This is a genomic window from Streptomyces sp. NPDC043854 (assembly GCF_056436005.1).
Window position 1 is genome coordinate 55,785 of sequence record NZ_JBWKDK010000010.1, and the last position, 55,561, is coordinate 111,345.

Below are 55,561 nucleotides of genomic sequence, written 5' to 3' on the forward strand. Positions count from 1 at the left end.
CTGCCTCCCCACCCCCCCCCCCCCCCCCCCCCCCCCCCCCCCTCCTCCCCCTCCCCCCCCCCCCCCCCCCCCCCCCCCCCAGGCAGTTTTCCATTCACCTGGTTCTGTCGAGGAAGCGAAGCCCGGAGCTCCGGCCCCGGGAGGAATCGGCTACCCGCATGACGCGGATGCGCCGGCGGCGACTCTGCGTGCCTGCAACCGGGGCCGCGAACCATGCGTCCGAGGTGGCGTTCGCCAAGAACCTCAAGCGGCGGAACGTGTTGCAGAGACCGAAACCGAGACCGAGTTCGAGACCGAGTTCGAGACCGAGATCGCGATCGAGGCGTCGGGCCGGCAGACCTGGGGGTGGGCAGCATGGAGGACTCGAGGCGGCGGCTGGGCCGGCGTCGTGGAAGACCGGGCACCGGCATGCCGGCCGCAACGGCCACGGCGGTGGCAGCGGCGTGCGCGGCGGTGATGACCATGACCAGCGCCTGCTCACTGAAGCCGCAGCCGCAGCCCGGCATCGCAGAACTGCGGGCCACCGCCAACGGAGCGGACGCACAGCACGAACGGAACGCGGAGGAGACCCGCCTGCGCGCGTTCCTCGAACGGCTGAACCGCGTGGAGGGACTGCACCACGCGTACACCGAACTCGACGACCACTGCGCCGGACCGGCGAAGGGGAACCTCCTCGAGCCGGCCGGCATCGATCTGCTGACCTGCTCGATGAGCGTGAACGCCGTGTACGGGGTCGAGGGCGAGGTCACGGACGTGCTGCGGCGCATCGATGCCGCGGACGTCACCCTGTGGCAGGCCAACGTGAACGGCCCCGGCAGCGCGAGCGGCGGCACCCTCGACCATGCGCTGGAGTACCACCGCTCGCGCGGCGTGTTCCCGGACGGGAGGTGGATGCCCGCACCGTCCCTCGTCTCGGAGGACGGGGGCCTCGAGATCACCTGGGACCATCCACCCCTCCCGGACCACCCGGCCGCATCGAGCCAGGTCGAAGGCAAGGACGCGCCCACCTGCCCCCCGGCCGGCCTCGTCTACTCCCGGTGCCGCATCGACCCGCCCCGGCCGGACTCCGTCCCGGCCGTCCGCGCCCGCTACGGAACGGTCCTCAGCGTCAGGATCAGCCGCCCCGGAAGCATGCCGTACCTCACGGTCCCCCGACCCTGACCCCGAGCCAAGTAGGCCGAGCCCGGCCCCGCGGCCGGGTTGCGGCAGCCGCCCCGGCCACGGCGAACGCGAGCGGGCGGCGGTACGCGGAGTAGCGGACGACGCCCGGCCGCAGCGTGGAGTGCGGCCGGGCGAACGAGGGGGGCGAAGCCCCCGCCGAGGCGATCTCCCTCGGCGGGAGGGGCGGCGGCGGCCCGGGCTGACGGCCTATCGGCCGTCGGTCGAATCGCCGGGCTGCGGCGGCGCGGGCGGCGCGGCCGGTGCCGCGGGCGCAGGCGGCGCCGCGGACGGCGCCGGGGCCCCGGGCGCCGTACCCGTCCCGGCGGCCACGTCGGCGAGGATCGCCTCGGCGAGGCCCTCGCGCCGCATCCGCTGGTCGACGTACAGCAGGGCGCCCACCAGCTGCGTGAACCCGATCTGGAACATCTGGCCCACGGCGCCGCCGAAGAGCACGAGGAGGAAGGCGAACACCAGGGCGGCGATCAGCCCGGCCGACGGGCCGCCGTCCTCCGGCAGCCCTGCCATGGCGGGGATCAGCGCGAACGTGCCGATGAAGTTGAACGGCAGCTGTATCGCCCACCCGATCGCCCCCGCGATCAGGCCGCCGAGCAGGGTGATGCCGAAGATCCGCCACCAGGCACCCCGGACCAGTGCGGTCGAGCGGCGCAGCGCGGCGACCGGACCCGAGTCCTCGAGCACCACCACGGCCGAGGCCAGGCCGAACCGGTTGCTGAGCCAGACGGTCGCCGGCAGGGCGGCCAGCATCAGTACGGGGAGCAGGCCGATGAGCACGGGCGGGTTGTCGTCGGAGGCGGCGGCCGAGGCGACCATCACCGGAATCCCCACCGCCAGGGCGGCGAACATCGGCAGGCCGGCGATCAGACCGGCGAGGATCGTGGCGCCGGCCACCGCGGGAGCCCGCCGGACGGCGGCGCGCCACATCGTGCGGAACGTGGTGGGGCGGCCCGTCACCGCCTCCTTGAGGACCGCCGGGCAGAGCGCGGCGAGCACCGCCATGCCGAACACCCCCACGACGAGGAGCACGACGAACAGCACCCCGCCCGAGACGAGCAGCGGAACGACGTCCTCGGAGGCGGGTTCCTCGCCGAAGGGCGGGTTGAAGACGGGCTCGAAGTGGTCGTACACCGAGGCCACGGCGATGCCCGCGGCCAGACCCATGACCGGCAGGACGAGGGCCAGGACCGCCAGCATGACACCGGCCAGCTGCTTCCAGTGGCCGCGGATGGTCGCGAACGCCCCGCCGAGTATCTCCCCGAGCTCCAACGGGCGCAGGGGTATCACCCCCGGCTGCGGCGCCGCCGGCGCCGGGTACCCCCACTGCGGGGCCCCACCCCAGCCGCCTCCGTACTGCCCCGGCCCACTGTTCTGCGTCATGCCCATTCTCCGTATGTCGTCCCCCGATGGAAGGCACAACATATATCCCGGCAGGTCAGCAGCCCAGCACCCGCAGCCCCATGCGCCGCTGGCGGGCCCGGCCGACGCCGTTCGACTTCGAGCACCCGCCGGCGGGGAGGCCGGGGCGGCTATGCCGCGTCGGCGGAGGAGGCGAGCCGGTAGCGGAGCAGGACCGTGCGGCCGTCGAAGGCGCGGGTGTCGGCCAGTTCCAGGCCCGTGCGGTGCGCGCCGGCCGGGAACGCCGGCCGCCCTCCGCCCAGCAGCAGCGGGTGTACGACGACGTGGTACTCGTCGATCACCCGGTGCCGGGTGAGGTAGGCGGCGAGCTCGGCACCGCCGAAGAGCACCAGGTCCGTGCCGGAGCCCTTCATGTCGGCGATCTGCTCGGCGGCGTTCCCGGAGATGATCCGGGTGTTGAAGTCGGCCGTCTCCAGGGTGCTGGAGACCACGACCTTCGGTGCCGCGCGCCAGACCGGGGCGAAGGCGAGGTCGTGCGGGTCGTCGGACAGCTGCTCGGCGTTCGGCCAGAACCCGACCATCAACTCCCAGACCTTGCGGCCGTACAGGAAGACCGTCCCCTCGGGGGTCAGTTCCCTCGAGTACGCGGAGAGCTGCGCGCCCATCACGGGCCAGTCGAACTCCCCGTTCGGACCCTCGATGTAGCCGTCGAGGGACTGGTGCACGAAGTGGATGAGCTTTCCCATGGGCCCCATGATCCCCTCCGAGGCAGCGTGTCGCTGGTCCACGGCGCGGGCATCGGGTTCAGGCGAGGGCGGCCTCCACGCTGGGGGCGAAGGTGAAGAGTCGGCTGGTGCTGGTCAGCTCGAACAAATGCTGGAGCTGGCGCGGGGTCGGGCCGGCCAGGATCAGGTGCTGACAGGCGCGGGAGTCCAGGAGTGCGTGGAGCATGGACGAGTCCGCGAAGATCACCTTGGACAGGTCCAGGACGGTCCGCCGGATGTGGGCGTCGTGGGCCGCTTCCGTCAACGCCCGGCGCAGGGGGGCGACGGTGTCGATGTCGAATTCACCGGTCAGGCGCAGGACGCAGATGCCGTCGCCGTGGTCGGCATCCCGGGTCACCAAGTCGTGGCCGACGCAGTTGGGTGCGAAGCCCGGCGGAGGGTCGCTGGGCCGGGGTAGGGGGTCATGGGAGGTGTGCATGCCGTCCTCCTCGCTTGGCGAGGATGCGGGGCCACTCCCCGAGAGAGGCGGAGTACACGGTCGTCATGGTGGCCGTGAGGAGGAGGTGCAGGAAGGCCCCCAGCGGCGTCGTACTACGAGTCTGTCACAGCATTCCTCCCGAAACAGCCCTTTTCGGTTCCTATCGGTGTTCGTGGGCCTCCGCTGCCCGCTCGGCACCGAGCCGGGCCCGGCCCCGGCGCCGCCGGCCGCCGTCAGCCGGTACCTGCCCACCTGGACCGTCGCCGCGCCCTGCCTGCCAAACCGGTCGGCGCCGCCCACACCGCCACCGGCATCGAAGGCTGACCCCCGCACCCGGCGTATCGCCCCGCACACCGTCCTCGCCGACCGGCCCCGCGTCGGCAGGGTCATGCCTGGGTGCCGAAGCGGACATCCTGCCGGTTGTTGTTGCCGACCTGGAACGCGGTCGGGCCCTTGAAGGTGTTGCCGGACACCCCCGCAGCCTCACCTGAGGACGGGGGAGCGGCCTGCTCCAGCAGTTCCTGCAGCAGTGCGGCTGCCTCGTCGCGCTGCTGGTCGTCCAGGCTTTCCAGCAGGGTCTCGATGCGGGTCTGCCACACGGTCTCCTGCCGCGCCCCGACCCGGTCGGCCGTGCTGTCGTCAGCGGCCGTGACCTCGGCCGCGCTGCGATCCAGACGCTCCAGCTCGCCGCGTTCCCGCTCGGCGTCCCCGCGGCCGAACCACCGCGCCAGCCGACTGCGCAGCCCCTCCCAGGCATCGGTGCCGGCCGCCTGCACCACGGCGGCACCCCCTGCCGCGGCCAGCGCCGTCAAAGCCTCAGCCAGCATGTCGTCCTCCTGCTGTTTCCGCTGCATGCCGATGGATGGGTCTGAAAACGTTGGGCCCTGCCAGTGCGTGGACAGGGCCTTTGCCCGAGTGGGCACTCACCGCTCCTCGGCCCCCCCGTGCCCGCCCGTCCGCCCACTCACCCGGCAGGCACGGGGCACACGGGACGGGCGGGTTACTTGTGGACCGCCTCGACCGCGGCGGTGATCCGCTGGACCGCGTTGTCGCGGTCCGGGGCGTTCTTGCTGCTGAACACCGGACCGATCCGGCCGCGCAGGACGAGGTAGTGGCGCGTTCCCCCAGTCTGGAGGTGGACGGCCATCAGGGACGGCCCGTCCACCGCCTCGACCCCGGTGACGACGGCGTTGGTGCTCTCCCCTGGCCACAGATCGGTCATTTCGCCCTCCCCAGACGGACCAACCCTGCCGCTGTACGTTTCCCGTCCGCGCGGCCCCCGAACCCGGTGAGGTGCGGTGTGCAGGGCGGTTGACGGCTGGGTAGGGGACCCGGGACCGATGGAAGGCAGCTGACGCATCGATGCAAGGGGGAGCACATGCTGGCTGAAACACTGACGGCACTGGCGACTGCGGGCGGGACGGCGGTCGTGGAGGAGGCCGGAACGGCGCTCTGGGAGGAGACGCGGGCCCGGACGGCCCGGCTGTTCGGACGTGGGGACGCACGCCGGGAGCGGTCGGAGCTGGAGCACCTCGACGCGACCGCGGCCGCCCTGGCGGCGTCCGGGCGGCCCGAGGCGGCCGCGGCGCGCATCCAGCAGGAGATCATCTGGCAGACCCGCTTCGCGGGCCTGCTGGAGAGCGTCGGCGACGCGGAGCGGGGCGCCCTGGCCGAGCAACTGCGGGCGCTCGTGGCCCAGCACACCGCGGCGGCGGCAGCGGGACGGATCGAGATCACGCACAACACCTTCTCCGGACCGACGGCCGTGCAGGTGGGCGACGGCAACACCCAGGAGGTCACGTTCGGCCGGCCCACCGGGTGACCCCGTCAGCCTCCGGCCCCGCCGAACCGGCCGGTGCCGGCTGAACCGGGCGCCCCGGTCGGCGCGGGCGCCCCGGCCGCACCGTTCGCGCCGGCCTTCGACGCGAGCGCCGCCGACGGGCAGCGGTCCGTTGCCGCCCCGGCGGGGAGCTGGTTCAGCGCGGGCCGACCGCCGTACAGTTCGGCTTCGGGAACGTCCAGAACATCCACTTCCCGGCACCCCCGGCCCCCGTCGCCTGGCCGTACGTCGTCGGCCTGCCGCCGCACCGCGCCGACGGGTTCCGGCGCCGCGAACTGGCGGTGGACCTCGCCGATCCGGCCCGCACGGACGCAGGCGGCGATGGCGACGGCGACCTGACGTCCTGGGTGATCACGGGCCTCGGCGGGACCGGCAAGACCCAGATCGCGGCCGACCATGCCGGCCGCATGCTGCGCGAGGGCCGGATCGACCTGCTGATGTGGGAGACGGCCGGCACCCGGGACGCGGTGCTCGCCGCCTACGCCACGGCCGCCGAGGGCCTCTTCGGCGCGACCGGCGGCAATCCGGAGCGGGCCGCCGCCGAGTTCCCCACCTGGCTGCTGCCCCGCCCCGCGGGGCCCGGGTGGACGCCCCGGCACTGGCCGCGCTCCGGCGCCGACGCGGTGACTCGACCGGGCCGACGGGACCGGTCGGGGGCGGTCAACTGCCGTTCTGCATGGCGGCCGCGGCCCGCTTCTCCAGCTCCTCCTGCGGGACGTCCTCCACGTGCGTGGCGAGGTTCCAGCGGTGGCCGAAGGGGTCCTCGATCTGACCGGTGCGGTCCCCGTAGAACTCGTTCCTGACCGGCCGCAGCTCCTTGGAGCCCTGGGCGAGGGCCTTGGCGAAGACCGCGTCGACGTCCTCGACGTAGACGTGCAAGGTGACGGGAGAGCCTCCGACGGCCTTGGGCGAGCGGAATCCCATCTCCGGGTACTCGTCCGCGAGCATGATGACGGAGTTGCCCAGATCCAGCTCGGCGTGGCCGATCTTGCCGCCGGGCGCCGCCATCCTCATCCGCTCGCTCGCACCGAGCACGGACACGTAGAAGTCGATCGCGGCGGCGGCCCCGTCGCAGCAAAGGTACGGCGTGACGCACGGATATCCCTCGGGAACGGGCTTGACGGCCACCGGACTCCCGCCTTTCCGACCAGTGGCGGCCACCGCCGACCGCCGCCTGCGACCACTGATATCCCGCCCCGGGCCGACACGCGGAGCCGCCGCGCGGCAGCCGGCCCCGGATGCCCCGGACGGCCGCGACCGGGAACTCCTCGGTGTCGGTCCGGCATCGCGTCCGTTGCGTCACATCCGATGGCCTTCGCCCGTCTCACGGGGCTTGGTTCCGGACGGGTGACAGCGGAGCGCAGGCGAGCGTAGGGCTCGGACTCGGGCGTGAACGGAGCCTAGGCTCCGTTCGGCTGCGGTGTGCGCAGTGGTGGGCGGGACAGGATCTCGCGTTCGTGAGGGGTCAGTTCGGGGCCGTCGAGGGGGGTGCGGCGGGGGCCCAGGGCGGCTGCCAGGAGGACGGTGGGCGCGGCCAGGACGCGGGCCGGCTCGCGCATGGTCATCACGTCCGTGAGCTTCCGGACGACCAGCCCGTTGCCGGTGGCCGCGTGGGTGAGGCGGTGGGTGTACCGGGCTCGCAGCCGGTCCGTCAGGGTGGGCCTCCCGCCGATGCAGCCCGGGTAGAAGCGGTCCTGGCCGACCGCCAGTGACCAGGCGGCCGACGCCGCCCGGGCGATCGCGGCCTGGGTCTTCCGCGCGAAGGCGGGGGAGGAGAGGGGGGCTCGGGCGGCGGCCTGGGTACGCAGCGCCACGGCGCTGAGGGCGGCGACGGACATGCCGTGCCCGTAGACGGGGTTGAGGCTGGTGGCGGCGTCGCCCAGGGCGACGAAGCCCGCCGGCATGTCCGACTGCTCGAAGTAGCGGCGGCGGTTGGCGGTACGGGCGAACACGGTGACCCCGCTGATCGGCTCCGCACGGGCCAGCAGCTCGGCGACGAGCGGGTGGCGGACGCGCCGCGCGAAGTCCTCGAACAGTTCCTCGCCGGAGGAGGGCTCGGCCCCGCGGGTTCCCGAGAGGCTGACGTGCCACTGGCCGCCCTCGATGGAGATGATCGTCGCGACGAGCCCGGGCTGCCTCCGGCGCGGGTCGGCGGCGACGTGCACCACCGGCCAGTCCTTCTCGGCGCCTTCCGGTGCCCGGTAGCGGCGGCTGGCGTAGCGTACGCCCGCGTCGACGACGGTCTCGCGGACCGTCGGCCCGCCGATGTCGCGCAGCCACTGCGTGCTGCGTGAGCCGCGGCCCGCCGCGTCGACGACGAGGTCCGCCTCGACGAGCTCGCGCCGCCCTTCCCCGTTCAGCAGGTGGACGCCGCGTACCCGCACTGCGTCCCCGGTCAGCCCCGTGACCCTCACGCCCGTACGGATCCGGACGCGCGCGAGCTGCCGGACCCGACTGCGTACGGCCCAGTCGACGAGGTCCCGGCCGGCGCTGATCAGGTAGTGGGTCTCGGCCCACGAGCGGCGGTACCAGCCCGCCGGCGAGAACGACACCATCCCGTTCGGGATCGGGACGCGGTGGGCGCCGGCGGCGAGCCAGTCCTCGACGACACCCGGAAGCAGTTCCTCCACGGCTTCGGCCCCGCCGGCCCACAGCATGTGGGCGTGGGCGGCCTGCGGGAGCCGGGCCCGCGGCGCCGGGGTCTCGGGAAGGGTGCTGTCCTGTTCGAGGACCAGTACGTCACCTGCGTACGGGGCGAGGGCCGCCGCGGCCAGCGTGCCGGCCAGGCCTCCGCCCAGGACGACGACACGGGGAAGGTCTGCGGCAGGGGGCGGTGTCATCGGGTCGTCGTGCTGCTTTCTTCGAGGGCGGATCGGCGGAAGGAGCGGACGGTGGCCGACCGGGACAGCGCGAGCGACATCCTGACGAGCCCCTGGGGGCTGCCCGGCGAGGTCAGGACCGCGTCCGCGGCCGCCCGGGGCAGAGGGCTCGGGGAGGCTTCGGACCGGGCGCGCTCCCAGTACACGACAGCGCTGACCAGCGCAGCGGCGTCCGCCACGGCCGCGGCTTCCTCCACCGGGCGCCCGTCCGCCAGCTCCTTGTGCAGCGCCCGCTCGCGCAGCTCTGCCCGCAGGTACGGGATGACGGTGAGGATGCCGTCGTGGATGTCCGACTCGCGCTGCGTCAGCCGGATCTCGATCGGCACCCAGCCCCCGCCGGCGGACAGGTCGATGCTGCGCGTGGTCGCCACCCGCAGCTCCTCGTGCAGGGGCCGGAGCCGCTGGTAGCGGCGCCACATCCGCCACCGCCTCACCGCTGGCTCCGCGACGAGCGGCAGCACGAACCCGGCCGCGATCAGCAGCGCCGACACGGAGGCGAAGGCCGGCGCCACCTCGACGGCGAGCACGTCCCAGTCGCGGTCCGCCCACCGCGCCCCGACCGCCGCGAACTTGGCGACGTCGTAGCAGAGGTTGAGCACGTATCCGACGACGATCAGCGCCAACCCCGCGCGCAGCGCGCCGCGCACCTCCCGGGCCCACCGCCAGCACAGCACCGTCATCGTGACGGCCGCGGTGGTGTGCGCGGTGAGGTAGAGGAGGATCGTCTCCCTGATGAACGGGGTGTTGGCGTAGTACGTGTCCAGGTCGCGCAGGCGCTCCACGGGGGTGTCGCCGAGGACGAACAGGGTGTTGATGGCCACGATCACGGCGACCGTCACCGCGGCGCACAGCCGGGCCCGCCGGCGCGTCCGCTCCCCGTCGGCGTCCGCGGCGCCGCGGCTCCAGTGGAGGATGAGGACGATGTTGGCCCCGGAGAAGGCCGTGATGAGGGAGTAGACGACGGGCGCCGCGGCGTTCGGGACGCCGGTGATCCGGTTGACGGCGACGAGGCTCGGTATCGCGGTGAACGCGAACACGGCCGTCGCGAGGGCGAGCAGGGCACACACGGAACGCAGGAGCTCGTCGCCAGGATTGCGCCGGAGCGCGGGCAGCTTCAGGAGCGTCGCGAGGAGGAGGACGGCGCCGGGTAGGTAGAAGCCCAGGCCTTGGGGGTCGTTCACCGCGGGTTCCGCCGGTGGGGGGACGGCAGCGCCCGGGTGGCGGTCCCCCCGGCGGTACGAGCCGTAGGCGCCGTACTGGCCGTGGTGGCCGTACGCGCCCGGCGGCCGGTGGGCCCGGGGGGCTGCTGTGTCGTCATGCGGTGCGTTCCTTACGGGCGTTCAGGGATGGGTCCGGCGGTGGCGGTGCCGTATCCGTTCCCACGCCTCGTCGCTCGACCCACCAGCGCGATCACGGGCACGACGAGTGATCATCGTACTAACCTGCCGAAATGGCGGATTGTCCGAGCTTCGGTGGTGTCGTCGGGCAATGCCCGTACCGGGCCCCTGCCGACGCCACGGGACCGGGCGGCTCGGGCCGCGCGGGGCGCCGGGCACGCCCCGCGCAGCGAGGAACGCGCCCGGCGTCCGGCGTCCGGCGTCCGGCGCCCGGCGTCCGGCGTCCGGCATCGGCGCCGACGACCGACCGACCGACCCGAGACGCTGCCTACAGCGTGTGGGTCAGGCGGGTTGTGAGCAGTCGGGTGAAGCGGGCCGGGTCGGGCAGGTCGCCGCCCTCGGCGAGCAGCGCGCTGCCGTACACGAGCTCGGTGATGTCCGCGAGCGCCGGGTCGTCCGCGTTGACCTCGTGGGCCGAGCGCAGGGCGGTGACCAGCGGGTGGCCGGGGTTGAGCTCCAGGATCCGCTTGACGGGCGGCATCTGCTGGCCCATGGCCCGGTACATCTTCTCCAGCGTCGGGGTCATGTCGTGGGCGTCGCCCACGATGCACGCCGCCGACGTCGTCAGCCGCGACGACAGCCTGACCTGCTTCACGTGCTCCGACAGCGTCGTCGCCATCCAGGGCAGCAGGGCGGCGAAGTCCTGTTCCTGCTTGGCCTTGTCGGAGCCGGTCTCCTCGTCGCCGTCGGCGGCCGGGTCGAGGTCGACCTGGCCCTTGGCGATGGACTGGAACCGGTGGCCGTCGAAGCCCGGGACCTGCTCGACCCAGACCTCGTCGATCGGGTCGGTGAGGATGAGGACCTCGTACCCCTTGGCGGCGAAGGCCTCCATGTGCGGGGAGTTCTCCACCATCGCGCGGGTTTCGCCCGTCAGGTAGTAGATCGCGTCCTGGCCGTCCTTCATGCGCTCGACGTACGCGCGCAGCGTGGTCGTCTTCTCCGCGTCGTGCGTGGATTCGGCCGACACCAGCCCCAGCAGGGCCTCGGTGTTGTCGGCGTCCTCGAGGAGGCCCTCCTTGAGGACCCGGCCGAACTGCCCCCACAGCTTCGCGTAACGCTCGGCGTCGTCGCCCGCCTGGATGCCCTTGAGCGCGCCGAGGACCTTCTTCACCAGGCGCCGGCGCACGCCCTGGATCTGGCGGTCGTGCTGAAGGATCTCGCGGGAGATGTTCAGCGACAGGTCGTGGGCGTCCACGACACCCTTGACGAAGCGCAGGTAGTTCGGCATCAGGGCTTCGCAGTCGTCCATGATGAACACCCGCTTGACGTACAGCTGCACGCCGCGCTTGGTCTCGCGGGAGAACAGGTCGAACGGCGCCTGCGAGGGGATGAACAGCAGCGCTTCGTATTCGAAGGTGCCCTCGGCGCGCATGTGGATGGTCTCGGCCGGGTCGAGCCAGTCGTGGCTGATCTGCTTGTAGAACTCGTTGTACTCGGACTCGGACACCTCGCTGCGCTGCCGGGCCCACAGCGCCTTCATCGAGTTGAGCGTGTCCATGTTGGGGACGGCGTCGCCATCGCCATCGCTGTTGCTGTCGCTGCCGCCGTCGTTGCCGGCGTCGCCGCCGCTGTCGGTGCCGCTGTCGGTGCCGATACGCTCGGCAGCCATCTTGATCGGCCAGCGGATGAAGTCCGAGTACTGCTTCACGATCTGACGGATCTTCCACCCGGCCAGGTAATCGGCCAGCCCGTCCTCGCTGTCGGCGGGCTTGAGGTGGAGCGTGACCGAGGTGCCGACCGGCAGGCCGTCCACGGCCTGGATGGTGTACGTACCCTCGCCGTTCGACTCCCACAGCGTGCCCTCGTCGGTACCGGCCCGGCGGGTGCGCAGGGTGACCTGGTCGGCGACCATGAACGCCGAGTAGAAGCCGACGCCGAACTGACCGATCAGGCTCTGCGCCGCGGCGGCGTCCTTGACCTCCTTGATCTTCTCCAGCAGGCGGCCGGTGCCGGACTTGGCGATCGTGCCGATCAGCTCCACGATCTCGTCCCGGCTCATGCCGATGCCGTTGTCACGGACGGTCAGCGTGCGGGCCTCCTTGTCGACTTCGAGGGTGATGTGCAGCTCGGCGGTGTCGACTTCGAGGGTGGAGTCGGTCAGCGACTCCAGGCGGAGCTTGTCCAGGGCATCGGAGGCGTTGGAGATCAGCTCGCGCAGGAAGATGTCCTTGTTCGAGTAGATCGAGTGGATCACCAGCTGCAGCAACTGACGGGTCTCGGCCTGAAACTCCAGCGTCTCGATACTGCTACCCACGTGGGTCTCTCCTTAGGGAACGAAATCGGTGATGGTGATGGTGTTGGACGGTTGGTGCTGGGGAGCCCAGGCGGCTACACGCCCCGCCCCGCCGCGCCGTCGGCAGCAACGCGCTCGCGACGGCCGGTCGGCAGGGCGTTCGCTTGGACGCGGTGAGCAGCCGCGACGGCATGCGCGCGCCCGGGGCGGCTGCGTACCGGAGCCCGAGCAGGCCCTTGTCCGGCGGTCTCACGGCCGGGGCGGGGTACGGCGCTGCCGGTCGGTGCGGCTGTCGGCGCGCAGCCGGTCGGTGCGGTCGGCGAGCCGGTCGAGGCGGGAGGCGATCGCCGGGTGGCCGGCCGCGAGGTGCGGGCGGGTCTCGGCGAGCGGGGCCAGGAGCCGGGCCGGGTCGTCGTCGCCGAGGGCGTCCAGCAGGCGGGCTATGGCCGGGGCGGCGCCGGAGGCGAGGTCATCGAGGGCGCCGATCTGCCCGGCGAGGCGGCGCAGGTCGGCCGCGTTGTCGCGGGCCCAGGTGGTGACGGCGCGGTCGGCGGCGCGCTGCTCGCGGGCCGCCTGGACGCGCTGCTCGCCGGTACTGCCCGCGGCGGTTCCGGCGGCGGCGTCGGGCCGCAGGCGCAGGTAGCGCCGTTCGGCGGCCTGACGGCTGGCCACCCCGAGGGGCTGGGCCAGGTCCGCCCAGGTGGCGCCGGCGGTGCGGGCGGTCTCGATCAACCCGGTTTCCCAGGCGGCGAGTTCCTCGCGGAGGTGGCGCAGGAGCAGCAGCGCGGCCAGGGCCTGCTGCGGGTTGTTCTGGCCGGTGTCGTCGGGCGGTGCGTGGCGGGCGGTGCGGGCGGCGGCGTTCATCATGCCGAGCGCCGCGGCAGCGGCCAGGAACGAGGCCGGTCCGGGTCCCGGTCCCGGCCCCGGTACCGGGGCGTCCTGCGCTTCCATGGTCGTCACCTTCTCGCCGCCGGCGTGCATGTCATCCAGATGGTGACATGCTACGACCATGCCGACCGAACCGCATCGGCAATTCCTTTACTCAGGCTCCGTTCCCCGGTACGCCCGGCCCGTCCATGTCGTCCATGTCGTCCATGGGGCGACACGGAGGCATGTGGCGAGCTGGGACCGAGACCGAGAGCGGTCGGCTGTCGGAGGCAGCCGTTAGGGTCGTCCGATCATCAGAATTCGATCAGTGAAGAGGGGCCATGTTCGAAGAGCGGCTCGCAGAGTTCTCCCGCGAGCGCCTGGGCGGCCGTCCGATCCCCGACGACCTGCGCGCCATGCTGGTGGCGCAGTGGGAGGGCCGCGCCGACTTCCGCGAGCTCCTCGGCATCACCTTCCTCGAACCCGGGCACCTCCAGCCGCTCCTCGACACCAGCTACCTGAGCGAAGCGGAACTCGCCGACCCCGAGATGCAGGCCATCAATGCCGGTGCCGCGGCGATGGCCGAGTACGTGAAGATCGTCGCGGAGTGCGACCAGGGCTGGATCGGCTACTGGATGCACCCCGGTGAACCGGCGGACCGCCCTCCCGTCATCGTCGCGCTCGACACCGAGTTCTCGTACTCGGGCATGGCCGGCCGCACTCTGGCCGAGGCATGCGCCGCCGACCAGGCCCGGTACCAGGGCGGGCCCGACGATCGGAGCGCGTTCGCCTTCCTGGCCGCCCGGCTCGCCGAGCTGGGTGTGCGCCTCGGCGGGGGAGGCGACCACGAGGATTTCTCCGAGCCCGAGTTCACCGTGGATCCGGAGGCGCTCACCGAGGAACTCATCGATGCCGAGCGAGCGAGGCGCGGTCTCGCCTGACCTCGCACGCGCCGGAGTCGCCGTGTCGTGCGGGTTCGCCCGGTGCGGCTGCGACGGACGGCCCGAGCGGAAACAACGCCGTAATGCGCGCCCCGTACCGTCGCGCAGATGACGACGAAGGCGAACGGAAACGGGACGGACTCGGGCTCCGGCTCGGGCTCGGACTCGGGTACACGGATACGGCCCGGGGCCGAGGCCGACCTCGAAGAGCTGACCCGGATCTACAACCACTACGTTACCGAGACGCCGATCACCTTCGACACAGAGCCGTTCACCGTGGACCAGCGTCGGCCGTGGCTGTTGTCCCATCCCGAATCAGGCCCGCACCGGCTCCTCGTGGCCGAGGAGGGTGGAAAACTCCTCGGCTACGCGACCAGCAGCGCCTTCCGGCCGAAGCCTGCGTACGCGACCTCCGTGGAAACCAGCGTCTATGTGGCGCCGGAACACGTGGGACGTGGCGTCGGCAGCCTGCTGTACACCGCGCTCTTCGAGGTGCTGGAGCAGGAGGACGTGCATGCGGCGCTCGCCGGAATCGCCTTGCCCAACGAGGCGTCACAGCGGCTCCACGAACGCTTCGGATTCCGGCCGGTGGGCGTCTACGAACAAGTCGGGCGGAAATTCGGGCGGTTCTGGGACGTGGCCTGGTTCCAGAGGCTGCTGTGAGGGACTTGGGCCGGGCCCTCGCGCGGTCGGCCCTGACTGGCGCATGCCGTATGCTTGATCTCGAACTCGCGGCCACGACGAATGGCTGTGGGACTGGCGTTGGTGGTCCAAGGAAAGGCACCCCACTTCCTGTGGGGGGATGCAGGTGCAAGGCCTGCCCAGCGCTCGACTAAGGCCCCGGCCTCCGCAGGGAGGCCGGGGCCTGTTTGCTTTGCGCGGGTGCGCGATGGAGTCACGGGGCACCCCGTTCGTGAGTTGCGGCCTGGCGGCCTGGCCCCGCCCGGGCAGCCAGCCCCTCCCCGGGGGCCGCCGCATGGGCGCCGTCAGTCGGACAGGGCCGCCTGCCAGCTCCACGACGTGAGCCGGGCCCGGCCTTCGAGTTCACCCCGCCCCGTGCACCAGAGCAGGACCCGGGCCGGGTCGCCGGACGGGGCATCGGGGAAGAGGCGTTGCAGGACCGCGGCACACAGCCGGGCCGGCGGCAGCCACGGAACCCCCAGGCCCCGGGTGATGTCGTGGGTGTGCAGCAGGATCTCGGCGACGCCCATCGCAGCGAAGCCCGGCGGGTCGCACGGCCCCCAGTGCCAGGCCCGCATCCGCGGGTCCGCCGCCGCCAGGGCGCTGACCAGCAGGCCGGCGCAGGCAGCGACCACGCTCAGCACCTCACGCGGATCCGCCTCAGGGCGGACGAGCAGGTCGAACGGGAGGTAGGCATCGGCAGGCCGGGCCGCCACCTGGCCGGCGTACGCCAGCAGATCGTGCGCCACGTGGGCAGCAGTCGCCCGGCAACCCCACTCCAGCGAGCCCGCCCGCACTGACCAGTCCGCCTCGACGTGCGGGCCGAGGACCTCGCGCATGACGGAGGCCGCCAGTTCCACGTCCCGGAAGTCCACGCCGCCCATGCGGCGACCCTAAGCGGCCTCGGGGAAGCGGGGCACGCCCCGGCGAACGTTTCCGGTCACGGGGCCGTGCGGACTGCCCCTCACCCTCAACGGACGATCGCCATCGCGTGAGACGTCCGGTTGAGGCGGCGCCCGCCGTCCGCGGTGACGGTCACGATGTCCTCGATCCGCACCCCGAACCGGCCCGGCAGGTAGATCCCCGGCTCGATGGAGAAGCACATCCCCTCCACCAGCGGGAGCGCCTCGCCCTCGACCATGTACGGCGGCTCGTGCGTCGTCGTCCCGATGCCGTGACCCGTGCGGTGGATGAAGAACTCCCCGTACCCGGCCCGCGTGATGTGCGACCGCGCCACCCGGTCGATCTCCTGGCAGGCGACGCCCGGGCGGACCGCCATGAAGGCCGCCTCCTGCGCCTCGCGCACGATGTCGTGCACCCGCCGCTCCTCCTCGCCCGGCGCGCCGACGTGGACGGTACGCGTCGTGTCGGAGCCGTAGCCGTCCATCAGCCCGCCGAAGTCGAGGACCACCATGTCGCCGTCGCCGATCACGCGGTCGCCGGCCTCGTGGTGCGGGTCCGCCCCGTTCGGGCCCGAGCCGACCACCGTGAAGTCGACCTGCTCGTGCCCGAACCGGCGCAGCAGCGCGGCGAGGTCCGCGGCCACCTCCGTCTCCGCGCGGCCCGCGAAGCGCACGTGCAGGATCTCCTCGTACACCGCGTCGGCGGCCGTCGCGGCTGCCGCCATCCGGGCCAGCTCGGCCGGGTCCTTCACCGCGCGCAGCATCGGCAGGGCCTCGGTGAGCGACACGTACGAGGTGTCCGGCCGCGCCCGCTGAAGCCCCAGCAGGTGCGCGGCCCAGGCACTGTCGCTGATCGCGAACCGGCCCGCCCGCCCGCCGCCGAGGAGCGGGGCCGCGAGCGCGTACGGATCCTCGCCGTCGGCCCAGCCCCGCAGGGTGACGGCCGGCGCGCCGGGCGCCTTCCGCGCATCGGGCCCCTCCAGCACCGGCACCACCAGCACCGGGTCCCGGCCGGGGACGAGCACGAGCAGGGTGAGGCGCTCGGTGATCGCGGTCGGCCGGTACCCCGTCAGCCACACCAGGTCCGGCCCGGGCGCGACGACCACCCCGGACAGGCCGGCGCCGACGGCCGCCTGCACGGTACGGCGCATCCGGGCCGCGTACTCCTCCGCGGCGAAGGGCTGGGGCGTACCGGTCATGCGACGCACCTCCCGGGTCCGGGCCGCGAACCCTGCCGGGCCCACACGAGTCGGCCACCATGATCCCCCGCCCTGCCCGGCGCCGCGACCACATCGGGCCGTGTCCGGCTCCTCAAACCTGTGGCGCGTCGATCTGGTGCTCGCGCACCCGCGTCCGGGCCTGATCGTGGTCGGAAGCTCGACTGTCAGGCGAACGGATGCGCTGCGAGGTACGCACGCCGGCGCCACCACGCCTCGGGCGGCAGTTCGATCAGCGGCATGATGTCCGCACTCCCCGTCGGCGTGTCGGCTCGCCGCGGAGAGCTGATCGGCGAACCGGCCGGGTCGGCCCGGTCCGTTGGACGGACCCGGCCGGCCCGGCCGGCGGGCTGCCGTACGCCGCTCAGTCGGGCAGCCGGTCGAGGACCCACTCGCCGAGCTCGGGAGTCATGACGGCGTGCGGGTCGTTCGTCCCGGAGAGCATGAAGTCGTCGAGCTCGGACTCGTCCGGGGGCAGTTCGTCGATGTTTGCGTACAGGTCGTCCTGCCGGTCCAGGTCGCGGATGGCGACCGCGCTGACGGACGGCACGAAGCACACGGACCGGTGGGCCATCTCGACGGCCTCGCCGACCCCGGTGAGCACGTCGCCGATGATGCCGAACGACTCGAGCGTCCCGCCCGGCGCCCCGTCCAGTTCGGGGAAACCGCGCGTGGTGACCGTGTGCGGGCCGCCGAGGATGCCGTTCAGCACGGCCACCTCCGCCGGGTCGCCCTGCGACTGGGCCAGGAAGTACGTGCCGTCGAAGAGCGGCCCGGAGCAGCTCAGCGTCTTCGCCCCGGCGCGGACGCCGTTGCCCACACCGTCCCCGCGCCCGCTGGAGACCCCGAGCACGCGCGGGATGCGCGGCCACCCGCCGACCTGCTGGAGCTGCTCCTTGAACTCCGTCCGCAGCGGGCTCTCCTTCGGCGTGCCGTCCACCCTGTCCAGGTACCGCCAGAGCATCTGCTGTGCGGCCGGGCTGCCGATCTGCCGCAGGTACGTGTCGTCGACCTGGGCGAGGTAGTGCGCGAACGCCTGCAGCCCGATCGGCACCCACGCACCGCGGTGCGGGGTGTCGAACGACAGGTAGACGCCGGCCCGGTGGTCCACGCGCTGCATTTCCAGCTTGGCCAGCGCGTACCGCATGACCATGCCGCCCATGCTGAACCCGCCGACGAGCATCCGGGCGTCGCCCAGCTGCTCGGCGATGGTGCGCATGATCGCGGCGGTCGCCGTCTCGGCGTTCCGGAGGATCGAGTCGCTGCGCTCGTCGAACCCGACGAGGATCAGCGTGCGACCCCGGGCCCGAAGCCGGCTGATGAACGGGAACCGGCCGTTCTCCAGCCCGTCCCAGAGCCAGTCGAAGTCGGTCGGCCCCAGGTTGAAACCGTCGGCGAGGATGACCGGCCGGACCACGCCCTTGTGGCCCTCCCCGTAGTACACCCGGGCACTGCCGTGTGGCAGCTGCCACTCCTCGTCGGCCGGGGGCGCCGACGGGGCTGCTGCCACACGCCGGACCGGGGTCACGAGCCCGATCGACGCGGCGGCCTTCCTGGCCTTGTCGGCCTTGCTGTCGGCCATGAACGTCCCTTTCCATGCTGCTGACAACGACAAGTCAAGGGACATGCTGGGTGCGCGAACCCGCCACTACCCACCCGATTCCGTACGATTCACCACTTTGGCCCGATAGGTTCTGTTTTCACCTCAAACGACGAACTGTCGGCAGGAGGTGGCGAATGGAGAGCTCGTCCCGGCCGAGGCCCGCGAGCCGGGTTGCGGGGCAGCATGCGGATGCCGGAGAGGCTGGGGGCCTCTCCGGCATCCGGTGGTGCGGGTGGCGGTTCCCGGGGCGGGCTCCGGGGCTGCGTGCGGGGTTGTCGGCCCTCACTTGCCGAGCTTTGCCTTCAGCTGTTCCTTCAGCTGCTTCTTGATCTCCTGCTTGGACACGGTGCCGCCGGTGCCGGTGGCGTCGCCGGAGACTGCGGTGGCGTCGCCGGTGTTGATGGCGTCGGCGCTGGCGTCGCCGGAGGTGGCGTTGCCGGTGGTGATCGTGCACTTGCCCTTGCAGCTGCCCACGCCGGAGCTGGCGTCGCCGCTGGTGGCGGTGCCGCCGACGGTGGTGTTGTCGGCGGTCGCGTCGCCGCTGGTGCCGATGCCGTCGGCACTGTCGTCCTGGAGGAAGGACACGGCCTGCTGCGGGGCGGCGGCGACCGGGGCGGCCATCGCGGTCGCGGGCAGTGCGATGCCGCCACCCACCAGGGCCGCGGAGGCGCCGGCCAGAACAATGCGACGGGTCCAAGAACGCTCGAACATCGGAATTCTCCACTCGGTATAGAAAAAAGGGGGGATTTTCTGTGGGCCGCCCGGTGGAATCGGCCGGGGTTTTCTTCCGGTTCCGTGTCCTTCCGGGAGTTCCCGGTGAGGGCGTACTTCCAATAAACCCTGAGAGCGGAGATGCGTCACGTCACTGGAACACGTGGCTTGACGGGTGCGGCTGATTTTGGTAGGCGCGGCCGGTGGAATTCGCGGGGTGGCAACGGCAGGCCCCGGGCGCACGAGGGCGACGCCGGAGAGGCTGTGGGCCTCTGCGGCGTCGCGGCATCGCAGACGGCCCCCGGGATGCTCTCCCGGGGGCTGCGTGCGGGGTTGTCGGCCCTCACTTGCCGAGCTTTGCCTTCAGCTGTTCCTTCAGCTGCTTCTTGATCTCCTGCTTGGACACGGTGCCGCCGGTGCCGGTGGCGTCGCCGGACACTGCGGTGGCGTCGCCGGTGTTGATGGCGTCGGCGCTGGCGTCGCCGGAGGTGGCGTTGCCGGTGGTGATCGTGCACTTGCCCTTGCAGCTGCCCACTCCGGAGCTGGCGTCGCCGCTGGTGGCGGTGCCGCCGACCGTCGTGTTCCCGGCGGTCGCGTCGCCGCTGGTGCCGATGCCGTCGGCACTGTCGTCCTGGAGGAAGGACACGGCCTGCTGCGGGGCGGCGGCGACCGGGGCGGCCATCGCAGTCGCCGGCAGTGCGATGCCGCCACCCACCAGAGCCGCGGAGGCGCCGGCCAGAACAATACGACGGGTCCAAGAACGCTCGAACATCAGAATTCTCCACTCGGTATGGAAAGGGTTTTATGAGCCGCCCTCTGGAGCGGGCCGGGGATTGGATTCCGGCCCGGGCTCTTCCGGGGGTTCCCGGTGGGGCGTACTTCAAATAAACCCTGCGAGCGAAGGCACGTCATGACACTGGAACACGTGCCTTGACGCCCGTATCCGATCCTGGTAAAAGTCCGCGCCTCCGCAGCCGCAGAGCGGGGGTCGAGCGCACGCGGCGGCAGGCGGAGATCCCGCGTTGCGGGGCGGATCGCGCTCAGTTGTCGAGGAGGCGCCACGTCGTGAGGGCGAGTTTCACGCGGGTCAGGCCCATCGGGTCGGTGAGCTCGATGTCCAGGGTCTTCGCGATCTGGTCCAGGCGGCGGGCGACGCTGCTGTGGTGGAGGTGGAGGACGTCGGCCGCCTGGCGCAGGGAGCCGACCGTGCAGTACGCGTCCAGGGTCTCCAGGTCTTCCGGGCTGTCGGCGATCCGGGCGATCGCGGCGACGTCCGCGTTCCCCCGCGCGGCCTCCTCCGGTATCCGGGCGAGCAGTGCCAGCGCCCCCAGCTCGTCGTGGTGGACGACCGGCCGGCGCGCGGTGGTGAACCGCAGGGCGGTACGGGCCTCGCGCCACGACCGGTCGGGGCTGTCCGCGGCGCCGATCCCCGCCCGTACGCCCGCCGGGAACCGGGCCGGGTCCACACACGCGGCCAGGATGACCCCCACGTCGCCGAGGGGTGCCGCCTTCACCGGGCGGGTCGGGCAGACGAGCCCGCCGAGCTGGTCGAGCGGCAGCTCCGACGACCGTACGGCGACCGCGCGGACCGGCGGGCCGGCGGCCGCGAACCCGAGGAGCCGTAACGCCCGGGCCCGGGCGGCCTCGTCGCAGTCGGCGCTGATCACCAGTTCGACGAGTGCCGGGTCGGCCATGGTGGTGCGGGCCGGTCCGTACCGTTCGGCGGCGGCCGCGGCGGCGATGGCGAGGCGGTCCAGCAGCACCTCGTCGAGGGGGCCGGGCGGGCCGGGGCGTTCCAGCCAGACCGTGCCGATCTCCTCCTCGTCGAGTGTGATCGGCACCGTGGTGGACGCGGGCGGTGGCGGCGAGTCGGGCGAGTCGGGCCAGCGGTGCGAGCCGGGCGAGCCGGATGAGTCGGGTGGTGCTGCCCGGCTGCCGTCGGGCGCGATGCGGATCGCCCGCCCCGTGCCGTGGAGCCGGATCCCGGCCACGCACTCGGCGAGGCCGGCCGAGGCCCGGGCGAGCGCCGGCAGGTCGACCCGCCGCCGCATCAGGGTGTCGTAGAACGCGACGATGCGCATGGCGCCGTCGACGTACGGATCCAGTCCTGACAGCCGTACGGCCAGTGCCTCCATGGCACAAAGAATAGAAGGACAGGAGGTCAGGACAGGGGCGCCGATCGGCGCGCAATCGGTGCGGGACGCGCGACGGTTGGCGGATGACCGCCCCGGGGTGCGGCCGTGAGGATCGTCGCCATGGACCCCGAACTCGAACCCTTCATCCCGTTCCTTCCCCAGACCGACCTGAACGACCCGGAGGGCACCCGCAAGACGGTCGCCGCACTGGTCGCCGCGAGCCCGGCACCGGACACCTCGCGCATGGACGTCGAGGACCGTACGGTGCCCGCGGACCCGGACGTGGCGGTACGGATCTACCGTCCGCACGACGCGTCGCAGGCCGCCGGCGCCATCGTCTGGCTGCACGGCGGCGGCTTCGTCTTCGGCGACCTGGACACCGAGCACCCGTGGGCCGCCCGGCTCGCGGACGGCTCCGGCGCGGTGGTCGTCTCGGTGGACTACCGCCGGTCGCCCGAGAACCGGTTCCCGGCCGCCCTGGACGACGCGTACGCCGTACTGGACTGGACCGCCGAGCACGCGGCCGAACTCGGCATCGACCCGGCGCGGATCGCGGTCGGCGGCCACAGCGCCGGCGGCGGTCTCGCGGCTGCGCTGGCGCTGCGGGCGCGCGACGAGCAGGGGCCGGCGATCTGCTTCCAACTGCTCAACCAGCCGGGGCTCGACGACCGGCAGCAGACCTGGTCGGCGCGGCACTTCACCGACACGCCCTGGTTCACCCGCGACAAGACCACCGCGGCCTGGCGGCACTACCTGGGCTCCCAGCCCGCCACGCAGTACGCCGCCCCGGCCCGGGCCACCGACCTGTCCGGCCTGCCGCCCGCGTACGTCGCCACGGCGGAGTTCTGCCCGAACCGGGACGAGGACATCGAGTACGCGCTGCGGCTGCTTCAGGCGGGCGTACCGGTCGAGCTGCACCAGTGGCCCGGCACCTTCCACGGGTCGCAGGCGATCCTCTCCGCCGACGTCTCGCAGCGGCAGAACACCGAACTCGCCGGAGCGCTGCGGCGCGCCCTGGCCGCGTGACCAACAGAAGCGGAAGCGGGAGCGGAAGCCGGAGCGGGAGGGGGAGCGGGAGCGGAAGCCGGAGCCGGCATCGGCGAGCGCGGGGGGAGAGCACCCGTTGCCCCACCGACAACGAAAGGACCCATGTGATGAAGATCCGACTGGCGGTGTGCGCAAGCGTGGCTGCGCTCAGTGTGTGTGCGGGCACGGTGGCGGTGGCAGCCCCGGTTCCCGCCGGGACGAGCGACGTGACGGCCGCGTCGGCAGCCGACGCTGCCACGGCCCCCTCCGCCGCCCGCTTCGACCCCGCGGAGCTGAAGTCCGCCCTGAACGCGGTCCACCGGGCCGGGATGCCCGGGGTGTTCGCCGAGGTACGCGACTCCGGCCGGACCTGGCGCAGCGCCTCCGGGGTCGCCGACGTCACGACCGGACGTCCCGTCAGGGCCGACATGCGGCACCGCGTCGGCAGCGTCAGCAAGACCTTCACCGCCGCCGCGGTCATGCAGCAGGTCGAGCAAGCCCGGATCCGGCTCGATGCGCCGATCGGCGACCACCTGCCGCACCTGGTGCCGGGGGAGCGCGGCCGGAAGATCACGGTCCGGATGCTGCTGAACCACACCAGCGGCATCCCCGACTACATCCCGTACGCGTTCCCGTCCCTGCAGGGGTTCCCGTCCCTGCCGGACATGTCGCCGAAGAGCCTGGACGAGAACCGGTTCCGGCAGTTCCGCCCGGCCGAGCTGATCGAGCTGGGGCTCGCGGCGCCTCCCACCGGCGAGCCCGGGGGCCCGACCGGCGTGTACTCCAACACCAACTACATCCTCCTCGGCCAGCTCCTCGAGCAGGTGACCGGTACGACGGCCGAGGAGTACATCACCCGCAACGTCATCGAACGCGCCGGCCTCCGGCACACCGAGCTCCCGACGACCAGCCCGCGCATCCGGGGCCCGCATTCGCGGATGTACGAGTCCTTCTTCGGCCTCCTCGACCCGCCGCGCGACTACAGCGTCTACAACATGTCCTGGGTGGGGCCGAGCGCTGGCCTGGTGTCCACGATGGAGGACCTGAACCGCTTCTACGCCAAGCTGCTGGACGGCAGGATCGTCAGCCGGGCGTCACTGGAGCAGATGCAGCAGACCATCCCGGTCCGCGCCCTGGACGGGTCGACGGTCCAGTACGGCCTCGGGCTGCACAAGGTCAACGTCCCCGGCTGCGGCCTCTTCTGGGGGCACGACGGCTCGGCGTGGGGAGCCGGGACGCTGTCCCTGACCCGGGCGGACGGCAAGCGCCAGATGTCCGTGGCGATCAACCTGATGCGGTGGAACGAGCTGGACGCCTCGGGCAATCCGCAGCCCCACCCCATCGACGACGCCCTGAAATCCCTGTACGGCGAGGCCATGTGCGGCGACGCCGCAGCAGCAGCCGCAGCCGCGGCGACCACCCCGCAGACCGCGGCCGCCCGTCCCTGACGGCGCCGGCGCCCGCCCCGGCGCCCGCCCCGGCGGGCGCCACCGGTACGCCTCCGGCAAGTCCGTGCCACCACCGGGCGCGGACTTGCCGGAGGAACACCCTCCCCGCGTACAGTGGGCTGCCGACGGGCGAGCGGGTCGCCGGCGGCTCCTGCGCGTATCACGCACCGGGGCGCCCGCCGCGATCAGGGGGAATCGGGTGGAGCCATGATGACGACTTCGTCGATCCTCGGGCAGTTCGACCTCTGCGCGGACGAGGCACGGTTCCCCGATCTGGACAACGGCTACTACTACCCGGTCGACGTACGGATGCACCTGTTCGGCGACGCCGCCCGCTGGGCCGTCGTCGCGGAGCTGCTGGGCTACAACCCCCGCGGGCGCAACCTCACCGACGCCATGTACCGCTTCGGCAACTGCCTCACGGACGGGGAGCCCGGCTTCGGCGACTTCCTGGACCGCGTCGACAACATGGAGGAGATCGACCCCGAGGGGGACGAGGCCTACACCGGCAACGCGCCCGTCGTCGTACGCGGGACCCCGCTGGCCGTCGACGCCGCGCCCGGAACCCCGCTCCAGGACGTGTTCCGGATGCTCGTCCCGGCGCACCGGGAGCTCCTGCTGGCGGACGCGGCGGAGCTGCGGGCCGGCCTTCCCGCCGACCTGCCCGTGCTGCTCCGGTTCGACGAGTGGCACCAGCCGGGCAACTTCTGGGACACCGCCCCCGGCGGACACGAGACCTTCCGCATGATCGCCGAGGTGCTGGACTCCGGCGACCCGGCCCGGTACCGCCCGACGCTCCCGCCCAACACCCACTGGTCCCACTGGCCGGAGGCCGGAACCCTGTAAGGGCGACTTCGATACCTCGGGGGACCTGCTGCCGGTCAGCCGGCGCCCGCCGTGATCGCGTTCGCTGTGTACGAGGTCGCACTGGCCGTCGCCGCCCGCCCACCCGTACCGGCTCCGGACACGCCCGAAGACAGCCACGTGCCGGGCCGTTCACGGGACTCCGGCGGCGGGGCTCAACGGAACTCGTGGACGACCTCGATCCTGCCGACGATGTGGGCGTTGAACTCGTCGAGCTCCTCGGCAGGCACCCACAGCTCGAGGATCGTCTGCCCGCCGGCCTGCTGTACGGGGTACCGGCTCAGGAACTCGGACTCGACCTCGAAACGGGTCACGAAGCCGGCGCCGTCGTGCTTGACGTTCCAGTCCCTCGCGATCTTCACCGCGTAGTCCTCGTTGAGCACCGGGTAGAAGATCGGCTGCTCCGGCAGCCGAGGGGGCCAGGCACGCCAGTCCAGCTCCCGCACCAGCTCCAGCTCCTTGGGGCCGGTGGGGCGCCACAGGGTCGTCGTCGCTCGCGGGTTGGTCATGGGGGATCGCTCTCTGGACTTGGCACACCGCCGATGCGGCCGACCGGGAGACCAGACCGTACGGCAGCGCGAGCGCACCCGCCACGCACTTTCCGCCGCTCCGACCAGGGCCCTGACCGGCAGCCACGGTCACGAGTCCCCGACGGGACGGTGGAGTTCCGTGGGGAGACCATCTCGCTGCGCTACGTCCTCTCGCACATGGTCGAGGAGTACGCACGCCACCACGGCCAGACCGATGTGCCAGGGAAACGGAAGCCGCCGCCGGGCCTGGGAGCAGCGCGCGGTTACAGGGAGAGTTCGAGGTAGGCCGGGTGTTGGTCCTTGCGGGACCTCAGGGCGCGGCGCCATACGGCCAGGGCGAACGGCGGGACCATGTCCGGGGTGATGTCCTCCGGCAGGCAGAAGCGGATCTCGCCGATTTCCGCGTCCTGGAGGGTGATGGCCCGCTGTTGCTCCGGGGTGAGCCGGGGGCCGTCGAAGACGTAGAACACGTGGGAGCCCTCCGCCCTCGTGACCCATGCCGTGACCAGGAGGTCGCCGATCTCCAGGTCGAGGCCGAGCTCCTCGCGGACCTCGCGGCGGGCGGCCGCCGAGGGGAGTTCGCCCTCCTCGAGGTGGCCGCCCGGCAGGTTCCACCGCTCCTTGTGGACCGGGTTGACGATGAGCACCCTGCCGTGTTCGTCCGTGATGACGGCAGCGGCGGATGCCGTGGCCCTGGCGTGGTCCGCGGATGCGGCGGTCATGACGTACTCCTGTGATGAGCGGCGGGTCGGGCTCGGCCGGTCCGGTGCCTCGCCCGGCTCGCGCCCGGAGTCCACACCACCCGGCGCAGTCATATGATCCGGCACGCCGCCCCGCCCGCCTTGCCCCGCCCCGCCCCGCCGCGTCGGCAGTGCTGCGGCTGCTGACTGCCGACTGCCGACGCGGCAAGGCTGCTGCTCGGGCGGCTACCGGTCCTGGGAGAGGCGGACCAGCTCGGCGAAGGAGCCGTCCAGGCCGACGAGTTCCTCGTACGTCCCCTGCTCCGTGATCCGTCCGGCGTCGAGGACGACGATGCGGTCGGCCAGGCGGCAGTTCTCCATGCGGTGGGTGACGATCACCGTGATGCGGTCGTCCTTCATCTCCCGCAGCCCCGAGAAGACCATGTGCTCCCCGCGCGGGTCCATGGCCGACGTCGGCTCGTCCATGACCAGCAGGCCGGGCTTGCGGTGGAAGGCGCGGGCGCACGCGATCCGCTGCCACTGGCCGCCGGACGGTTCGTGGCCGCCCCAGAGGGAGCGGGCGAGGAGGGTGTCGAGGCCGGCCGGGTACGCCGCCACCGTCTCCTTCATGCCGACGGCGACGAGCGCGTCCCAGACGGCGTCCTCGCCGCGCTGGTCGGGCCGGCCGAGGGTGATGTTCTCGCGGGCCGTGAAGGGCCAGTACCCGTACGACTGGGTGACGAGCCCGACGTGCCGCCACGCCGAGCGCTGGTCGGCGTCCGCGGTCGGTACGCCGTCCCAGGAGACCGTGCCGGTGGTGGGGGCGGTGAGGCTGGTGAGGAGGCGGATGAAGGTGGACTTGCCGGCGCCGTTCTCGCCGACGAGGGCGATGACCTCGCCGCGGTTGAGGGTGAGGTCGACCGGTCCGAGGGCGGGGGTGTCCTTGCCCGGGTAGGTGTACGTGGCCGCCTCCAGGCGGATCTTCTCCGGGGCTTCGAGCTCCTGCGGCCCGCGCGGCCCGGACTGCTCGGCGGCCTGCCGGATGAACGCGGCGTAGTCCCCGAGGTAGAGGGCGTGCTGGAACATCGCGGCCCCGTACACGACGAGCTGGGACAGGGCGGCGGTGGAGGTGCGCATGGCGACGATGGCGGTGCCGGCGGCGCCGAGGGCCATGAACCCGCCGACCACCAGGGCGCCCAGGCCGGCCCAGGTCATGACGGTGAACAGGCCGGATACGACGGCGGCGGTGAGGTGGACGGCCAGGTAGCGGGGCGCGGAGCCGACCATCTTGGAGTCGATGCGGGCGCAGACGGCGGCGTACCAGTGGTGGGCGTACGGACGCATGCTGTTGCCGCGCAGCTCGTCCGCGAGCTTGGGGGTGGTGAGGTGCCAGCGCATCATGTGCCGGATGTTGCGGGAGGCGATCGTCTCGTTGTGGAGGCGGTAGTCGAGGCGGGCGGCGAGTACGGAGCCCAGGCCGCGCGGGATGACGGACAGCAGGAGCAGCGGCAGCAGGACGGGGTGGACGACGGACAGGACGGACGCGACGGCGACCATGTCGATCAGGCCGCTGGTGAAGCCGAGCGCGTCCTGCAGCAGCATCCCGGAACGGGCGGAGCCGGTTTCGGCGGCCTCGGAGCGCTCGGTGAAGCCGGGGGCGTCGTACGCGGACAGCTCGACATCCATGTGGGCGTCGACCATGGCGAGATCGGCGATCGTGGACATGCCGGGGTTCAGGCGCCGGGCGGCGCTGCCGGCGGTGATGGAGGCGAGCGCACCCAGGGCGGTCATGGCGGCCGCGGCCGCCAGCGGCCAGGCGGCGCCGGAGACGCGCTCCCCGACGGTGCCGTCGGCGAGGAGGGGGCCCATGGCGCGGGACACGGCCGCCAAGGCGGCGGCGGTGCAGATGCCGCCGAGGACCTGGGCGCAGACGAGCCAGGTGAACGCCGTCCGGCTCACCGCCCAGGCCAGGCGCGCCGCCTGCGCGAGCGCAGCCGGGACGCGGCGGGCCATCTGCGCGAGCGAGAGCTGCTCCATGGTCTTGTTGTGCTGGCCCCAGGTGTACGTGAACTCCGGGGGTGCGGGGAGCGCGGGGGCGGCGGGCCCGGGCCCGGGCTCCTGGGCGTGAGCCGGGGCCTGGGCCTGGGCCTGGGCAGGGGCTTGTTCCTGCTGGTGTGCCTGCGCCTGGGCCGGGGCTTGTGCCTGCGCCTGGGCCTGTTCCTGCTGCTGCGCTTGGTCGTCCTGTTTCCGGGACATCAGTTCCTCCTCCAACTCGGCCAACTCGTCGATGAGGGAAGTCGGTTGCTCCCGCGAGCAGCGGCATGACGACGAAGCCCCCGACCCCCGGTGCGGGGGAGGGGCGGGGTGCTGCCTGGGGAGCGGAGGAGTGAGTACACAGGACGCCGGAGGGCGGAGCAGCGCGATCCGGCCGACCTGTCGGGCGCGCTGCCGCCGATGCCGCGACGGCCCGGGACGGGCTCCGGCCGCAGCCCTGGGCGGGCGATTGGCCGGAACCGGTCGGTGGAGGGGGCGGGCTTCGGAAATCGCTTGCGGGGGTGCGGGCGGCGCGGCTTCGGCGTGCGGTACGGGCCGGGTCGGGGCCAGGGGGACGGGTGGGGCGGGCGGTGGCTCCGGGTCGGGTGATTCTCGGTGTTCCGGGCCTCAGTCGAGCGGCTGCTCGACCACGCTGGTGCCGCTGCCCTCCTGGGACTCCCAGGTCCACGTCTCCTCCAGGCGCAGGCGGCCGTCGGGGAGTTCCGTCACGAGCGAGATGCAGTGCCCGGACGCGGTCGTGCCGTCGAGGCGGAGCTGGACGTAGCGGAAATCGACGCTGTCGCCCGAGCGGGTCCCGACCAGGTGCCCCCGGACCACGTCCCCGCCGGCGTACTCCGCCCAGACCCGGCCGTCCTGCTCGTGGTACGCGAACCGGGTCTCCCGGCCGACCTGGCCCGGTGCCTGGTCGGCGACGGGGACGAAGACGAGGCCGTCGAGCGAGCGCGCCATGGGTGACTCCTGGAGGTGGTGAGGGGAGGGCTTGGGGCGAGGTGAACCGTCCATGCCACCCTAGGCGGCGGCGTGCCGGCCGGCCCGACCGCGGGGCGGCGACGACCGGACAAGCGGCCCGCCGTCGCTCAGGACTCGAACGGCGTGTCGCTCCACCGGAACCACGCCTCGTCGCCCTGGATGTGCAGCAGGAACTCGGCGACGGGGCGGCCGGAGGGAGGGACGAGGCTGAGCGTGCGCGTCATCGACTCGTACACCTCGTCGAACCGCTCGAAGTCCTCGTCCTCCAGCGCCGCGAGGGCCTCGTCGAACCAGGGCCTGAACTCGGCGAACGCGCGCTGCGGGGCGAAGCGGCCGCGCAGCCACGGAAAGTCGGCCTCCACGATCTCGATCTCGCCCAGCAACTCCCGCCGGCCCTGGCCCTGGCCTTGGCCCTGCTCCTGGTGCTGATGCGGCTGCTGCCGCTCCAACCGCCACACCTGGCCTTGGAATCCCATTCCGCCCCGCCCCTCTCAGCTTTCCACAGCTGCTCGTCACCTCGGCTCCGACTGCGCCCTGCCGCAGCCTAAGACGTTCCTCGACGATCAGCGGATCGCTGCTGGCAGGCGGCGTCCGCCCGGTCGGTCGATCTGGCAGGGCGGGCCGTACCGAACACCCTCGCCGGGATCAGCGCCGGCTCACGTGGAGTGCACGATGATCTGGGAGATCACCCACAGGGCCCAGGCCAGCGGGATGAGGGCCACGTAGGCAAGCGGCCGCCGGAGCACCTCCGGACCCGTGTCGAGATGGGCTCGCCCCGGGGCGGGCGTCGAAGGCGGGAGCTTGCTGTACTTCAGGTAGGCGAGCAGGTTCCACAGAAGCGTGAACGGGTTGAAGATGACCAGGGAGAGCGGTCCCCACCAGCCCAGGCACAGCGCCCTGGTGGTCATCTGCCGGACGACGGCTATGCCGCAGTTCCGGCAGAACGGTCCGTCCAGGTGCTCGAACTTCATGAGGACGAGTACGCCCACATGGGCCCGGACCTTGTGGTTCGCCGCAGCCTGACCGCCACAGGCACGGCACACGAGCGGCATGTGGCCCATGGGAGGCGGGCCGGCGTAGCCGCCGGGTGCGGGTGCGTAGCTCCCCGGTGCCGGGACGGGCGCGTATTCTCCCGGCGCACCGTAGGGGTTGCCCGGCACGGGGCCGTGGCCGGCCGGCTGATGCGGTGTTGCCATGATGAACGGATCTCCAGACTGCAAATACGTGCTGACCCCAGCCGCAGGCGGCCAGGCGCTTCCCGGGCCGGTGAGGTCACATCACCGGAGGAGCGCACCGACCATGGAGGCTGAGTACGTCAGCCGAGACGGCCCAGCCGGAGCCCGCGGTTCCATGGCATGTGCATTCATCACACGCGATACCGATCCTGACGGCCTGGCTTCCCCACCGCAGGCCGTACGCGGTAGCCGCCCGAACCGGATCACGATGCACGGATCCCGCAGCGCGGGCTTGACTGCTTCTCGTTGCATGGCCGCGTACGTCAGCTCGGGGCCGGGGCCGGGGCCGGGGCCGGGGTGGTGTCGCGTACGAAGTCGGACTTGAGGTTGAGTACGCGTCAGCGCCCCTCTGATGCCGGGGCACGGAGCCGGGCAGGCGGCGGGGTGTGTCACTGGTGTCGGCTGTTGAGAGCGCGAGAGCGAGAGCGGCGACTTCCGAGGCAGGCGCAGGACGGGACCTGGTGCGCGGCCGGGCGGCGCAGCGTGCTGCGAGGGATCAGATCCAGAGGAGGAGCAGGACGAGGGCGGAGCCGGCCGTCGCGAGCGCGAAGCGGGTCAGGACGACGGGGCGGAGCCAGGCGGGGAAGGGGGCGTTGGCGGCGGCGATGAGGGCGGCGGCGTCGACGGTGTGCAGGGCGGGGTCGGCGGAGCGGGCGAAGGCGGCGCGGGTGTAGGCGGTGGCGAACACCTGGCCGGCGGTGATGAAGCCGACGCCGAGGAGGACGAGGGGTTCGATGATCCAGGAGAGCAGGCGGCCGGTGGGGTTTCCGGCGAGGTTGAGGACGCCGAGGACGGCGAGGGTGACGCCGATGGTGAGGGCGAGGGCGAGCTCCCACGGCTTCTCGCGGAAGGCGATGCCGTGCCGGGCGAGGACCGAGGGGCTGTGGCCCTGGCGGCTGATCTCGGCCTCGGCGGCGTCCTGCGAGGCGCCGCCGCGGATCCAGGCGACGGTGGGGATGGCGAAGAAGGTGGCGGCGAGCAGGAGTTGGAGGGCGGCGGCGAGGGCGGTGGTGTTCATGGGGGTCTCCGATTCTCGGCGGGGTGCAGTGCGGTGGGCTCACGCTTGGACTTTTACTTAGTTCAAGTCGCGGCGTCGAGAACTGTAGGTCTCGAGTCGAAGGTCGCGCAACCCCTGTTTGAACTTTGTGCAATTCGGCTTGCGGCCGTGCCCGCCGAGCCGGCTCCCGCCGGCAGGCCGCGTGGGCTTCGTCGGGCCCTGGGGTCGGAACCTGGCCGACTGTCAGCGGCTGGGGGGCGGCCGCGCGGCGGGACCGCGGCGGCCACGTACCGGCCGACAAGCAGGCGGCCACCGGAAGTTGCTCCGACGGAATCTGGACAACGTCGCTTGGCGGTACCACGCCCCGCCGATCCCGGCGCACGTCGAGCCCGAAGCCGTCGCACGCGTGCGGTCCATCGCGGTAGCCCGTGCCCACGCCCGCGCTGCCCGGCTCGGGGCGGGGCGGGGCAGGGCGGGGCGCGGGCGGTTCGCGGTAGCCGTTAGGGTTGCCGGGTGAACGCTCCTTTGCTGCCTCGGTCCTTCCGGTTGCTCGTGACGGGAGGAGGTACCGGCGGCCACACCTATCCCGCCCTGACGGCGATTCGGACGCTGCAGGGCCGGCTCGCGGCTGCGGGCGGCACCCTCGACGTGCTGTGGATCGGTGCCGCTGACGGGCTGGAAGCGCGCGTCGCCCCCGCGGAGGGCATTCCGTTCAAGACGGTCGCCACCGGGAAGATCCGGCGGGCCGCGAACCCGCTGAAGATGCTGTCGGCGGCGAACGTGAAGGACATGGCGCGGGTTCCGCTCGGCGTGGCCCAGGCCCGGTCCATCGTGTCGGAGTTCCGGCCCGACGTCGTCCTCGCCACGGGTGGGTACGTGGCCGTCCCGGCCGGCCTGGCGGCCCGCCTGTGCCGGCGTCCGCTGGTGCTGCACGAGCAGACCGTCCGCCTGGGCCTGGCCAACCGCAAGCTGGCGGGTTCGGCGACCCGTATCGCCCTGTCCTCGGAGTCCTCGCTCGAGCTCCTTTCGCCCGAGCTGCGCGGCGCCGCGGTCGTCACCGGCAACCCGATCCGGCCGGAGGTTCTCACCGGTCACGGCGACAAGGCAGTACAGGCACTGAACCTCACCGGCTTCGACCGCCGCCTGCCGACCGTCTACGTCACCGGCGGCGCGCAGGGCGCCCAGCAGATCAACGGGGTCGTCCGGGACGTCCTCCCGTGGCTCCTCGGCCACGCCAACGTGATCCACCAGTGCGGGCCGGCGAACGTGGACGAACTCCGCGCGGCGGCCGCGGGCCTGGACCCGGTCCTGGCGGGCCGGTACCACCTGACCGGATTCGTCGGGCCGGAGCTGCCGGACGTGCTGGCGCTCGCCGACATCGTGGTGTCCCGGTCCGGGGCGGGGACGCTGGCCGAGCTGACGGCGCTGGGCAAGCCGGCCGTGTTCGTGCCGCTCGCCACCTCGGCCGGCAACGAGCAGGTGCACAACGCCCGGCACCTGGCCGACGCGGGGGCGGCCGTCGCCCTGGTCGGCGAGGTCACCGGGCAGGTCCTGCACGACGCGGTCGGCCCGCTGCTCACCGACCCCGCCCGGCGGGCGGCGATGGCGGAGCGCGCCAGGGCGTACGGCCGCCCGGACGCCGCGGACCGCCTCGTGGACGTCCTCCTGTCCGCGGCATCCGCCGGCTGACCTTCGCTCTCACGAGCACACGTCAGGTCGTTGCGCCGGTCCTGTCCGGAGGTGGGGCTGGGGAACCGTCAGGCACGGTTCCCTACTCCCACCCCCACCCCGACCCCTATACCCCCGATCCCCGGACGCGGGTCGGTCTCGAGCACCGGTGGGCGCTGCTCAGCGCGTGGCGAGGTCCACGATCTGCTGGATCAGGTCGGCGTACGTCCAGCCGGCCCCGGATGCCGCGAGCGGGAGCAGGCTCGTGGCCGTCAGGCCCGGGAGCGCGTTGACCTCCAGGCACAGGGGCTCGCCCGCGGCGTCGCAGCGGAAGTCGGTGCGCGAGTAGGTGTGCGCGTCGAAGCCGAGGGCCGTGTGCGCGCGCACGGCCAGCTCCTGGAGCCGGGACGCGAAGTCGGCCGGAATCCGGGCCGGGCACACCTCGCTCACCGCTCCGGGCTGGTACTTGGCCGCGTAGTCGAACAGCGGCGTACTCAGCTCGATCTCGACCACCGGGAGCACCTGCTCACCCACCACGGCAACGGTGAACTCCCGGCCCGGCAGGAACGGTTCCACCAGGAGCTCGCCCTCGCCGGCCCGCATCCCCGCCGCGATCTGCTCCAGTTCCGCGAGGGAGTCGGCCCGGTGCACCGACACGCTCGACCCGTCCGCGACGGGCTTCACCACCACCGGACCGGCAGCCAGCAGCCCCTGCACGTCCTGCGGCACCTCGTCGGTGCCCGGCTGCCACACCGCGCGCTCGGGTACGGGCAGCCCCGCGGCGCCCAGTACCGCCTGCGCCCGGTCCTTGTGCCAGGCCGCCCTGCACGCCGTGCCGGCCGCACCGGTGAAGCGGACGCCGGCCTCCCGCAGGCGCCCCTGCACCCACCCGTCCTCGCCCCAACCGCCGTGCAGGGCCAGGAAGACGAGGTCCGCGTCGCGCAGGAGGCCCAGTACCGGCCCTCCGGCCAGGGCGGCGTCCATCCGCTCCTGAAGCTGCCGCCGGCCCAGGCCGGACGGCGGCTCCTTGCCGACCGTGAACCCGTCCACCACGTCACCGGGGCGCAGGGGACCGGCCAACACCGGTGCCTCGGCGGCCGGATCGACCAGCACCACCTCGTGGCCGCGCTCCAGCAGGGCCCGGGCGACCGCGCCGCCCGAGGCCAGGGAGACGTCTCGCTCCGGGCTCTCTCCACCACACAAGATCACGATTCGCATGCCGGGATTGTGTCCCCTCCCGGATCCTCCCGCCCCCGCTGACAGGCCGAAAACGGCCGGTGTCCGGCGATGTCGGCCGCCACCTGACCTCGGCCGGTCCTGCCGTCGCCGCGGGGTCCGACGGGTGGCCCATCGGACCCCGCCGGTGTGACGTATGTCATCTCGTCAGCGCCTGCCGCCGCGGCGGGCCGGCGCCGAACCCGAACCATTCAAACTGTTGCAAATCGGACAAGCAGGGCATATGGCGCATTCAATTTAGTTTTCGGCATATACCCCTTGATGGTGTGTCAGTCGAAAACCCGCGATGCATAATCGGGCCCGGTCGTCTCCGGCAGTGATGGAGCCATCGGGGCACCGACACCGCCCCCCGGCGGCATTCCGCACCGGACCGATCCCCAAGGCGTTCCCCATGTCCCTCGTCAGCCGCACCCGCCTCGCGGGCCTGCTCGCCGTGCTCTCCGTCGGCGCCGCCAGCGTGACGACCTGGGCCCACGGATACGGGGTCGGGGCCGAGAAGCAGCCGACGGCCCACCAGGCGGCCGTCCGCCCGAGTGTGACCGAGGGCACAGTCCTGCACGTCGTCGCACACCCCGACGACGACCTGTTCTTCATGAACCCCGACCTGAGCCGCTCCATATCCGCCGGCGTCAAGGTCACCACCGTCTACCTGACCTCCGGCGAGTCCGACGGCCGGAACGAGGCCCACAGCCCGCACCTGAACGACCCCGAGGGCCCCGCCGACCGCGCCGCCTACGCCGAGGCCCGCCAGAACGGCATACGGGCCGCCTACGCGCAGATGGCCACCGGCGACCGCAGCAGCCCCTGGGAGCGCAAGTCCGTTCCCACCGCCGGCGGCGGGAGCGCGGAGGTGGACGTCCTCACCGCCCACCCCGAGGTCAACCTGGTGTGGATGCAGCTGCGCGAGGCCCGCAGCATCTCCGGCGACAACCCGGACAGCCTGCGCGGCCTGTGGGACGACCGGGTCCCGGCCCTGGGCGCCCAGCTGACCTCCGGGACGCCGGTCGCGCCCTGGTTCTCGTACACCAAGGACCAGGCGATAGACGCCATCGCGAGCGTCTTCGCGAGGTACGAGCCGACCGTGATACGGACGCAGGACCCGACGCCCGGCAGGTCGGCGGGCGGCGGCGCCTTCCACGACCACCAGGACCACATGTACGGCGCCCGCTTCGTGCAGGCCGCGGCCGAGCGCTACGCGAAGTCCGCGGACCGGCCGCACTTCTCGGTCCAGAACTACATGAGCTACGCCAACACCTCCCTGCCCCCGACCCTCGACCCGCAGACGGCGGAGGAGAAGCTCGGCTACCTCAAGACCTACGCCTGGATGGACCGCGAGGACTGGTGCGGCAGCCCCGCCGGCTGCGGCGACCGCAAGGCCGCGACCCGCCCTGCCGGCGCCGGCTGGAGCCAGACCCTCCGCTACGCCCGCGGCGACAGCACCTCCTGGATGACCGAGGGCCGCGCCGGCCGGCTGTGGGCCTTCGCCGTCCTGGACGGGCGGATGGCGTACTGGTCGCGCAGCGGCGCCCAGGCCCCCTGGCAGGGCCCCCGCTTCCTCCCCGGCACCGGCATCGACACCGGGGCGACGGCGGCCCGGCTCCCCGACGGCCGGATCGCGGTGTTCGGCACCCGCACCACCCTGGGTGCCACGCACGAGGCGTACGGCCGGGAGGTCGTGTACGCCGTCCAGGTCGCGCCCGACGGCGCCTTCGGCCCGTGGCGGCCACTGGGCACACCCGATGTATCGGACATATCGGTCACCTCGGCGATCAGTGCACCGGCCGTCGCCGTGGACGGGACGGGCCGCATGACGGTGTACGTACGGGACTCCCGGCGCACCCTGCGCGCCCGTACCCAGACGACCCCGGACGGCGCCTTCGGCGCATGGCAGAGCCTCGGCGGCACCGGCCTGCTGGGCGACCCGGTCACCGCGGCCGACGGATCCGGGCGGCGGCACGTGTACGCGGCGACGGCCGGGACCGTGCTGGCCTGGGTCCAGCCGACCCCGGACGCCCCGTACGCCGGCCCCCTCCCGACCGGCCTGCCGGCGACCACCGGCCCGCTGTCGGTGAGCCCGCAGGAGGACGGCGGCGTCCGCCTCTACTTCCGGCGCCCCGGCACGGGCGCCGTCGGCACGGGCCTGGCCGCTGCGGGCACGGGCACGGGCACGGGCGCGGACGCGGACACGGGCGCCCATGCTGACGCGGACGCCCATGCTGACGCGGACGTCCACGCGGACAGGCATGCGCATGCGGACAGTCCTGCGGAGGCGGAGTTCTCCCCGGTCACGGAGGCGGGCGGCGACGGCGGCTACGGCGCCGTGAGCGTCGCGGGCCGCCTGCTCGCCGGCCGCGCCGGCGCGGGCACGGTCAGCGTGTCGGGCACGGACGGCCCGCCGTCCTGGTACGAGTCCCAGATGCTCTACACGGGCGCCCCGGCGGCCGTGGCCGAGCCGGACGGCAGCGCCGTCGCGGCAGCGCTCGGCCTGGACGGCGGCCTCCACATCATGGCGGCCCCCGCAGCCTGGTCCCAGCCGCCCGGCAGCGGCGCTCCCGCCCCGTGGCACCGGGCGGTCCAGCCCTGGATGGCCGCGCTGACCGGACGCCCGGGCACGGGCGCCGCCGCGGGACCGCTGCCGTAGGACGCGGCCCCGGGGTACGCGCCTCCCGGCGCCTCCGGTGGCAGCGTTGATCGGCGCGGGCGAGGATGGCGGCCAGACCACGCCGCCGGCAGACCACGGGACCCGCGGCCCGGCGGAGTCGGCTCGTGACACCTGCGGGGACGCTCGTGACGACGCCGGCGACGCTGTGACGCTCCCGACCGACGGCGATTGGGGCTCCCATGACCCCTTGCTTCCCCCGCTCCGCTGCGTGCGGGCGTGCGGTTCCGGGCGGAACGGTCCGCGCCGTCGCCTCCGTCGCCGTACTGGCGGCCCTCGCCACCGGATGCAGGAACGACACCGCGCCGCCCTGGGGGTACCCGGACCTCAAGGCGACCCTGGGCTCGCTGGCCCGCGCCCTCGAGGAGGGCTGTGACGAGACGGCCCCCGAGAGCTGTGTCGACGACCTCGACCGGCTCGGCGCGCTGGCGGACCGCGCCTTCAGCCAGGTCCTCGAGCACCGGCTCCTCGACGGCGACGGCGGCGGCAACGACGGCGACGGCGGCGACGACGGCGGCGGATACGTGGACGCCCTGACCGAACTGGACCGGGCGAGGGAGCTCCGCATCGCCGCCGCCACGGACGCCCGGGCCCGGCGTGATCCGCGTTACATGCCGTTCAGGCGGGCGGTGGCCGCCGAAAGGCTCGCCTACCGGCGCCTCCTGGCCGCGCTGGAAGCCGTCCGCACCGCTCCGCCGCCGGGCGACGGGAGAGAGCCCGTCTGAGACCGGGCCCGCGGCCCGTCGGCCCGCGGCCCCGAAGCGCGCCGCACCGCGCCGCACTACGGCCGCAACGGCGGGGTGGGCAGCGCCGCCTTGCCCTCGATCGCCACGAGGGAGAGGACCATGATCGCGCCCGTCCACGCGAGCGGGGCGATCGACGCGGGCCGCCCCTCCCGGTCCACCTTCTCCGGGAACTCGCCGAGCGGGTTCCGTTTGGCGAGGACCCAGTCCAGCACCCGTTCGGCCTTGGCCGGCTGCCCCGTACCGGCCCATGCGAGCGCGAAGAGCGACGTACTGGGGGTCCAGGCGTTTCCGCCCCACGGCGCGGTGGGGTCGTTCCCCGGGGTGAGCCCCCCGTTCGGCAGGAGCAGCGCCCGGTACGTGGAGTCGAGCGCGCGGGGCAGGTCGGCGGGGGCCGCGTTGAAGGGGGGTGCCATGAACGCCACCGCGCTGTCGCGCCCGTGCCGTCCGTCGACGGTGCGCTGGTAACCCAGGGGGGCGAACCGCGCGGCGATCCCGGCGGAGAGCCGTTGCGCGGCAGCGGCCCAGCGCGCCGCGTCGCCCGGCCGGCCCGCTGCGCGGGCGAGGTCCGCGGAGGCGTTGAGTCCGGCGAGGAGGGGCGCGGCCGTGCCGATGTTCGGGGTGGTCGTCATCAGCTCCCAGTAGTCGGGGGACGCCGGGGGCAGACCGTCCGCCCGCAGGGACGCGGCCGCGTGGTCGGCCGCCTTGCGGATCATGGGGTAGAGGGTCGTCAGCCGGGCGCGGCGGGTGTCCCGGGGGGCCGTCCGGTACCACTGCCAGGCGGCCCAGGGGACCCAGCCGTTGGCGTCCAGCTGCCGGCGCCTGCCGTCCGGCGGGCCGGACCCGTCGAGCTTCGTCCGTGCCTCCCAGGTGCCGTCCCTGCGCTGCGTCGCGGCGCTGTAGCGCAGGATCCGGAACGCCTCGGCGTCATGGCCGGTGTGTGCGAACGCGGCGGAGACGAAGGCGGCGTCGCGCGGCCAGGAGTACTTCCAGCCGGCGGCCCATCCCGCCGCCACGGCGCCGTTCGGCTGGAGCAGGGCCCGCATGGACAGCAGGGCCCGCTCGGCCGCCGCGCGCTGCGCCGGCGTCCTGCCGGGGACCCGGCCGGCGGCCAGCCAGGCCCGGCTCTGCGCGAGCTGCCGCCGGGCCGCCGGATGGTTGCGGGGGACGACGGCCGACGCCGTCCTGGCGGCCGGGAGGTACGCCCACCAGCCGGACGGCAGCTGCAGCACGTTGCTCCGCTCGACGTACCGGGCGCCCTTGGCGGTGGCCGACGGGACACCGACGACGGCGGTCGCGTTGGCGAGGAGGCCGACGGTGGGGGCGGCGAGCAGCGACAGGGGCGCGTAGCTGCCCACGGCGTCACCGTGGCCGCCGCCCTGGTGCCCGGCGGGCCCGACGAGGAACCCGGGCCGCGCCGCGGTCCGCGCGGGCGGCCGCCCGGCGTTGTGTCCCGCCACACACACGGGAAGGGCGACGCCCGCCAGACACACCGCGAAGACCACCCATCGGACGAGCCGGACACCGGGCATCGCCACTCCCTCCGTCGGGCCGCCGTGCCTCCGTACGCGCGGACCCTGATCCGGTATCACCCATCCCCACCCCACCCCCCATCCCTCATTCCTCATCGTCATCGTGGAAGAGCCGTGCGGGGACTGCCACGGAATGCCCGCCGCCCGGGTGACAGAGGGCCCGGGCGAGCCCGAGAGGGCCCGGGAGCTGCGCGGGCCCCGTAACCCGTCCGCCCGTAACCCGTCCCGACCCGTCCGGGATGCCGGTGCCGGGGGACCGTGCACACGATGGGTGCTCGCGGGCCCGGGCCCTGCGCCACCGGAACGGGCGGGCGCAGCGGCCGCCCGGCAGGTCGAGCCTCGCTGCACAAGGGGTGGTGAATGGGCACTGCTTCGATGGCGGGCGAAAGCGTTCGCAGGCATCCCTCGGCGACCGGCGGGGCGTCCACCGCCCGCCGCTCGCTGCTGCGCAGGCTTCTGCTGCCGGGGGTCTGCGCCACCGTCGTCGCGGCGGCCGGGGGCCTGATCGCCGTCGGGTGCTTCCTCGGGCTCTACGTACGGCCCACGTCCGACGACTGGTGCGCCGCCTGGAAGTCCCGTGATCTGGGAGTCCTCGGCATCACCGCCGACTTCTACACCACCCAGAACGGCCGGATCACCAATGCCTTCCTCAGCGGCCTCGTCTACGCCGACGGGCTGACCGGAATCAAGATCCTTCCGACCGCCATGGCCGTCGCCTTCACGGCGGGCCTGGTCCTGCTCGGGCGCGAGTTCGTCCGCCACCTCGGCGGAAGACCCCGGGTGCTGCCCCTGACCGCCTGCGCCCTGGTGATCCAGGCACTGCTCTACTTCGCCGGCACCCGCAGCTACCAGGTCCTGCTGTGGGCCCCCGCCACGATCTCCCACACCCTCCCCAGCGTCATCGGAGTGTGGGCGCTCCTGCTGGCCGTCCGGACCGTCCGCCACCGCAGTGCCGCCGTCCGGGCAGCCGGCTTCGCCGCAGCGTTCCTCATCGCCTTCGCGATCGGCACCCTGAGCGAGCCGTTCGCCCTCGTCAGCGGCCTGCTCGCCACCGCGGTCGGCCTGCTGACGCTGCTGCCGCCCGGGCCCCCGGCCCGGCTCCGGCGCCGCCCCTTCATCTGGTGCCTGCTGTGGTGCGCCGGCCTCGTCTGCGGCCTGGCCGTGCTCTACGCGTCCCCCGGCGCCCGGTGGCGCCGCGCCCAGCAGCCGGACCGGGAGTCGATGCTCTCCGCGGCCGCGCTCAGGGGCGGCTTCGAGGACTGGCTGCGCATGTGGGACGTGGTCACGGGGCAATGGGCCTACCTCGGGGCCGCCGCCGTCGGCATCCTCCTGGGCCTGGGCAGCCGCCTCGGAGGACGGGGCCGGGGCCCCGCCCCGCCGAAGCGGAAGCTGCCGATCACCGTGCTGCTGCTCCCCGTACCGGTGGTCCTGCTGGGCTCGTTCGCGGTGGTGGTGGGCCTGCGCAGCGGCTACGGCCCGACCGGGTGGACGTACGCCCGCACCTGGACCAGCTACCTCGTCCCCATGGAACTGGCCCTCTGCGGCTACGGCGCCCTGCTGGGAGCCCGGGCCGCCCGCCGGCCGGCAGCGCGCGGCGGCACTCCCCGGGGCCCCGTTGCCGTCACCGTGGCGACGGGCTGCCTGGTGCTGGCCTCGACTGCCGTACTCGTCCCGAACGTCCGGCAGCTCACGACCGCCACGGTCACCCGCGCCGCGGCCTGGGACGCCCAGGACGCCCGCATCCGCGCCGAAGCAGCGCGCGGCGCCGAGGACGCCGGCTACACCCCCCTGCACATCGGCAACCTCGCCGAACCCTTCTTCACGGGCACCTACGACCGTGACTGGGTCGCCGCGTGCGTGGCGCAGTGGTACGGCGTCTCCCGCATCCACCGCCGCTGAACACCACCCGGCACCAGCAACAACCGGGCGGCGGGGCGGCGGCCGGGCGGGCGCGGTGCCGGCCGCCCGACGCTCGAACGCCTTCTCGAACACCGTTCGGCTCCCTCAACGGCCGCCGAACGCCCGTCCCCGTACGGCAAACTGTCCCGCGAGCCCCCAAGCCGCCGCCCCGCGGAGGACACCATGCCGGATCGCCCCACCCTCCTGGTCGTCAGCGGCCCGCCCGGCACCGGGAAGAGCACCCTCGCCCGCGCTCTCGCCGACGGGCTCGGCTGCCCGGCGATCACCCGCGACGAGATCAAGCAAGGCATGGTCCGAACCGCCGCCCCTTCACTGGAGGGCACCGGCACCGGCACCGGCACCAGTACCGGCACCAGTACCGACCACCTCAACCTCCCCGCCCGTGACGCCTTCTTCGCGACCATCACCGTGCTGCTGAAGGCCGGTGTGACCGTGGTCGCCGAGTCCGCGTTCCAGGACCGGCTGTGGCGCCCGGGCCTGGAGCCGCTGACCGACATCGCCGAGATCCGGGTGATCCGCTGCGCCACGTCGACCGGAACCCTCGTCCAGCGGATCACCCGGCGCGCCGAGGCCGACGCCCACCGCGCGGCCCACGCCGACCGCACCCTCCTGGCGGACATCGCCGCCGGCCGGTACGTCCCGGACGACTTCGTCGACATCTCCCTCGACCTGCCCACCCTCACCGTGGACACCACCGACGGCTACACCCCCGGCATCAAGGAGCTGCTCGCCTTCGCACAGGGTTCGCCGGCATGACGGACGGACAACGGCTGGCGGCTGTGTGCCACTGCCCCGGCCGACGGCTCGCGGGACGGGCGGGACGGGACCGTCCCGCCACGAAATACGGGGGCGAGGCGCTCCGGGACTCCGTCGGCCGGCCGGGTGATGGCTAGCTAGCGCAAGTGCCAGGTGAACTTTCCGCCGCCCACCCACCGGACCGTGTCCAGGTCATCGAGATCGTGGATGCTGACACCTGCTTCGGAGGCGATCAGGATCACGTCTGTCATGGACGTTGCCATGCCGACGACCTCCCCGTCGACTTCCACGATCCGGAACGGCGGTTCGCCGGGCTGGACCGACAGGACGGTCACCCTCGGTGAGGGCATGTACGGGCTCGCGCTCTCAGTCATGGAGAAATCGTTCCACGCAGTCCGCGCGTCCGCCCGAAGCGGGAGCGCGCCGCGCCGCGAGCACGGCCGGGCCGCGGGCACCGCCGGCCGGCTACGGCCACCGTGGCCGTCGAGTACGCCAGCCTCGGCGCGGAGCAGCACGCCGGGCCGCTCCCGGCGGACCTGGTCCGCGCCCTCGGCCAGTACGCCGGGCCGGACGACCGACCCGGCGGCCGACTCCCGCGTGCGGGGACGGTCGAACGACGGCATCCGGTGGTGGTTGCCGTCGGACCGCCAGACCCACAGCGCGACGACCCGCAGCCGCGCCAGGCCGATCACTGCCGCGCATCATGCCAGGCAGACGCGCATCCGCCGCTCGGCCAGGACCCCGAGGACCTCGGCGAACAAGTCGTAGGGCTCCCCGTCGGGCGTCAGGGCCCGGGACAGGTGCTCGCGCGCCGTCGCGGCGTCCTTCCAGACGAGGGTTGCGGGGGCGGTGTAGCCGAACGTGCCGCCCAGGCAGTCGTCGAGAGCGGCCAGGCAGCCGCCGAAGTAGCCGCCGGGGCCGTTCACCGCCTCGCCGAGCGCCAGGTAGAGGCTCGGGCCGTCGGTGATGTGGCGGCCGTCGAGTTCGTAGGTGTGCCCGGCCGGACGGTCGTTGATGGTGCGCGCGCAGGCCCTTTCCCGTACGAGGTCGAGCCAGGCCCCGCGCTGCCGGGTGTCGAGGCCGGCCCAGGCGCCCGGGGTGTCCGGCGGCCCGGCGAGCCAACGCTCCCAGACGGGGCGGGCGTACGCGGGGACGGGATCGGCCGGCTCCGTGTCGAGCTCCAGGTCGATCATGTCCGCCGCCCCGCGGGAAGACGGGCGCCAGCTGCGGATCCGCGCCCAGAGCTGGCGGCCGGTGAGTAGGTCGCCCCGGCTGTTCCGTATCTCCAGCGCGGCCTGGTCCAGCTCGAAGGCCTGCCGGGTGCCCTTCGCGAGCGTCCGACGCAACCGGTCACTCGGGGCGAGACCCCGCAGGACGATCGGGGACGCCACCCGCGCGGCCGGCAGGATGCGGGTGAACTCCCGGCAGGCGCCCAGCCACCGGTGCTCGTCGTGCACGCGCACGGCACCGCGATGGCCCTCGGGCGGACCTTCGTAGTCGTCCAGCCCGGTGAGCACCAAGCCGTCCAGCCCGGAACGCGGGCCCGGGGCGGCTTCCGCTTCGCTCAGCAGCCAGGGATCGAGCGCCTCGTCCTCCGGCACCAGCCAGACCCGGCTGGCGACCCAGCCCTCCGCCCCGGCGTGTTCCTCCGGCACCCAGCCGAAGAGTTCGTACCTCTCGCGCTCGGTCTCCCCGAACAGCCCGTCCACCTCGTCGCAGGTGCCCCAGACGTCACCGTTCTCCGTGTCCGTCAGTGTGTACCGCGCCCGCCCGTGGCGGTCTCCCATTCCATCCACACCGCGCATCTTGCCCGGGCCACGAACAGAAGCCGAAGCCGATTACAGGCGCCCGGACGCCGCCCGCGGAGAAAATCCGTTGCCGCGCGGATGCCCTGGTCGGCATGCTCCCGGCCGTGACGAACACACCCGAATCCCCCGATGCCACCACCCTCGTGATACCCGTCAGCGTGCGCGACCTGACGCCCCGAGACCTGCCCGCATGCGCCTGGTCGGGCTCGGCCACCCACCTGCGCCACGTGGAGCACGAGGTGGCGCGCGCCGCGGCCGGCGAGGTGGACTACCTGGCCGTGTGCACCACCCCGGCGGACCTCCCGGTCGCGATCGGCGGCGTCGACTACCAGGTCGCCGACGGAGCCGGATACCTGTGGCAGCTCGCCGTGCTCCCGGCACTCCAGTCCCGCGGCCTGGGCACACTGCTGATCCGCGCCGCCGAACAGCGCATCCGGAACCGGGGCCTGCACCGGGCCGAACTCGCAGTGGAGGAGGACAACCCGCGGGCCCGTGCCCTGTACGAGCGCCTGGGCTACACCGCGTACGGCCGCAAGCCCGACGCATGGGACGAGGAAGCCCTCGACGGCTCGATCCGCCGCTACGAGACGATGTGCGTCCTGATGCGAAGGGATCTCCGCGCCCCCGCCCCATGACGGGGGTCGGGCGCAGGAACCATTTCCGTGTCCGGCTCCGCACAGCACTGGTGGCAACGGGCTCTGCACCGGCGCAGGGTGACGCAGGTCACGTCTCCGCATGTCACAGGGGATCGGGCCGTCTCGTCTCGGGGGTGTACGCACTCACGAACACCGAGGGAGCACACCATGGACGCGCGACTGAACCTCCTCGCCGGCACGACCGCCGGCAAGGCCGTCAAGCACCTCATGGCGGCGGGCAAGGCGGTCAAGGACTCGCCGCTGCCGGCCGCGACGCAGGAGCTGGTCGCCCTGCGCGTGAGCCAGATCAACGGCTGCGCCGTCTGCATCGACATGCACACCAAGGAAGCCACCGCGGCCGGCGAGACCCCGCTCCGCCTGCACCTGGTCGCGGCCTGGCGCGAGGCCACGGTGTTCACGGACGCCGAGCGTGCCGCGCTGGAGCTGGCGGAGGAGGGGACCCGGGTCGCGGACGCGGCAGGCGGGGTCGGCGACGAGGTGTGGGCGCGCGCCGCCAAGCACTACGACGAGGAGCAGCTCACCGCCCTCGTCCTCCTGGTCTCGTTCATGAACATGGCGAACCGGATGAACCTCATCACCCAGCAGCCGGCCGGCGACTACGTGCCCGGACAGTTCCACTGACGATCACGTGACATCGGCAACCCGGGGGCTCGGGGCCCGGCTGTGGGCCCCGAGGCCGAGCCCGAGCCCGAGCCCCGAGTCCCCGGACTCCGAGGACTCCGACGGGCTGTTCGACCCGCCGCCCGCCGATCCGGATGATCATCACAAGGTGCGCGTCAGCGCGCGCAAGGACTTCAGGGGGAAGGGAACCGGCGTGAGCAAGATCGAGGAGTTTGAGGAGCTGCGGCCGCTGCTCTTTTCGATCGCCTACCGGATTCTGGGCAGCGTGGCCGAGGCCGAGGATGCGGTGCAGGAGACATGGCTGCGCTTCGCCGCCTCGGCGACCGTCCCCACGTCGGCCAAGGCCTTCCTGTCGGCCACGGTGACCCGCATCTCCATCGACGTACTGCGTTCCGCACGGGTACGGCGTGAGGAGTACGTCGGCCCGTGGTTCCCCGAGCCGCTGCTGAGCGACCCGTACCAGGACCCGGCTCGGTCGGCGGAACTGGCCGACTCGGTGTCGATGGCCTCGCTCCTGCTGCTGGAGCGGCTCAGCCCGCTGGAGCGGGCGGTGTTCCTGCTGCGGGACGTGTTCGCCTTCGGCTTCGACGACATCGCCGCGGCCGTGGGCCGGTCGGAGGCGGCCTGCCGGCAACTCCTGGTACGGGCGCGGCGGCACATGCAGGACGGACGGCCGCGGTTCGCGGCGGACCGCCGGGAACGGCAGGAGCTGGCGACCCGCTTCTTCGACGCGCTGCAGAACGGCGACGTGGACGGGCTCCAGACCCTCCTGGCCGCCGACGCCCAACTCGTCGGGGACGGCGGCGGCAAGGCCCCGCAGCTGGCCAGGACCATCCTGGGCGCGGAGAAGGTGGCCAGGCTGCTGGCCGCGGTCTTCCCCTGGCTGACCCGGATCGACGTGACGCTCGACCGGCACGAGATCAACGGCCAGCCCGGCGCGATCCTCCGCGACCGGGACGGCAAGGTCCTGCAGGCCATGGCGCTCGAGGTGCTCGACGGACAGATCCAGACCGTTCGCACGGTGGTCAACCCCGACAAGCTCGGCCACCTCGGGCCGGTCGCCGATGCCTGGGCCGTCGACAGCGAGCTGAAGCAGGCCCGCCGACACACGAACTGACCCCGATCGCGGTACGGGCCGCCTCGCCCCCGCAGGCGGCCGCACCCGAAGCCCCTGGCCGAACTCACCGCTCGGCAGGGCAGTCGGAAGGCTGGGCCGACACCTGCCGGCCGCGCCGCTTCCGTGACGGCGCCTTCGGCCTGGTACACGGCTGGGGACGCGGCGGCTCAACCGGTCTCTTCTGCGGCGGAGGCGTCTTCGGCGGGTACGACGGCGGCAGCTTCGGGCCGCTGCCCTCCACGACATCGCTCATGCGGCCACGCTACGCCCCGGATCGTGGGGGCAGAGGAGAAACGGCGGACTGGTCGCCCGTGGGCGGGGCTTGCCACTCGCCGAGCTCCGCCTCGACGATCTCCACGGCGTTCTCACGGCCGCCTCCGACTGGACCGCAACACCGCAGCGGAACGGGCCGCTTACAGCACACCCGCACCACGCCTGACGCAATCGCCAGGCTGGGCGGGTGTGTTGGCAATCGGGCCGTGCGCGGTGCGGGGCAGCTCCCGTCTGGAAGATCCAGATGGCAGGCACCGCGGCAAGCGCCACGAATGCCCGGCTCAACTGCCGTGAGGACTTGGCTGCTTACGGGATCCGGAACCGCTCCAGGTGCTCGTCCACCCACTGCCTGAACGTACGCGCCGCCCGGTCCGTCACCCGCTCCACCGTGTCGACCACGGTCGTGGAGTCCTTCGTGGGCTGGGCGTACCACCCCACCACGTACTCCGCGTCCGCCCTTGACACCCCCGTCGCCGTCAGCCTCTCGACGGCCTGCTCGTGCGTGATCGGAACGAACCCGACCTCGCGCCCGATCGCCTTCGACAACACCGCGATCCGCTCACGCGGGGTCAACGCCCCGGGCCCGGTCAGGTTGTACGCACGCCCCGCGTGCCCGTCCTCCAGCAGTGTGACCGCCGCCACCGCCGCGATGTCGGCCTCGTGGACGAGCGCACTCGGAAAGTCGTACGGCTCCCGCACGACCCCCTCGCCCCGCACCGAGTCCGCCCAGGCCAACGTGTTGGACATGAACTCCTGCGGCTCCAGCCGGGTCCACTCCACCCCCGACTCCGCCACGGCCTGCTCGACCGGACCCACCCATCCGCCCCACAGCACGGTGATCCGCTCCACCCCCGCGCCGACCGCCCGCCGCACCAACTCGGGCCCGACCTCGGCCAGCCCCGCCGTCACGGTGATGTGCAGGCGGCTGACACCCCGGAGCGCATCGCCCAACCCCTCCGGCTCGGTATGCGTCCCACCGACGACCTCCACCCCGGCCGGAAGCAGCCCCGCGGCCGCGACCGGATCCCGCGTCAGTGCCCGAACCCCCTCACCCCTGCGCAGTAGTTCCGCCACCACGTGCCGGCCCGTGTTGCCCGTGGCCCCCGTCACCAACGTCGTCACCGTGGACTCCTCTCGTCACCGGCGACGCTAAAAACTCAACCGCACTTGAGGTCAAGCAGTCAGTATCCGCCAGACCCAGACCCAGACCCAGACCCAGACCCAGACCCAGACCCAGACCCAGACCCGTCCCGCCATCCAGGCGACGCGGCCCCGCCCGGGTCAGCCGCCGGTCAGCAGCAGCTCCGCCAGGGGCGTACGCGCGTGATGCACCGAGCGGCCCGTGCGGGTGGTGGTCAGGAGACCGGCGGCGCGTAGGGCGGAGGCGTGGGCGGAGGCCGTGGCGTTGCTGACGCCGATACGGCGCGCCAGTCCCGTGGTCGTACGTGCTTCGTCCAACGAGCGCAGCAGGGAGAGCCGGGTGCGCCCGAGGATTCCCGCGAGGGGCTCGTCCGGTGGGCCGGGCCGGTCCGGGACGGGCGGCAGCCCCTGGCCTGCCGGGTAGGCGAGCGCCACCGGGCGGTCGGGCAGGTCCTGGACGAGCGGTCCGCGACGCCAGTGGAACGTCGGGCGAAGGATCAGGCCGCGCCCGCCGAGCTGGACCTCTCGCACACCCGGGATGCCAGGCAGGGGCCATTCCCACACTCCGTCGTGGAGCCGTGAACTCGGGGCAAGGCCGGTCAGGGTGGCGCCGATGCCCTGTTCGGCGACGGCGAGGGCATGGCGGGTGAACTCCGTCCGGTGCAAGTCCTGGACCAGGGGCCACACCGGCGCGAGTACCGTCTCGTATGCCGCCCGCTGCGCCCGGTCCAACATCCGCCAGGCATCGGCGTTCCCGTGGTGCAGGGCCCGGATCCATGGCGGGGCCGGCCGTCGCGCGTACACCTGCTCGATCCCGGCCCGCACGGACTCGGGGCGGGAGCCTCTGATCAGCGCGATTCCGTCGTCCAGGGTGTCGCCGAGGACGTCGAGGAAGGCGGGAGCCGACCCGTCCGGTACCAGGTCCGCGAGCGGTTCGGCCGCCCTCGGCAGGCTCCGCAGCAGTCGGTTCCGCCAGCGCCCGAACAGCAGCTCCTCGTGCGGGGCGCCCAGCATCATCAGGGCAGCGTGCAGCTCGGGTACGGGCGAGGCCCGCGGCGCGAACCGCACCCGGGCGAAATCGTCTGCCGTGAAATGGATCCGGATCACGCACATCCCCCCGCTCCGCGCAAGCCTTTCGGGCCCGGCCACAAGCTTCGCTACGGCCCCGGGCCCACCCCCAGGATGCCGCCCATGACCATTTCCTTCGCATCCGGCCGTCGTTCCTTCGCCAAGGGCGCCCTCGCCGGCGCCGCCGCCCTGTTCCTCGCGACGGCCGCTCCCGGCTCCGCCTCCGCCTCGGCCTCCGGGCGTTCCGGCTCGTCCCTCCTCCGGCTGCCCGCGCCCACCGGCCCGTACCCTGTCGGCGCCCGGGTCCTCCACCTCGTCGACCGCTCCCGCAACGACCCGTGGGAGCCGGGGATCGGCGTACGCGAGCTCATGGTCACCGTCCTGCAGCCGGCCGTGCCGGGCCTGGGCTTCCCGCGCGTTCCGCAGCTGACGCCCGGCGCCGCCGAAGCGTTCGCCTCCCTCGCCCACCTGGTCCGCCCGCACCTGCCGGAAGCCGGGGTCGACTGGGCCGCCACCCTCACCCATGCCCGGGCCGGGGCCCCGCCGCTGCCCGGCCGGCGCCCCGTGCTGCTCTACAGCCCCGGCGGCGGCGACGCCCGCACGATGGGCAGCTCCCTCGCGATCGACCTCGCCTCGCACGGCTGGACCGTCGTCACCGTCGACCACCCCGGGGACGCGAGCGAGGTGGAGTTCCCCGACGACCGGCCGGGACGCGCCCGGATCCGGACGACCGTGCTGCGTCCGAACCTCGACGCGGCGACCTTCCGCACCATGATCGACACCCGGGTCGCCGACCTCCGCTTCGTCCTCGACACCCTCGCCCTGGACCGGGTCGGGATCTACGGGCACTCCGCGGGCGGCACCGCGGCCGCGCAGGCGTTCCACGAGGACCGCCGGATCGCCGCCGCCGTCAACCTGGAGGGGTACCTCGACCAGATGGACGGCGAACTGCTGCCGGTCGCCCGGCAGGGGACGGACCGGCCGCTGCTCCTGGCCGGCACCGACGGCTTCCGCAACGCCCGGCTGGACCGGTCCTGGACAGCCCTCCTCACCCACGCGGGCCCCGTCACCCGGCGGCAGCTCGACCACACCGATCACTGGGTCTTCACCGACTACGCGGCCCTCGTCCCCCAACTGCACAAGGCCGGTCTGATGACCGCTGCCGGGCGGGCCGCCATGGTCGGCCGGGCAGACCCGCGCGTCACCGTGCCCGCCGTGCGCGACCTCGTACGGTCGTTCTTCGCCCGTCACCTGCCGAGGCAAGCGCCTCCCTCGCGTTGAGGGTTCGCCGGTTCGCCGGTTCGCCGATTGGCCGGTTCGCCGATTGGCCGGACGGCGGTCCGGTTGCGTCAGCTGGCCGAGCGGGCCCACAGCCGGGCGGCCGCCGGCGTTCGGACGAACGCCACGGTGCTGAGGGCGAACATCACCACGCCCAAAGGGACATGGAACGAGGGCAGGTGCGCGATACCCAGCGCGACCTGCGCCGAGGCGAGGAGGAGGAAGCCGGTGGCGTACAGCACGGGGCGGGGGGATCCGCCGCCCGGGCGCCAGGCCAGGATCGCGGCGAGCAGGTACAGCATGGCGGCTGCGTACATCACCTTCGATCCGACGTCGTGCATCAGATAGCCGTGTGAGGAGTTCAGGAGCATGCCCGCGGTGACCGCCTGGAAGAAGAGGGTCAGGGTCTGCAGGGCTATCGCGGTCCTGAGGAAGGTGAGGCCGCGCGGCGTGGTGGCCGTCATCTGTCCGGTCATGGTGTGGTCCCCCTGTTGTGGTGTGCGGCGATGGACGGGTGCTTCCGAGCCGAGGGCGTCAGCGAAGGGTGAGCGGGGTCTCGGAGGTGACGCGGGTCAGCTTCTCGGGGTTGCGGACGAAGTAGAGGCCGGTGATGCGCCCGTCCTCGACACGGACGGCCATGACGCCGTCGAGTTCGCCGCCCACGTATACGGCGAGTGCGGGGCTGCCGTTGACCACGGTGGGCCGGCAGGTGATCGTGGCCGCGAACTTGGCGGAGCCGCCGAGGTAGAAGCGGACGATCTTCTCGGCGCCGATGACGGGCCTGAGCGCGGCGCGCTTGATGCCGCCGCCGTCGCTGAGCAGGACGACGTCGGGGGCGAGTACGTCGAGCAGGTCCTGTGGGTTCCCGGTCTCGACGGCGCGCCGGAACGACTCCAGGGCTGCCCGGCTCTCACTCGGGGAGGCCGTACGGCGGGGCCGGCGGGCGTCGACGTGCCCGCGGGCGCGGTGCGCGATCTGGCGTACGGCCGCCGGGGTCTTGCCGACGGCCTCGGCGATCTCGTCGTAGTCGACCTCGAAGACCTCACGGAGCACGAACACCGCCCGCTCGGTCGGGGAAAGGCTTTCCAGGACGAGCATCATCGCCATCGACATGCTTTCGGCGAGTTCGATGTCCTCGGCCACGTCGGGCGTGGTGAGCAGCGGCTCGGGCAGCCACTGGCCGACGTACGCCTCCCTGCGCCGCTTCATGCTGCGCAGCCGGTTGAGCGCCTGCCGGGTCGTGATCCGCACCAGGTACGCCCGCTGGTCGCGCACCGGGTCGAGGTCGACCTTGACCCAGCGCAGCCAGGTCTCCTGGAGGACGTCCTCGGCGTCGGCCGCCGAGCCGAGCATCTCGTAGGCGACGGTGAACAGCAGATTGCGGTGCGCGACGAACGTCTCGGTCGCCGGGTCCGTGGTGTGGTCCGTCATCTCTCGTCTTCTCGTCATCTGTTTCTCGTTCCGTCTCTCGCGTGGCCGGTGATCATGCTGCCCGTTCGGCGGCGGTCAACGCCCCGGCAGTCGACGCCCTGCCGCGCCCGGTCTGCGCAGCAGTTCCCGGCGCATGCCGCCCTTGGGCCGGCTGTGCGTACCGGCTTGCGCGCCCGGGCAGCCCGCGCCGTAGGCGCTCATCCGGAACGGCAGGTCCGACGGCGTCGCCGAGTCCCCGGCGGCGTCGATCCGGGTCACGCTGTCGACGGCCAGCCGGACGCCGTCGGCGAGGATCTCGCGGTAGTCGACGATCGCGTCGGTGTTCTCGCCCATGGTGTCCTGCCTCCGTTTCCAAGGGGTCGGCCACAAGACACCGGACGCTCGACCGCTGTGACGGCATGTGATGCAGGTCACTCAAGGGGGGGTGTGGATTGGGGGTGTCGGGTCAGTGAGGGCGGCGCCTCCGGCGGCCAGGGTGGCGGCGATCACGAGGGGGACGAGGCGACGGGTCCTGGTGCTGGACATCTGGACATGGGGAAGGGTCCTTACGAGATCGGGGTCGGGGTCGGGGTCGGGGTCGGGGTCCGGGGAAGGGCAGGGTACGGCGGTCATTCAACCGACCGGCGTACAGAGGCGGTTGGGGCTGAGTACGGTGGCAGTGCACGAGCACCGGGCACCAGGCGCCGGGCCTGTGCCGTGCGCCATTCGTGTTCGAGTCGGGCCGAGGGGATGCCGCGTGATCGAGCTGTCGACCGTGATCAAGGAACTGCGGGAAGAGCTGGAGCAGTCCATCGCCGAAGCGCAGGGGAAGGACCTGCAGTTCGAGCTGGGGGCGATCGAGTTGGAAGTGTCGCTCGCGCTGGAGAGGAAGGCCGGCGGGAACGGCAAGGTCAAGTTCTGGGTCGTGGACCTCGGGGTCGACGGGTCCGTGCGGAGCGACGCGGTCCAGCGCGTGAAGCTGTCCCTCCAGCCGACCGTCGAGGTGGCCGGCGTGAGGACCGGTGCCTTCGTGTCCGGCCGGGCGGGATCGATTGAGCAGTAGCCGCATCCTCGCCCCTTCGGCGGGGCTGGACGAGCGGCGGGCCGTGCAGATCGTCACCACGTGCCGGGACGGCCGCGGCAAGCGGGGCTCCGGCTACCGGGTCGGGCCCGGACACGTGCTGACCGCCGCGCATGTCGTCGATGACGCCCGGGACGTCCGGGTCCGCTTCGTGGACGGCCGCGGCGGCATCACGGACGTCGGGGCCGACACGGCGTTCCTGCACGGCCGGCTCGACATCGCGGTGCTCGCGCTGCGTCCCGGCGCGGGTGCAGGCGACGGGTCCTCGCAGGCCCTGCTTGTTCCACACGCGGCCGACGCGCCCGCACTCCGGTACGGGCGGCTGGGCCGCTCGGCGCCGTGCGAGGCGGTGGGCTTCCCGCGCTTCAAGCTGCGCCGGGAGGCGGGGCCGGACGGGACGGAGTTCGAGTACCGGGACACCCGGCACGCCCACGGCCGCGCCGTCGCCCTGTCGGGGCGGCGCGAAGGCACGCTGGAGCTGATCGTCGACCCGCCGGGGACCGAACCCGTCGTCGTCGGCCGCGGTTCCGGCTCCGGACTGTCGCCCTGGGAGGGGATGTCCGGGGCGGCGGTGTGGAGCGGGGGCTGCCTGGTCGGCATCGTCAGCGAGCACCGGCCCACCGACGGCGCGGGCACCCTGACCGCCAGCCGCGTGGACCGCTGGTACGGGATCCTCACCGCCGGCGAACGCACCGCCCTGCACGGGCTGATCGGCCTGCCGACCGACCCGGCCGGGCTGGCGCCCGCCGACGCACATACCCAACAGGTCCACGACTACCTGAACGCGGCCCTGGCCTCGACCCGGGAACACCCGTACGTCGGCGGCACCATCGGGGCCGGTGCGCCCCCGCTGGCGGACATCTACCTGGGCCAGCGGGCCCGCGTACGCGCCCTCGGCAGCGGCACCGGAACCGGCATCGGCATCGGCATCGGCATCGGCCGGGTCACGCCGCAGGAGCTCTCCGCCGAGGAGACCGTGCACCGGATCAGCGGCGCCGGCTGGCAGCAGGCACCGGTCACGGTCCTGACGGCGGGGCCGGGCGGCGGCAAGACGACCTTCCTGCGGATGGCGCTCGCCACGGCCGCCCGCCGCCGCCTGACCGGCGGCGAAGCCGAGGCGGACAGGACAGCGGACACGGAACCGGGCGCGGATCCGGATGGGGATGCGCCGGTGTTACCGGTCCTGCTGCGGGCCGCCGACCTGCTGGGGCAGGAGCCCCTGCCCCAGCTCCTCTCCCGTGCGGTCACCCGGGACCTGAGCCGGTTCGGGCTGCTCGAAGGGCCCGACGCCGAGGTCTTCCGGTCGGAGGCGGAGCCGGGCGTGCCGTGGCTGGTGATGGTGGACGGGCTGGACGAGATCCTGCTGCCGGAGTCCAGGCGCGAGGCGCTGCAGACCCTGGCCAGCTTCGCCGGCCTCGCCGACGGCAACGACCGCACCAGCCGCACCGGGCCCGCGCCCGCGCCCATGGCCACGGCCCCGGCCGCCGGCACCCCGTTCCGCTTCGTGGTCGCCACCCGGCCGCTGCCCGAGTCCGAGCTCGGCATCCTCGGCCAGGACACGCCCGTCCTCGAGCTGCGCCCGTTCGACCCGCCGGAGCTCCGCTCCCTCGCCGTGAAGTGGTTCCGTGCCGCGGGTCATGCCGCGCCCGAGCAGGCAGCGGACCGGTTCGCGCAGACCACCACCGCCACCGCCGCCGCCGCCGCCGCCGCTGCCCCGCCCGCGACGGGCCTCGGCACGGTTCCGCTGATGGCAGCCATCCTGTGCGCGCTCGTTTCCGCCGAGCCGGACCGGCCGCTGCCCGCGCACCGCGGCGACCTGTACCGGCGTTTCGTCGGGGCCCTCGCCGACCGGCACCACGCCGCCGGGATGTCCGGCATCCAGCAGCAGACCCGTCAGGCCCTGGAACGCTACGGCAGTACGGTGCTCGGCCGGGCGCAGGAGACGGTCGACGGGTTCTTCCCGCTCGTCTCCCGCCTCGCCGCACAGCATGTGGGGCGGCCCCGGATCCGGCCCCAGCCCCACCCCCGCCCCCAGGCCCGGGCCCGGGAGGAGGAGCCCGACGTCCTCGCGACGCTGCTCGGCTTCCCCGAGGCGGCGCGGCCCGAACCCGTCCCCGAGGAGACGTGGGGCCGGTTCCTGGCGGACCTCCTGCGACACAGCGGCCTGTTCACCCAGAACGAGTCCGGCTTCGTGTTCCTCCACCAGACGCTCGCCGACTACTTCGCGGCGCAGGCCGTCGCCGCCGACCCCGGACGGCTCCGGAAGGAACTGCGGCGGTTCCTCGGAAGCCGCCGCCCCGAACCGCCCGGCAAGCGGCGCGCCCGACTGGACCTCCGTACGGCGCAGATGTCGTACGTCGGCTTCCTGCTCGACGCGGCACCGGACGACCCGGCCGGCGCCGGTGTCGGCGCCCGCGCCCTCAACCGGCTGGCCGGCGGGGCCGACAACGGCCTCCCCGACCTGGAGTTCATCGCCGCGCAGGCGCGGCTGGGCACGCGGGTGCCGCCGGAGGCCGCCGCGAGGACGGCCTCGGCGCTGGTCGCGCTGGCCTCCCGGCCGAGCCGCTTGCGCGACGGATTGCGCGCCGCCGTGGCACTGGCCGACCTCGACGGCGAGCGGGCCCACGCCCTCCTCGCCCGGATCGCCCAGGACGAGGACGCCGGGGGCGTCGCGCCGCTCGCCCTCTCCCGCACGAACGTGCCGGGCCTGACGACGCTGCGCCTGTACAACGGGATCGCCCGGGTCCAGGCCTCACTCCGGCTCGCCGAGGGCGGCGACGAGCGCGGCACCAAGCTGCTGCTGGAGCTGGCCCACGCCGACGGCGTGCCCGCGCTGGCCCGTGCCCACGCGGCCGGCGCCCTCGCCCAGCTCGGGCATGCAGGGGCCGGCGAGCTCCTGCTGGCCCTCGCGAAGGACCCCCGCTTCGACGGCTCCGGGCGCGCGCTGGCAGCCCGCCTGATGGGGATTCGGCTCGGCGACCGGCGCGCGCACCGGATCCTCGCGGACATGGCCCGCGACCGGAACCTCGACCCCGCCTCCCGCGTCAACGCCGCCCATTCGCTGGCGCGGCTGGGGGACTCGCGCGCCAAACCCGTCCTGAGGGAGCTCGTCCGGCCGGTCAGAGGCCCGGCCCCGGACCTGGCCCCGACCACGCCCAACCAGCTCGTCGTACAGTCCTTCGTACGCGTCAAAGCGGCGCGGCTCCTCGCCGAACTCGGCGACCCGCGCGCGCCGCGCCTGCTGCTGGGGCTGGCCCACGACACGAGCGTGATCTCCTTCTACCGCCGCCGGGCGAAGGCCGTCCTGGTCATGGTCCACAAGGGGGTCATCCGGTCCGGGTACGAGAGCGGGGCCGAGGACGACCTGCTCAGGCTGGACGCGGACATCCGGGAGAGGACGTACAGCCGGACCGTACGCCTGCTGATGGCGTGCGCGCGCGTGCAGCAGCGCCTCCTGCTGCCGTTCCTGCTGCGCCGCCTGGAACGCCGCTCGGCGCGCAGCCGCGTCCAGTCCGCGCGCGGAGCGCGATCGGCGTCCGAGGGTCCGTCATGAGTCCGGATCCCCACCCGGCGCAGCCTGCCGTCCGGCGTTCCGGGCGGCCAGGGTCTGCCGGCACTGCTCCATGAGCTGCCGGAGGGACTCGCTC

General features: G+C 73.2%; 52 protein-coding genes (1 of these 52 running past the window's edge). 18 read left to right on the forward strand and 34 right to left on the reverse strand.

The features are described from left to right. Positions 1 to 408: 408 nt before the first annotated feature. A complete protein-coding gene (locus AC068A_RS12250; RefSeq protein WP_478584038.1) occupies positions 409 to 1,161 on the forward strand; it encodes a hypothetical protein in 753 nt (250 codons plus the stop codon). Positions 1,162 to 1,368: 207 nt separating this feature from the next. On the opposite strand, the gene AC068A_RS12255 is transcribed toward AC068A_RS12250, so the two are convergent. The 5 genes from AC068A_RS12255 to AC068A_RS12275 form a co-directional block, all read right to left on the reverse strand. Then, on the reverse strand, positions 1,369 to 2,556 hold the full coding sequence (locus AC068A_RS12255; protein WP_478584040.1) for a DUF7847 domain-containing protein: 1,188 nt from the start codon (positions 2,554 to 2,556) through the stop codon (positions 1,369 to 1,371). A 149-nt stretch (positions 2,557 to 2,705) separates the two neighbouring features. Next, a complete protein-coding gene (locus tag AC068A_RS12260; RefSeq protein ID WP_478584042.1) occupies positions 2,706 to 3,281 on the reverse strand; it encodes a dihydrofolate reductase family protein in 576 nt (191 codons plus the stop codon). Positions 3,282 to 3,339: 58 nt separating this feature from the next. Then, positions 3,340 to 3,738, reverse strand: coding sequence for an STAS domain-containing protein (locus AC068A_RS12265; RefSeq protein ID WP_478584044.1), 399 nt, complete (start codon positions 3,736 to 3,738; stop codon positions 3,340 to 3,342). Between the two features lie 386 nt (positions 3,739 to 4,124). Continuing rightward, on the reverse strand, positions 4,125 to 4,565 hold the full coding sequence (locus AC068A_RS12270; RefSeq protein WP_478584046.1) for a hypothetical protein: 441 nt from the start codon (positions 4,563 to 4,565) through the stop codon (positions 4,125 to 4,127). Between the two features lie 173 nt (positions 4,566 to 4,738). Further along, a complete protein-coding gene (locus AC068A_RS12275) occupies positions 4,739 to 4,960 on the reverse strand; it encodes a hypothetical protein (protein WP_478584048.1) in 222 nt (73 codons plus the stop codon). A gap of 156 nt (positions 4,961 to 5,116) precedes the next feature. Here AC068A_RS12275 and AC068A_RS12280 point away from each other — a divergent pair, with 156 nt between their 5' ends. After that, a complete protein-coding gene (locus AC068A_RS12280; RefSeq protein ID WP_478584050.1) occupies positions 5,117 to 5,560 on the forward strand; it encodes a hypothetical protein in 444 nt (147 codons plus the stop codon). A 5-nt stretch (positions 5,561 to 5,565) separates the two neighbouring features. On the opposite strand, the gene AC068A_RS12285 is transcribed toward AC068A_RS12280, so the two are convergent. From AC068A_RS12285 to AC068A_RS12310, 6 genes are all read right to left on the reverse strand, one after another. Further along, positions 5,566 to 5,976 carry a hypothetical protein gene (locus tag AC068A_RS12285; protein WP_478584052.1) on the reverse strand — a complete coding sequence of 137 codons (411 nt, stop codon included), beginning with the start codon at positions 5,974 to 5,976 and terminating at the stop codon, positions 5,566 to 5,568. A gap of 262 nt (positions 5,977 to 6,238) precedes the next feature. Further along, positions 6,239 to 6,706: a VOC family protein gene (locus tag AC068A_RS12290; RefSeq protein ID WP_478584054.1), complete on the reverse strand. Its 468-nt coding sequence runs from the start codon at positions 6,704 to 6,706 to the stop codon at positions 6,239 to 6,241. Positions 6,707 to 6,978: 272 nt separating this feature from the next. Further along, positions 6,979 to 8,418 (reverse strand): NAD(P)/FAD-dependent oxidoreductase, encoded by a 1,440-nt coding sequence (locus tag AC068A_RS12295; protein WP_478584056.1) that lies wholly within the window; start codon positions 8,416 to 8,418, stop codon positions 6,979 to 6,981. Then, positions 8,415 to 9,638, reverse strand: a complete 1,224-nt coding sequence (locus tag AC068A_RS12300) for an MAB_1171c family putative transporter (RefSeq protein WP_478584058.1) — start codon at positions 9,636 to 9,638, stop codon at positions 8,415 to 8,417. Before AC068A_RS12300 ends, AC068A_RS12295 begins: the two co-directional genes overlap by 4 nt. Positions 9,639 to 10,122: 484 nt before the next feature. Next, entirely contained in the window at positions 10,123 to 12,108 is a 1,986-nt protein-coding gene (gene htpG / locus AC068A_RS12305; protein ID WP_478584059.1) for a molecular chaperone HtpG, read from the reverse strand. Positions 12,109 to 12,336: 228 nt separating this feature from the next. Further along, positions 12,337 to 13,038 (reverse strand): type III effector protein, encoded by a 702-nt coding sequence (locus AC068A_RS12310; RefSeq protein ID WP_478584061.1) that lies wholly within the window; start codon positions 13,036 to 13,038, stop codon positions 12,337 to 12,339. 257 nt (positions 13,039 to 13,295) lie between these two features. Here AC068A_RS12310 and AC068A_RS12315 point away from each other — a divergent pair, with 257 nt between their 5' ends. Next, positions 13,296 to 13,895: a hypothetical protein gene (locus AC068A_RS12315; protein WP_478584062.1), complete on the forward strand. Its 600-nt coding sequence runs from the start codon at positions 13,296 to 13,298 to the stop codon at positions 13,893 to 13,895. 108 nt (positions 13,896 to 14,003) lie between these two features. Then, the gene (locus AC068A_RS12320) at positions 14,004 to 14,558 is read left to right on the forward strand and encodes an N-acetyltransferase family protein (RefSeq protein ID WP_478584064.1); all 555 of its coding nucleotides are present in this window, start codon (positions 14,004 to 14,006) and stop codon (positions 14,556 to 14,558) included. Positions 14,559 to 14,881: 323 nt separating this feature from the next. Here the strand turns inward: AC068A_RS12320 and AC068A_RS12325 are convergent, their stop codons facing one another. From AC068A_RS12325 to AC068A_RS12350, 6 genes are all read right to left on the reverse strand, one after another. After that, on the reverse strand, positions 14,882 to 15,460 hold the full coding sequence (locus tag AC068A_RS12325) for a maleylpyruvate isomerase N-terminal domain-containing protein (RefSeq protein WP_478584066.1): 579 nt from the start codon (positions 15,458 to 15,460) through the stop codon (positions 14,882 to 14,884). A gap of 86 nt (positions 15,461 to 15,546) precedes the next feature. After that, positions 15,547 to 16,677: an aminopeptidase P family protein gene (locus AC068A_RS12330; protein WP_478584068.1), complete on the reverse strand. Its 1,131-nt coding sequence runs from the start codon at positions 16,675 to 16,677 to the stop codon at positions 15,547 to 15,549. Positions 16,678 to 17,059: 382 nt separating this feature from the next. After that, positions 17,060 to 18,277: an esterase/lipase family protein gene (locus AC068A_RS12335; RefSeq protein ID WP_478584070.1), complete on the reverse strand. Its 1,218-nt coding sequence runs from the start codon at positions 18,275 to 18,277 to the stop codon at positions 17,060 to 17,062. Between the two features lie 303 nt (positions 18,278 to 18,580). Continuing rightward, the gene (locus tag AC068A_RS12340; RefSeq protein WP_478584072.1) at positions 18,581 to 19,009 is read right to left on the reverse strand and encodes a hypothetical protein; all 429 of its coding nucleotides are present in this window, start codon (positions 19,007 to 19,009) and stop codon (positions 18,581 to 18,583) included. A gap of 343 nt (positions 19,010 to 19,352) precedes the next feature. After that, complete coding sequence (locus tag AC068A_RS12345) at positions 19,353 to 19,781, reverse strand: hypothetical protein (protein ID WP_478584073.1); 429 nt, start codon at positions 19,779 to 19,781, stop codon at positions 19,353 to 19,355. A gap of 268 nt (positions 19,782 to 20,049) precedes the next feature. Beyond that, entirely contained in the window at positions 20,050 to 21,144 is a 1,095-nt protein-coding gene (locus AC068A_RS12350; RefSeq protein ID WP_478584074.1) for a PucR family transcriptional regulator, read from the reverse strand. Between the two features lie 120 nt (positions 21,145 to 21,264). Between AC068A_RS12350 and AC068A_RS12355 the strand changes: the two genes are divergently transcribed. From AC068A_RS12355 to AC068A_RS12365, 3 genes are all read left to right on the forward strand, one after another. Beyond that, positions 21,265 to 22,170, forward strand: coding sequence for an alpha/beta hydrolase (locus AC068A_RS12355; protein ID WP_478584224.1), 906 nt, complete (start codon positions 21,265 to 21,267; stop codon positions 22,168 to 22,170). A gap of 128 nt (positions 22,171 to 22,298) precedes the next feature. After that, positions 22,299 to 23,618, forward strand: a complete 1,320-nt coding sequence (locus tag AC068A_RS12360) for a serine hydrolase domain-containing protein (protein ID WP_478584076.1) — start codon at positions 22,299 to 22,301, stop codon at positions 23,616 to 23,618. A 207-nt stretch (positions 23,619 to 23,825) separates the two neighbouring features. Beyond that, positions 23,826 to 24,464, forward strand: a complete 639-nt coding sequence (locus AC068A_RS12365; protein ID WP_478584077.1) for a DUF7003 family protein — start codon at positions 23,826 to 23,828, stop codon at positions 24,462 to 24,464. 173 nt (positions 24,465 to 24,637) lie between these two features. On the opposite strand, the gene AC068A_RS12370 is transcribed toward AC068A_RS12365, so the two are convergent. From AC068A_RS12370 to AC068A_RS12400, 7 genes are all read right to left on the reverse strand, one after another. Next, positions 24,638 to 24,991, reverse strand: a complete 354-nt coding sequence (locus AC068A_RS12370; RefSeq protein ID WP_478584079.1) for a hypothetical protein — start codon at positions 24,989 to 24,991, stop codon at positions 24,638 to 24,640. Between the two features lie 284 nt (positions 24,992 to 25,275). Continuing rightward, entirely contained in the window at positions 25,276 to 25,734 is a 459-nt protein-coding gene (locus tag AC068A_RS12375; RefSeq protein WP_478584080.1) for an NUDIX domain-containing protein, read from the reverse strand. Between the two features lie 204 nt (positions 25,735 to 25,938). Continuing rightward, complete coding sequence (locus AC068A_RS12380) at positions 25,939 to 27,948, reverse strand: ATP-binding cassette domain-containing protein (protein ID WP_478584082.1); 2,010 nt, start codon at positions 27,946 to 27,948, stop codon at positions 25,939 to 25,941. A 405-nt stretch (positions 27,949 to 28,353) separates the two neighbouring features. Next, entirely contained in the window at positions 28,354 to 28,695 is a 342-nt protein-coding gene (locus tag AC068A_RS12385) for an avidin-fold protein (protein WP_478584083.1), read from the reverse strand. A gap of 128 nt (positions 28,696 to 28,823) precedes the next feature. Beyond that, positions 28,824 to 29,192 (reverse strand): hypothetical protein, encoded by a 369-nt coding sequence (locus AC068A_RS12390; protein WP_478584084.1) that lies wholly within the window; start codon positions 29,190 to 29,192, stop codon positions 28,824 to 28,826. Positions 29,193 to 29,372: 180 nt separating this feature from the next. Further along, positions 29,373 to 29,912 (reverse strand): hypothetical protein, encoded by a 540-nt coding sequence (locus AC068A_RS12395; protein WP_478584086.1) that lies wholly within the window; start codon positions 29,910 to 29,912, stop codon positions 29,373 to 29,375. 535 nt (positions 29,913 to 30,447) lie between these two features. After that, on the reverse strand, positions 30,448 to 30,969 hold the full coding sequence (locus AC068A_RS12400) for a hypothetical protein (protein ID WP_478584088.1): 522 nt from the start codon (positions 30,967 to 30,969) through the stop codon (positions 30,448 to 30,450). A gap of 531 nt (positions 30,970 to 31,500) precedes the next feature. On the opposite strand from AC068A_RS12400, the gene AC068A_RS12405 reads away from it, so the two are divergent. Then, entirely contained in the window at positions 31,501 to 32,637 is a 1,137-nt protein-coding gene (locus tag AC068A_RS12405) for a UDP-N-acetylglucosamine--N-acetylmuramyl-(pentapeptide) pyrophosphoryl-undecaprenol N-acetylglucosamine transferase (protein WP_478584089.1), read from the forward strand. A gap of 159 nt (positions 32,638 to 32,796) precedes the next feature. Here the strand turns inward: AC068A_RS12405 and AC068A_RS12410 are convergent, their stop codons facing one another. Further along, positions 32,797 to 33,834 carry a D-alanine--D-alanine ligase family protein gene (locus tag AC068A_RS12410; protein ID WP_478584091.1) on the reverse strand — a complete coding sequence of 346 codons (1,038 nt, stop codon included), beginning with the start codon at positions 33,832 to 33,834 and terminating at the stop codon, positions 32,797 to 32,799. A 409-nt stretch (positions 33,835 to 34,243) separates the two neighbouring features. Here AC068A_RS12410 and AC068A_RS12415 point away from each other — a divergent pair, with 409 nt between their 5' ends. Beyond that, positions 34,244 to 36,493, forward strand: coding sequence for a PIG-L family deacetylase (locus AC068A_RS12415; protein ID WP_478584093.1), 2,250 nt, complete (start codon positions 34,244 to 34,246; stop codon positions 36,491 to 36,493). Between the two features lie 200 nt (positions 36,494 to 36,693). Continuing rightward, a complete protein-coding gene (locus AC068A_RS12420; RefSeq protein ID WP_478584095.1) occupies positions 36,694 to 37,236 on the forward strand; it encodes a hypothetical protein in 543 nt (180 codons plus the stop codon). A gap of 56 nt (positions 37,237 to 37,292) precedes the next feature. On the opposite strand, the gene AC068A_RS12425 is transcribed toward AC068A_RS12420, so the two are convergent. Then, positions 37,293 to 38,786 carry a glycoside hydrolase family 15 protein gene (locus tag AC068A_RS12425; RefSeq protein ID WP_478584097.1) on the reverse strand — a complete coding sequence of 498 codons (1,494 nt, stop codon included), beginning with the start codon at positions 38,784 to 38,786 and terminating at the stop codon, positions 37,293 to 37,295. A 360-nt stretch (positions 38,787 to 39,146) separates the two neighbouring features. Here AC068A_RS12425 and AC068A_RS12430 point away from each other — a divergent pair, with 360 nt between their 5' ends. Together AC068A_RS12430 and AC068A_RS12435 are read left to right on the forward strand one after the other, a co-directional pair. Beyond that, positions 39,147 to 40,685 (forward strand): DUF6056 family protein, encoded by a 1,539-nt coding sequence (locus AC068A_RS12430; protein WP_478584099.1) that lies wholly within the window; start codon positions 39,147 to 39,149, stop codon positions 40,683 to 40,685. Positions 40,686 to 40,868: 183 nt separating this feature from the next. Then, a complete protein-coding gene (locus AC068A_RS12435; RefSeq protein WP_478584101.1) occupies positions 40,869 to 41,462 on the forward strand; it encodes a P-loop nucleotide/nucleoside kinase family protein in 594 nt (197 codons plus the stop codon). Between the two features lie 137 nt (positions 41,463 to 41,599). Here AC068A_RS12435 and AC068A_RS12440 read toward each other — a convergent pair whose 3' ends face one another. Together AC068A_RS12440 and AC068A_RS12445 are read right to left on the reverse strand one after the other, a co-directional pair. Further along, positions 41,600 to 41,836, reverse strand: a complete 237-nt coding sequence (locus tag AC068A_RS12440) for a hypothetical protein (protein WP_478584226.1) — start codon at positions 41,834 to 41,836, stop codon at positions 41,600 to 41,602. A 327-nt stretch (positions 41,837 to 42,163) separates the two neighbouring features. After that, a complete protein-coding gene (locus tag AC068A_RS12445; RefSeq protein ID WP_478584228.1) occupies positions 42,164 to 43,249 on the reverse strand; it encodes a barstar family protein in 1,086 nt (361 codons plus the stop codon). A gap of 113 nt (positions 43,250 to 43,362) precedes the next feature. On the opposite strand from AC068A_RS12445, the gene AC068A_RS12450 reads away from it, so the two are divergent. The 3 genes from AC068A_RS12450 to AC068A_RS12460 all read left to right on the forward strand — a co-directional run bounded on the left by AC068A_RS12450 (position 43,363) and on the right by AC068A_RS12460 (position 45,664). Beyond that, a complete protein-coding gene (locus tag AC068A_RS12450) occupies positions 43,363 to 43,905 on the forward strand; it encodes a GNAT family N-acetyltransferase (RefSeq protein ID WP_478584103.1) in 543 nt (180 codons plus the stop codon). A 168-nt stretch (positions 43,906 to 44,073) separates the two neighbouring features. Beyond that, positions 44,074 to 44,547, forward strand: coding sequence for a carboxymuconolactone decarboxylase family protein (locus tag AC068A_RS12455; RefSeq protein ID WP_478584105.1), 474 nt, complete (start codon positions 44,074 to 44,076; stop codon positions 44,545 to 44,547). Between the two features lie 193 nt (positions 44,548 to 44,740). After that, positions 44,741 to 45,664 (forward strand): RNA polymerase sigma-70 factor, encoded by a 924-nt coding sequence (locus AC068A_RS12460; RefSeq protein ID WP_478584107.1) that lies wholly within the window; start codon positions 44,741 to 44,743, stop codon positions 45,662 to 45,664. A 579-nt stretch (positions 45,665 to 46,243) separates the two neighbouring features. Here AC068A_RS12460 and AC068A_RS12465 read toward each other — a convergent pair. Next, positions 46,244 to 47,059: an NmrA family NAD(P)-binding protein gene (locus AC068A_RS12465; protein ID WP_478584109.1), complete on the reverse strand. Its 816-nt coding sequence runs from the start codon at positions 47,057 to 47,059 to the stop codon at positions 46,244 to 46,246. 159 nt (positions 47,060 to 47,218) lie between these two features. Then, entirely contained in the window at positions 47,219 to 48,184 is a 966-nt protein-coding gene (locus AC068A_RS12470) for an ArsR/SmtB family transcription factor (protein ID WP_478584111.1), read from the reverse strand. Between the two features lie 84 nt (positions 48,185 to 48,268). On the opposite strand from AC068A_RS12470, the gene AC068A_RS12475 reads away from it, so the two are divergent. Continuing rightward, positions 48,269 to 49,426, forward strand: a complete 1,158-nt coding sequence (locus AC068A_RS12475) for an alpha/beta fold hydrolase (protein ID WP_478584112.1) — start codon at positions 48,269 to 48,271, stop codon at positions 49,424 to 49,426. 68 nt (positions 49,427 to 49,494) lie between these two features. Here the strand turns inward: AC068A_RS12475 and AC068A_RS12480 are convergent, their stop codons facing one another. The 3 genes from AC068A_RS12480 to AC068A_RS12490 form a co-directional block, all read right to left on the reverse strand. After that, a complete protein-coding gene (locus AC068A_RS12480; protein ID WP_478584113.1) occupies positions 49,495 to 49,899 on the reverse strand; it encodes a hypothetical protein in 405 nt (134 codons plus the stop codon). 58 nt (positions 49,900 to 49,957) lie between these two features. Further along, positions 49,958 to 50,854 (reverse strand): RNA polymerase sigma-70 factor, encoded by an 897-nt coding sequence (locus AC068A_RS12485; RefSeq protein WP_478584114.1) that lies wholly within the window; start codon positions 50,852 to 50,854, stop codon positions 49,958 to 49,960. Between the two features lie 75 nt (positions 50,855 to 50,929). Next, the gene (locus tag AC068A_RS12490) at positions 50,930 to 51,187 is read right to left on the reverse strand and encodes a hypothetical protein (RefSeq protein ID WP_478584116.1); all 258 of its coding nucleotides are present in this window, start codon (positions 51,185 to 51,187) and stop codon (positions 50,930 to 50,932) included. A gap of 403 nt (positions 51,188 to 51,590) precedes the next feature. On the opposite strand from AC068A_RS12490, the gene AC068A_RS12495 reads away from it, so the two are divergent. Beyond that, entirely contained in the window at positions 51,591 to 51,896 is a 306-nt protein-coding gene (locus AC068A_RS12495; RefSeq protein WP_478584117.1) for a trypco2 family protein, read from the forward strand. After that, positions 51,886 to 55,467 carry a trypsin-like peptidase domain-containing protein gene (locus AC068A_RS12500; protein WP_478584119.1) on the forward strand — a complete coding sequence of 1,194 codons (3,582 nt, stop codon included), beginning with the start codon at positions 51,886 to 51,888 and terminating at the stop codon, positions 55,465 to 55,467. The genes AC068A_RS12495 and AC068A_RS12500 overlap by 11 nt, the downstream gene beginning before the upstream one ends. On the opposite strand, the gene AC068A_RS12505 is transcribed toward AC068A_RS12500, so the two are convergent. Further along, positions 55,462 to 55,561, reverse strand: partial view of a GbsR/MarR family transcriptional regulator gene (locus AC068A_RS12505; RefSeq protein WP_478584121.1) — the final stretch only. 653 nt of this gene lie beyond the right edge of the window; 100 of the gene's 753 nt are visible here — the last part of the coding sequence; its start codon lies off the right edge, out of view; the stop codon is at positions 55,462 to 55,464. The two genes, AC068A_RS12500 and AC068A_RS12505, sit on opposite strands and share 6 nt — an antisense overlap.

Excerpts from the sequence above, each read along its gene's own strand:
- AC068A_RS12385 (WP_478584083.1), bottom strand. The coding sequence starts at position 28,695 with ATGGCGCGCTCGCTCGACGGCCTCGTCTTCGTCCCCGTCGCCGACCAG.
- AC068A_RS12440 (WP_478584226.1), bottom strand. The coding sequence starts at position 41,836 with ATGACTGAGAGCGCGAGCCCGTACATGCCCTCACCGAGGGTGACCGTC.
- AC068A_RS12375 (WP_478584080.1), bottom strand. The coding sequence starts at position 25,734 with ATGACCGCCGCATCCGCGGACCACGCCAGGGCCACGGCATCCGCCGCT.
- AC068A_RS12280 (WP_478584050.1), top strand. The coding sequence starts at position 5,117 with ATGCTGGCTGAAACACTGACGGCACTGGCGACTGCGGGCGGGACGGCG.
- AC068A_RS12310 (WP_478584061.1), bottom strand. The coding sequence starts at position 13,038 with ATGGAAGCGCAGGACGCCCCGGTACCGGGGCCGGGACCGGGACCCGGA.
- AC068A_RS12425 (WP_478584097.1), bottom strand. The coding sequence starts at position 38,786 with ATGCCCGGTGTCCGGCTCGTCCGATGGGTGGTCTTCGCGGTGTGTCTG.
- AC068A_RS12270 (WP_478584046.1), bottom strand. The coding sequence starts at position 4,565 with ATGCTGGCTGAGGCTTTGACGGCGCTGGCCGCGGCAGGGGGTGCCGCC.
- AC068A_RS12380 (WP_478584082.1), bottom strand. The coding sequence starts at position 27,948 with ATGTCCCGGAAACAGGACGACCAAGCGCAGCAGCAGGAACAGGCCCAG.
- AC068A_RS12260 (WP_478584042.1), bottom strand. The coding sequence starts at position 3,281 with ATGGGAAAGCTCATCCACTTCGTGCACCAGTCCCTCGACGGCTACATC.
- AC068A_RS12490 (WP_478584116.1), bottom strand. The coding sequence starts at position 51,187 with ATGGGCGAGAACACCGACGCGATCGTCGACTACCGCGAGATCCTCGCC.
- AC068A_RS12395 (WP_478584086.1), bottom strand. The coding sequence starts at position 29,912 with ATGGCAACACCGCATCAGCCGGCCGGCCACGGCCCCGTGCCGGGCAAC.
- AC068A_RS12390 (WP_478584084.1), bottom strand. The coding sequence starts at position 29,192 with ATGGGATTCCAAGGCCAGGTGTGGCGGTTGGAGCGGCAGCAGCCGCAT.
- AC068A_RS12410 (WP_478584091.1), bottom strand. The coding sequence starts at position 33,834 with ATGCGAATCGTGATCTTGTGTGGTGGAGAGAGCCCGGAGCGAGACGTC.
- AC068A_RS12455 (WP_478584105.1), top strand. The coding sequence starts at position 44,074 with ATGGACGCGCGACTGAACCTCCTCGCCGGCACGACCGCCGGCAAGGCC.
- AC068A_RS12365 (WP_478584077.1), top strand. The coding sequence starts at position 23,826 with ATGATGACGACTTCGTCGATCCTCGGGCAGTTCGACCTCTGCGCGGAC.
- AC068A_RS12360 (WP_478584076.1), top strand. The coding sequence starts at position 22,299 with ATGAAGATCCGACTGGCGGTGTGCGCAAGCGTGGCTGCGCTCAGTGTG.
- AC068A_RS12350 (WP_478584074.1), bottom strand. The coding sequence starts at position 21,144 with ATGGAGGCACTGGCCGTACGGCTGTCAGGACTGGATCCGTACGTCGAC.
- AC068A_RS12450 (WP_478584103.1), top strand. The coding sequence starts at position 43,363 with ATGCTCCCGGCCGTGACGAACACACCCGAATCCCCCGATGCCACCACC.
- AC068A_RS12430 (WP_478584099.1), top strand. The coding sequence starts at position 39,147 with ATGGGCACTGCTTCGATGGCGGGCGAAAGCGTTCGCAGGCATCCCTCG.
- AC068A_RS12415 (WP_478584093.1), top strand. The coding sequence starts at position 34,244 with ATGTCCCTCGTCAGCCGCACCCGCCTCGCGGGCCTGCTCGCCGTGCTC.
- AC068A_RS12480 (WP_478584113.1), bottom strand. The coding sequence starts at position 49,899 with ATGACCGGACAGATGACGGCCACCACGCCGCGCGGCCTCACCTTCCTC.
- AC068A_RS12485 (WP_478584114.1), bottom strand. The coding sequence starts at position 50,854 with ATGACGGACCACACCACGGACCCGGCGACCGAGACGTTCGTCGCGCAC.
- AC068A_RS12345 (WP_478584073.1), bottom strand. The coding sequence starts at position 19,781 with ATGTTCGAGCGTTCTTGGACCCGTCGTATTGTTCTGGCCGGCGCCTCC.
- AC068A_RS12420 (WP_478584095.1), top strand. The coding sequence starts at position 36,694 with ATGACCCCTTGCTTCCCCCGCTCCGCTGCGTGCGGGCGTGCGGTTCCG.
- AC068A_RS12295 (WP_478584056.1), bottom strand. The coding sequence starts at position 8,418 with ATGACACCGCCCCCTGCCGCAGACCTTCCCCGTGTCGTCGTCCTGGGC.
- AC068A_RS12445 (WP_478584228.1), bottom strand. The coding sequence starts at position 43,249 with ATGGGAGACCGCCACGGGCGGGCGCGGTACACACTGACGGACACGGAG.
- AC068A_RS12285 (WP_478584052.1), bottom strand. The coding sequence starts at position 5,976 with ATGGTCGGCCGCGATCTGGGTCTTGCCGGTCCCGCCGAGGCCCGTGAT.
- AC068A_RS12355 (WP_478584224.1), top strand. The coding sequence starts at position 21,265 with ATGGACCCCGAACTCGAACCCTTCATCCCGTTCCTTCCCCAGACCGAC.
- AC068A_RS12370 (WP_478584079.1), bottom strand. The coding sequence starts at position 24,991 with ATGACCAACCCGCGAGCGACGACGACCCTGTGGCGCCCCACCGGCCCC.
- AC068A_RS12340 (WP_478584072.1), bottom strand. The coding sequence starts at position 19,009 with ATGTTCGAGCGTTCTTGGACCCGTCGCATTGTTCTGGCCGGCGCCTCC.
- AC068A_RS12325 (WP_478584066.1), bottom strand. The coding sequence starts at position 15,460 with ATGGGCGGCGTGGACTTCCGGGACGTGGAACTGGCGGCCTCCGTCATG.
- AC068A_RS12320 (WP_478584064.1), top strand. The coding sequence starts at position 14,004 with ATGACGACGAAGGCGAACGGAAACGGGACGGACTCGGGCTCCGGCTCG.
- AC068A_RS12400 (WP_478584088.1), bottom strand. The coding sequence starts at position 30,969 with ATGAACACCACCGCCCTCGCCGCCGCCCTCCAACTCCTGCTCGCCGCC.
- AC068A_RS12335 (WP_478584070.1), bottom strand. The coding sequence starts at position 18,277 with ATGGCCGACAGCAAGGCCGACAAGGCCAGGAAGGCCGCCGCGTCGATC.
- AC068A_RS12255 (WP_478584040.1), bottom strand. The coding sequence starts at position 2,556 with ATGACGCAGAACAGTGGGCCGGGGCAGTACGGAGGCGGCTGGGGTGGG.
- AC068A_RS12265 (WP_478584044.1), bottom strand. The coding sequence starts at position 3,738 with ATGCACACCTCCCATGACCCCCTACCCCGGCCCAGCGACCCTCCGCCG.
- AC068A_RS12275 (WP_478584048.1), bottom strand. The coding sequence starts at position 4,960 with ATGACCGATCTGTGGCCAGGGGAGAGCACCAACGCCGTCGTCACCGGG.
- AC068A_RS12330 (WP_478584068.1), bottom strand. The coding sequence starts at position 16,677 with ATGACCGGTACGCCCCAGCCCTTCGCCGCGGAGGAGTACGCGGCCCGG.
- AC068A_RS12250 (WP_478584038.1), top strand. The coding sequence starts at position 409 with ATGCCGGCCGCAACGGCCACGGCGGTGGCAGCGGCGTGCGCGGCGGTG.
- AC068A_RS12315 (WP_478584062.1), top strand. The coding sequence starts at position 13,296 with ATGTTCGAAGAGCGGCTCGCAGAGTTCTCCCGCGAGCGCCTGGGCGGC.
- AC068A_RS12475 (WP_478584112.1), top strand. The coding sequence starts at position 48,269 with ATGACCATTTCCTTCGCATCCGGCCGTCGTTCCTTCGCCAAGGGCGCC.
- AC068A_RS12435 (WP_478584101.1), top strand. The coding sequence starts at position 40,869 with ATGCCGGATCGCCCCACCCTCCTGGTCGTCAGCGGCCCGCCCGGCACC.